Raw genomic sequence first — 57,671 nt, forward strand, 5'->3', positions numbered from 1 at the left:
ATTCTAAAAAAGTAGTCCCGGGCAGACTCGAACTGCCGACCCCTACATTATCAGTGTAGTACTCTAACCAGCTGAGCTACGAGACTCTGTTTTACTTAATTTTCATTTTTTTTTAAATTAACAGCAAGAGTAATTGAATTTAGCGATTCAGATCCTTTAAATAAACATCTTTTTTCCTTAACGTGCATTACTGCTAACATTTAAGGCTCTAGAAAGGAGGTGTTCCAGCCGCACCTTCCGGTACGGCTACCTTGTTACGACTTAGCCCTAGTTACCAGTTTTACCCTAGGCAGCTCCTTGCGGTCACCGACTTCAGGCACCCCCAGCTTCCATGGCTTGACGGGCGGTGTGTACAAGGCCCGGGAACGTATTCACCGGATCATGGCTGATATCCGATTACTAGCGATTCCAGCTTCACGGAGTCGAGTTGCAGACTCCGATCCGAACTGTGACCGGTTTTATAGATTCGCTCCTGGTCGCCCAGTGGCTGCTCTCTGTACCGGCCATTGTAGCACGTGTGTAGCCCAAGGCGTAAGGGCCGTGATGATTTGACGTCATCCCCACCTTCCTCACAGTTTGCACTGGCAGTCTTGTTAGAGTTCCCGACATGACTCGCTGGCAACTAACAACAGGGGTTGCGCTCGTTATAGGACTTAACCTGACACCTCACGGCACGAGCTGACGACAACCATGCAGCACCTTGTAAATTGTCTTGCGAAAGATCTGTTTCCAAACCGGTCAATCTACATTTAAGCCTTGGTAAGGTTCCTCGCGTATCATCGAATTAAACCACATGCTCCACCGCTTGTGCGGGCCCCCGTCAATTCCTTTGAGTTTCATTCTTGCGAACGTACTCCCCAGGTGGGATACTTATCACTTTCGCTTAGCCACTGAAATTGCTTCCAACAGCTAGTATCCATCGTTTACGGCGTGGACTACCAGGGTATCTAATCCTGTTCGCTACCCACGCTTTCGTCCATCAGCGTCAATCCATTAGTAGTAACCTGCCTTCGCAATTGGTATTCCATGTAATCTCTAAGCATTTCACCGCTACACTACATATTCTAGTTACTTCCTAATAATTCAAGTTTAGCAGTATCAATGGCCGTTCCACCGTTGAGCGATGGGCTTTCACCACTGACTTACTAAACCGCCTACGGACCCTTTAAACCCAATGATTCCGGATAACGCTTGGATCCTCCGTATTACCGCGGCTGCTGGCACGGAGTTAGCCGATCCTTATTCTTACGATACCGTCAAGCTCCGACACGTCGGAGTGTTTCTTCTCGTATAAAAGCAGTTTACAATCCATAGGACCGTCATCCTGCACGCGGCATGGCTGGATCAGGCTTGCGCCCATTGTCCAATATTCCTCACTGCTGCCTCCCGTAGGAGTCTGGTCCGTGTCTCAGTACCAGTGTGGGGGATCTCCCTCTCAGGACCCCTACCCATCGTAGCCTTGGTAAGCCGTTACCTTACCAACTAGCTAATGGGACGCATGCTCATCTTTTACCGTTGTGACTTTAATAGTGATCTCATGCGAGATTGCTATGCTATGAGGTATTAATCCAAATTTCTCTGGGCTATCCCTCTGTAAAAGGTAGATTGCATACGCGTTACGCACCCGTGCGCCGGTCTCTAGTTCCGAAGAACTATACCCCTCGACTTGCATGTGTTAAGCCTGCCGCTAGCGTTCATCCTGAGCCAGGATCAAACTCTTCATCGTATATTTTTATATTATATTGCGATGTCGTCTCTATCGGTTCTTTGCGAATCTCTCGATTCCATTACTCTTATTCTTTTGTTTTAACATCTCTGTTAAAACGGCTGTCAATTCAATATGTCTACGAACGTGTCTTCTTGTGTTTGGCTTGTATTTCAAAGCGGGTGCAAAAGTAGAAAACTTATTTCTAAATGGCAAGAGTTTTTTGAAGTTTTTTTTAGAAAATTTCTTTTCGTTTTTACTTCTTTCTCCTTCCAATCTTTCAATGAGCTTCCCGTGTTTTGCGGGGTGCAAATGTAATATCCGTTTTCCATTCTCGCAAGCTTTTTTGAATTTTTATTTGAAAATTTCTTTTCGTTTTGATTCCTTTTCTTGCCAGTATTTCGGTGAACGTCTGTCGCTGTTGCGGGTGCAAAAGTAGACACTTTATTCACTTTTACAAGCTTTTTACACAAGTATTTTTGATGTTTTTGAAAACTTTTTGTTAACACTCTGATAACACCCCTTTTAGAATTTAATCTATTTTTAGTTTTGAAAGGTTTTTCTTTAGTGAATCTCTTTCAGGATAATCCCATCTTTCCAAACGCCCCGATTTTACTGGTCTCGCAAAACAAACCCGACAGGTTTTGAAAACCTGTCGGGTTTAAAAGGACGCTGCGTTTTTGTTTTTTGGGTTGTTTTCTTTTGAAAACCTATCCCCTAGCCCCGATAGAAGTGGAAATCCTTTTGCTTTTTCCTTTAAAAAGCAAAAGATTGTAGCGGATAGCGGGAGAGGGCTTCTCATTAACTTCAAATTCCAAATACCAAAATCCAAACTTGATGGCTTCGACTTCGCTCAGCCAGACAAAGGCTGCTCTTATTATATTTTCGCTCGGTTGGACAAAAATTACTCTTATATATAGGTAGACAAAAATAAACCCGACAGGTTTTAGAAACCTGTCGGGTTGGTACTATATATAAGTAGGTATTTAATTTAAACTATCGATAACTTCTATTCAATTACACTTCTTAAAACATTAAGCGAGTCCTTTACAGGATTCGAAAAACTCGTAAGCTCTTTTCTCTACATAGGAATACATTGAATCGCGCAAAGGGAAAGCGCAGTGCCCTCCATATTTTGGAGTTTCCAGATAAACATATGCACTATCCTGAGCTATGGCCCTGGGGTAACATCTTTCGCCCAAAAATGGATCATCTAATGAATTAATGATTAAAACCGGAGTTGTAATGTTTTGAAGCGAAAATTCCGGAGAAACCCTCTGGTAGTAATCATCCCGGCTTGCAAAGCCATGTAGCGGTGCTGTAAAATACTGATCGACTTCATCAAATGACGAGATTTTATCAATCTGGTCACGGTTTATAAAATCGGGAAACTGTGCCGCTTTGTATTTTAGCTTTCTTTTAATGTCAATTGTAAAGTTCTTTAAATAGACTCTGTTAAAACCTTGCTTGAGTACAGCAGCACTAGTTGCAATATGAGTTGGCACAGAAATAGAGACCGCTGCCTTTATACGTTTATCGATTTTTGTCCATCCCAGATAATTCAATAGCTGAACTCCTCCCATTGAATATCCGATCAAATAAACATCTTCGAATTCTTTTTGAAGAACAAACTGCACTACTTCGTCAAGATCATCTACCGCACCGTGATGATAAAGTCTCGGAAGACGGTTCATCTCTCCTCCACAGGTACGGTTGTTCCATGCAAAAACAGAGAACCCCTTTTCCTGAAAATAAGCGGCACAGCTATTATTATACGTTCTGCGCGAATCACCCTCTAATCCATGGCATAAAATGACTGCTTTTTTAGAATCGTTTATAATAAAATCGATATTTATAAAGTCGCCGTCGCTTAACTCGTGTTTTTCTCTTGTATAACCCGGAACTTCATACTTTTTAAACAAAGCAGCATAAATAGTAGAAATATGTCTGTTGCGATGAATAATAGAAGGCAAATTGTATTCTGATTGTTCAATTATTGGCATGACAAAATGTTTTTTATGGTGCTATACAAATCTAAGAAATCAATCCATATCAAACGTAATGCTGCCTTCTTTATTTCATTTTACACCATCAAAATAAGTTTGTTTAATGCTTGTTTGTTTTAAAATCCATAAATATTACTTTTCTTTTCTAAAGACCAGTTTAAACTTATGTACTCTGCAGTACAATTTATTCAGTGGCCTTAAATTATGGTACAGTTCACCTCATTTACTTCAGTCCGATAAATTCACGAAATCCTTTTTGTTTTCTACTTGAAATTGGCAATGTCATATTGTTTGACATTTCACAGAAGAATCCTTCATTCTTTTTAATTCTGCAGATATGACTGACATTAACGATATAAGATTGATGAATTCTAAAAAAAATCTCGTCATTAAGATCATCTTCATATTTGCCTAAATTCTGGCACGCAACATGTTCTTTTCCATCAAGTGTAAAAATGCTTGTGTATCTGCCATCCGCCACGCAACATATAATTTGATCTACTTGAATAAAATCAACTTTATCAAAAGAAGAGATTAAAATATATTTTTTCTTTTTATTATCCATAAACTTATTTTATTAAACGGTTCACAAATTAATCTAAACTCCTATCAACTCTGTTATTTCCAGAAGGGTAATTTTTCACATCTAATAAATTTCACAGGAGAAGACTCCACAAAACATACATGCTCCCTACACTACTTTTTGATAATAGTCATTGATATTTCTTACAAAAATAAAATATATTTACAAATGAGTACTTCTAATATAATAGATGGTTTAGTTTGCGTAACACCCGGCTTAAAATAGGTCATAAATGAAACTATTACTTATAGTGGGACAGTACTATTATGCACGCCAACTATAAAAATATAAAAGAAACAGTGTAGTTAAAGTTTAATTTTTATTTATTCGCTTAGGTATAGATATCCGGTTTGTTTAGTATCTACCTGATCTTTGGTAACTGAAAGAATATAAAAATAAGTTCCGCTAGGGAGTTTTTCATTTCTTAAAAGAAGGTTTTTAACATTACAAAAACCATCAAAAACATTTTCTTTGGTGCCATATGCTGTAGTCTGAAATACTTTTACTCCCCAACGATTGTATATTTCAACTTCGTTTTCGGTTCCCTCCAGCCCGTCAATTCTCAAGTATTCATTTAATCCATCGTTATTTGGAGAAATTGAATTGTATACTACAAAAGAGTTCGTTTTTTTAAATTTTGCAATAGTAAATACTCCTTCACCTGATATACTAGCAGGAGAAGAGACTGTTTTATCCTGAAGATTAACTATTCCGCCTTGATCAACCCAAGCCTTTTTACTGTTATCCCAACGCACAATATGGATATCAGAAGGTGATTCGATAATCGTTGCAGGAGTCGTAGCTTCATCCCAACTTAAAGTAATTATAATGTCGGAAGCAGCTCCTGCTTTTTTGACTGTCCAATACTCTTTGCTGTTTATAATTAGAATATTTTTTTCTTTATTTTTAAGAGGATATAAATTATCTGCATTCTCCAAAAAGTATTTTCCACTAAAGGCATCGGAATCTATTTTAAGAGCAGAAATCCCTACAGAACGGTACTTTAATCTATCTCCAATAGGAAAGGTAAAGTCTTTATTTCCTATTTTCTTTACTTCACCATCTATAAAAGATTTATCACTTGCATTTAAACAACTTGAGCCGTTTTCAAAAATAACTATACCATCATATGCATCATCATCTATAATTCCTTCTTTAAAGTCGGCTGTACCGAAAATACTTAAATAATTAGAAACGTGAAAAGCAGCGCCCTTATCACTATTACTGTTTTTAAATTCTACATTATTCATTTCGATTGGGACAGATCCGGAAATATTCTGATATCCGGATTCTCCATACAATCGTATTATACCTGAAGAATTACCACGATTAAAACTTACCAAACCACTATTGTTCAAATGGCTGTACAAAAAAAGTTCGCCATCATTAATTACAACACCTGTAGTAGTATTATCGAAAGCACCTATAGAACTTAACTGAGTATTTGGGGCGACAAAAAGCTCTCCTTTATTGATTGTTTGGGCAGAAACAAAATAAGGAAGTAATAAAAGCAGCCCGCCTTTTAAATTTAATAATCTCATCTTAATCATTTGTTATTTTACTTTAGCTCTCTATTCCATTTACTGACTTTAATTAGTTGCGACTAATCACATACCAATTCACTCCGTCTGACTGGATTACCCAGGCTTGAAAAGCAATATCAGCAACTAAACCTGCCACTCCATCAATCGTACTATTTGCAGGACTAACGGTCACACTATTATTTGTGTTATCTATTTTTTTAATGTTGAATTTTTTACCTAACGCAGATGATGCCGATGGGATGGAAATCGTTACTGCCCCTGAACCCGCATTAACCAAGATTGTTTCATCTGAAAGTGAGGCGGTATAATTGCTTGTTTTTGTTACAATTGCGGGTAGCATTTTAGCAGCAGATACCAGTTTCAATATTCCTGTTGTAGCATCAGCAAGTATAATATTGTCACTATTTAAAGTACTGGTAGATTGTAACCCCTGTAAAGCCAAAGTCTCATTAACAGTAGTGGTAACAATAGTAGCTCCTGTTAATTTCCCTCCTAGTTTTACTTCTCCGGCATTTACCGACAATCCATTAGAAACCTTTTCTAAAACATTTGCAGTAGACTTAACATTATTTACTTCTGAAGTTAAAACTCCTCCAGTTATACTTAATGTATTTGTTGTCGCATCTTTCATACTAATACTATTACTGTCTACTCCATTTATGGTTGACTTTAATGATCCACTTGAAATTGATAGCGCATTTGTATTTACAATTGCTGCACCTGTACTAGTATTACCGTTTATCATAATTGTAGCATTGTTTGCACTCGAACTATTGCTAAAAGTAATATTAGAAGCTCCGCTATCGCCTTTATCTCCCTTCGCTCCAGCTGCTCCGGCTAAACCTTGAATACCCTGGTCACCCTTATCACCCTTTGCTCCAGTAGCTCCGGCTACACCTTGGATACCCTGATCACCCTTATCGCCCTTTGCTCCAGTAGCTCCGGCTACACCTTGAATACCCTGGTCACCCTTATCACCCTTTGCTCCAGTAGCTCCGGCTACACCTTGGATACCCTGATCTCCCTTATCTCCTTTTGCTCCAGCTGCTCCGGCTAAACCCTGATCCCCCTTATCACCTTTTGCTCCAGCTGATCCGGCTGATCCAGCTAAACCTTGGATACCCTGATCTCCTTTATCGCCTTTTGCTCCGACAGATCCTGCTAAACCCTGAATACCTTGGTCACCTTTATCTCCTTTCGCTCCAGCTGCTCCGGCTAAACCTTGAATACCCTGGTCACCCTTATCACCCTTTGCTCCAGTAGCTCCGGCTACACCTTGGATACCCTGATCACCCTTATCGCCCTTTGCTCCAGCTACACCTTGAATACCTTGATCTCCTTTATTTCCTGCATCTCCTTTATCTCCTTGGTCCCCTTGTAATCCGGCTGCTCCGGCAAAACCTTGCTCACCTTGCTCACCTTGGTCACCTTTATCTCCTTTGTCACCCTTTGCTCCAGCTGATCCGGCTACACCTTGAATACCCTGATCTCCTTTGTCGCCTTTCGCAGCAGCTGATCCCGCTAAACCTTGGATACCCTGATCTCCCTTATCTCCTTTTGCTCCAGCTGTTCCGGCTACACCTTGAATTCCCTGATCTCCCTTATCTCCTTTCACACCAGATGCTCCGGTTAAACCTTGAATACCCTGGTCACCTTTATCTCCTTTTGCTCCAGCTGCTCCGGCTAATCCTTGAATACCCTGGTCACCTTTATCACCTTTTGTTCCAGTTGCTCCGGTTAAACCTTGAATACCTTGATCTCCTTTATCACCTTTCGCACCAGATGGTCCGGTTAAACCTTGAATACCCTGGTCACCTTTATCACCTTTATCACCTTTTGCTCCAGCTGTTCCGGCTACACCTTGAATTCCCTGATCTCCCTTATCTCCTTTCGCACCAGATGCTCCGGTTAAACCTTGAATACCCTGGTCACCTTTGTCTCCTTTTGCTCCAGATGCTCCAGCTAAACCTTGAATCCCCTGGTCTCCCTTATCTCCTTTTACTCCAGCTGATCCCGCTGCTCCAGATAAACCTTGAATACCTTGGTCACCTTTGTCTCCTTTTGCTCCAGATATTCCGGTTAAACCTTGAATTCCCTGATCTCCTTTGTCTCCTTTTGCTCCAGATGTTCCGGCTACACCTTGAATTCCCTGATCTCCCTTATCACCCTTTGCTCCGGCTGATCCTTGAATACCTTGAATACCTTGCTCTCCTTTATCACCTTTCGCACCATCTGCTCCGGTTAAACCTTGAATACCCTGATCTCCTTTATCGCCTTTTGCTCCTTTAGCTCCTTTTGCTCCGGCTAATCCTTGGTCTCCTTGATCTCCTTTTGCTCCGGCTAAACCTTGAACCCCTTGGTCTCCTTTATCACCCTTAGCACCAGCCGCTCCGGTTAAACCTTGAGCGCCCTGATCTCCTTTATCTCCTTTTGCACCATCTGCTCCGGTTAAACCTTGAATACCTTGGTCTCCTTTATCTCCTTTTGTTCCAGCTGCTCCAGCTAAACCTTGGATACCTTGATCTCCTTTGTCTCCTTTTGCTCCGGTTAAACCTTGGTCTCCTTTATCTCCTTTCGCGCCAGCTGCTCCAGTTGATCCAGCCAAACCTTGGATACCTTGGTCACCTTTATCCCCCTTTGTTCCTTTATCACCCTTTACTCCTTTTGCTCCGGCTAATCCTTGAATACCTTGGTCTCCTTTATCACCCTTATCACCTTTGTCTCCTACAACTCCATTGATTTTAACCCAGTTTCGAGACTTTGAAGCCCATTCAGCATCACGGCCTGCAGCAGTGTTTTCTTTCCCAACATAGGCATAAATCGCTCCATTTGGGTCTTTTATAATCACATCCAATGTCGTAATTGATCCTGCTTTTCCTAGTTCGCCTGCAGCTTCGGTAATACCATCAGCTCCATTTAAACCGCTTTTTCCGTTTATTGGAATCCACTTATCATTATTATCAGGATCTCGTACATAAAGTATTTTTGTTTTATTATCAATGTACATCGCTATGTTATCCCCCGGATATCCAATCTCTCCTTTATTTGCCGGAACACCAAAACCATCAACTAAATTGACATTACCACTACTCTCTCCGGAAACTAAAATCCTATTCCATTTGTTATTATACCAATAGTAAAAACCAGGCGTAACATCAGAAATCGTTTGAGTATTAAAAACTAATAAACTATTCTCGTTAACATTATCAATCGTTTTTTTATCTACTGTACTTAACAAAGGAACTCTAGGGATTAAAATCCCCTTATTATTAGATACGATATCTAACATTGTAGACGCATCTGGTTTTGAAGTACCAACACCTACTTGTCCATAAGTTACAGCACCTATAAGTAGCATTAATGCGAGTAGATTCTTTCTCATTATTGTAAAGCATTTGTATTATATGCTACAAATATGTCGCTATATTTTTTCTAAATATTAGTAGAAGTAACAAGTATAGAATTCTATGATATTTTCGAAGACAAAGAGATCATAATCGCTAAAACTTATGTTGTAAAATGGTTAATTGTTAATTATTAATTGTTAATGGTTTGTGGTTTGTGGTTGCATGCTTTACTTGAAAAAATCTATACTCTGATATTAAATAAAAAACCCGTATTGTAAAAGATAAATTTGGCGAGTATGAAGAATCATAAACAAGATCTGAAGTATTGTACACAATATCTCAGTGCACAAAATTATAATGGGGTCTTTTGACCCTATTACAAAAAAAGAGAGGCTGTCAAATTTTATCTGACAGCCTCTCTTTTTTTTAAGAAACGTGCTTCTTTTTTTTCTTTTTTGCTCCTAAAAACTATACTTCTATAGAGCAATTTTTCTCTCGCAGATCAAGCAGATCAGGCAGATTTTTTATTTTTATTTTTTATTTTTTATTTTCTTAGCGCCGCTCAGGCTTCTGATAGCTAAAATAAAAATCCCCAATATTGGAAGTAAATACCAATGAGCAATAGTGAAAACAAGATGGTAGCGACAACACCTGTATTGGAAATATGCTTGATTTTAAGCAGAAAGTACAGTATGCAAATGAGCGTAAATGCTATAAAAATCCATTGCAATATGAAAAGGTAGTTAAACTGATCCGGTACTCCAAAAGCAAGGATGTAGAAGTTCAATTCGGCTGTACTGTTTACCGCCAAAACGAATCCGATAATGGTAAATATCCCTAGCAAAGAAGTTATTATGATCAGTGCCAGCAAAATTTTATCCGGTGTTTTTTCTTCTCTTTTTCTGATGAGGACGTAAGCAAATATGAAAATCGAAAGTAAAGCGATAATCAAAGCTGTGAAAAAAGGAGCAAAAAAGAGCAGATTGAATTCGTTTATACTGTTGGCAAAGTTCGATATTCCGCCACTAATTTTTATGCCTGTAACAAAATGAACCTTATTGTCTGAATCCAGTTCTTTGGTGTCGGGTCTTTGAAATGGATTTTTTATAAATCTTTCGGCTATCTGAACGCCTACTATTGAAAAACCCGGAGTGTGACCAGAAATAGGAGCGTTTACCAAAAATGCATTCTTAAATCGTTCAAAGGTAATTTTACCATTTAATGCCGGAGTGATGGGGTCAAAAGCACCAGCGAATACCAACACAGGAATAGTTAGCTTAGACAGGTTTGATAAATCATTTAGTCCTGATTGTTTGTTTGCTCCTAAATTCCATTTGTCACATACTACAAAATCTGATTTGTAAAAAGAGAGTCCTCCTTTTAATGCTTTGTAATTGCGGGCGTCTTTGTTAAATTCTGAAATCGAATTGTTCGGGACCGCTTCGTTACAGCTTACACAATAATACTGTCCGTAATCTAAGCCCAGAGCTCCTGAAAAAGCAGCTACCAGCGAACTTAAGGTGTTTTTGTTTCCTTTATTAAATTCGGATATTAATAGTGGGATTACTTCGATTAGTCTTTTTTGATATAGCGACTGCTGGATCGCAATCTTAAAATCTTCCGCATTATAAGTAAACGTGCCACTCGAAATGATTCGATTATCGACTTTAACGGTAATTGGCTTTTTTTCTAATTTTTCAATGGTTTCGTAATAAGCTTCTTCCAGATTTGGGTATTGTTTGTTGCAATTAGGGTCGTTTTCGCAGGCAGTAAAAACTTTTTTAAGACTGCCCATATAGTTTGCAGTATTGTTATTGTAATACTCGGAAATGTCTGAAATCGAAGAATCCAGCGTTAGTGATTTGATGTCCTGCGGAAAATCATTAGCATACACCTGAGCGGTATAGGTGCCATAAGAAACTCCATAAACATTCCATTTATCATAGTGCAAGGCGCTCTTTAAAGCGTTCAGATCTTTTACAATTGACTTACTGTTGTAGGCGCTTATGTCAATATTTCTGTTTAACAAATCTTGCTTGCACTCTAATGAGGCGATTGTTTTTTGCTGCTCGTCCTGAGTACTGTTTTGATTTTTTGCCAGTATCTCTAAGAATTTTTTCCCCAGATCTGGGCAAAATTTTGGCAAAGAACGGCCGGTTCCTCTTACGTCAAATAAAACAATATCGCTGTTTTTTCGCAACGGATGGTCCAGCCAGGCCCATATTCCTTCAATACCTCCCGATCCCGGTCCGCCATCTATGTATACAACTGGATTTGAGTCTTTGCTTTTAGTGCTGCTCTTTAAAACCGCCACAGCAATTTTAACGGTTTTACCTGTTGGTTTGTCCCAGTTTTCAGGGACCGTCAAGTACCCCCATTCTATGTTTTCCTGAGAGAGTTGTTTATCTTCCGGAAAAAAAGTTTTTACTTTCTCTAATTTAAAAGCTTTTGTTTGTGCGAATGCAAAAGCGGGTACGATCAATACTAAAAAAAACAGGCTTAATACTTTTTTCATTTTGGTTTAATTAATGGGTTCGGTTTAAATTATAACTCTTTTCAGGTAGATTTCGCCGGCATCTGTTTTGAGCGAAATGTGGCATTTGTACTTTTCATCTATTTTTACTTCGCTTAGATAGTATTTCTCTCCGTTGATTTCGGTGGTATTGTCTAAGACTTCAAATGATTTCAACGGTACTATTAGTCCATGTCCCTGAGCTTTTAAAACAGCTTCTTTTTGAGTCCAATACTCAAAAAAAGCTTCTTTTTTATTCTGAGACCGGGCAATTTTTGTCCATTCTATTTCTGTCATTTGCGGTTTAAAATCGGCGGTTTCAATATCGGTTATGATTTCAACATCAATACCAACTTCATGCTGATCGCTTAAGGCACAAACGACAATTTCGCCGGAATGTGAAATATTAAAAAGCACTTGATTGTCTTCAAAATAGGGTTTGTTGTAAAAGGTTTGCAACAGCTGTTTTGCCCCTGGTTGCTTCTTGTAGGTTTCTTCAATTCCTTTAAACAGCAGTATTCGCCCTAAAAGCGACAATTGTGCATCTTGCCATCTTCGGTATCGTTTAATCTTTTCCTGATAATCGAGTGGAAATTGGGGTAAATCATTCTGCAGTAAGCTTTGATGATTTTCCTCAGACAGGTAGGAGTAATAAATGTGAATCAAAAGTATTGGGGGATTTTAGTGGTTAAAACGCCTAAAAGTTAAAGTCAAAATCTGTTTCCTGGAGTTTGTTTGTACTCGCTAAAGGATATTCTATTTCTGATACTTTGAGTAAAGGGTTTTCTATTATTTGAGCTACTAAATTTTTAAAAGTAATCAGCAGAAACCGGATCGTAATTTCTTCATATTTGCTGCTGCCGTACGAAACGCTGATTTTCAGACTGTCTTCACTTTCGAAGAAATTAAAAAGCAAGGGGAATCGGCTGTAATTGGTATCGGCGGGTATGTATTTTAGTTCGGCATTGTCCATTTTTATGGTTTCCTGAAATGAAAAATCCGGATTCTGATACGTTACCAGAACATCAAACAAGGTTTCTTTTTTGAGTTGCGGCAGAAGATCCTGATGTGTATTTATCAAAAGCATGTTGTCCTGCACTTGTTTTAAAAGCGCTAAAAAGCTCATACTTTCATTTAGCTGCGTACGAAGCGGCAGTGTTTTTACAAACATCCCAATCATGGTAGCGATATCGGCGATGTTTCTTCCCGAGTTTACGGTTCCGATTGCAATATCACTGTGATCATTAATTTTATAAATAAGCACATTCAAAAGCGAAATTATAATGTTATGCGGGGTGCTTTTTTGCTGCTGTGCCAATTGTTTCAGCGCTTTTGTCTCTTCTTTGGTAAACGCATCATAAAAATGTGCTCCGTTTTGCTGTTTATCATTGTGATTCCAATCGCTGTTAATCGTTTCTTTGATCGCATAACCCGCTAAATATTGCTGCCAAAATTCTAAAGAGGCTTTATCGTCTGCAGCGGTAGATAACCAGGCGGTATAATCTTTGAACTGAATGCCTGTGTCTTTAATTATCGCATCGGGATGGTTGTACTTTTTAATAAATTCTTTGGTAAGATATTCTAATGAAACGCCATCCATAATGATATGATGGGTACAAAATACTAACGAGGATGTGGTGTCGCTGGTGCGTACCAGCATCATTTTTAAAAGTAAATCCTGTTCTAAATCAAAAGGGGTTTCTATGTATTGCTGAATAATTTCTGAAGCCTGTTCTTTTTTAGTTTCGATCTGAGTGATACTAAAGATGATATTTTCTTTTGGTTTAATTTTTTGAAAAACAGCTCCTTTGCTCTCTACAAAATTGGTGCGCAAGATCTCATTTTCAAGAATTAACTGAGATAAGGCATGGTTTATCTTATCCGGAAATACGGTTCCGTTAATTTCAAAAACCGCTACCATATTGTAAGCGATTGATTTTTGAAGATCCTGACAGGCTACCCACAATTCCTGCTGTGAAGGCGTTATTTCAAAATCGGTTTTTAGAGATGTAAAAGGAATACCCGGTTTATTATTTGGTGTTAAAGTCGCTAAATGGCTGGCCATTACTCCAATTGTAGGATAATCGAAAATCGTTTTCAGGGTCACGTCGAACAATAAATTTTTGACTATTAATCCTGCCAGTTTCACTGCGTTTAACGAATGTCCTCCCAAAGCAAAAAAGTTCTCATTTGTACTTATTTCCTTTTTGCTGTTTAAAACTTCTTTCCAGTATTCTGAAAGTTTCTTTTCTAAAGGCGTATCCGCTGCTTTAAAATCGTCTCCTGTGTCAGTATGCTCAATGGCTCTTTGTGCCAGGTCCTTTCTGTCTATTTTTTGATTGGGCGTTAGTGGAAATTCATCCAAAAGAATAATTGTGTTGGGAATCATGTAGTACGGAAGATTCATTTTTAAGGTAGTCACAATTGCTTTTGTGTCAATTGTTTCTTCTGTTTTTAGGACATACGCGACTAAAAAGGCTTCCTGCTGATTTCCTTTTTTTGCGATCACAACGGATTCTTTTATTCCTGAAATCTGATTCAAATGTGATTCTATGTCTCCCAATTCAATTCGGTACCCTCTAATCTTAACCTGATTGTCATTTCGGCCTAAAAATTCAATTTCTCCTTTATCATTCCAATGTCCGACATCGCCGGTTTCGTAGAGTAAACTGTCCGCTCGAAATGGATTTTTACTAAATTTTTCGCGAGTAAGTGCCTCATTTTTATAATAACCTTTTGCCAATCCGTCTCCGGCGATATAAATTGCTCCCGAAGTTCCTATGGGTTTAGGACTCAAAAAGGAATCCAATATATAAATTTGGGTATTGTGGATGGGTTTTCCAATGTTTGAAGCCTCTTTTGAGTGTTCGAGTTTTTTTATACTGGACCAAATGGTTGTTTCTGTCGGGCCATACATGTTCCAGACTTCAAAATTGCTGTCGATTAATTTTTCGGCCAATGCTTCACTTAATAAGTCGCCGCCACAAAGTATTTTTAATCTTTTGTCTCCCTGCCAGTCTGCGTTGAACAGCATTTGATAAAAACTTGGTGTAGCCTGAATTATAGTTGGCCGGATCTCTTCTATTTTCTTGATGATAACAGTTGGATCTGCTAAAGTTTCCTGGCTCGCAATGTACAATGCGGCTCCTGACAACAGGGGTACAAAAAATTCTAAAATTGAAATATCAAAGGAGTAAGTTGTAACCGAAAACCATACATCACCCGATCTAACTCCCGGCTCCTGCTGCATGCTGGTCAGGAAATTAAGCAAGGACTTATGCCCTATTTCAACTCCTTTTGGGTTGCCTGTTGAACCCGATGTATAAATGATATAAGCGGTGTCCTGAGGGGAAACACTTAGAGAGAGATTTTCTTCGGTTGCTGCTGTTGTTTCTAAGATGGTCTCTAAGGATATTATCTGTACCTCATCGCTGGAATTTAAACAGAAGCCATTTTCATTTATAAGTACGTTAACCTCGCTATTAGCAACAATATAGTTGAGTCTGTCTTCAGGGAATGTCGGATCCAGAGGAATGTACGATCTTCCCGCTTTCAATATGCCCAGTAAAACAATGACAATGTTTGCAGAACGTCCTAATAAAACGGCAATTGGGGATTTATCCTCCTGCCCGTAAGTGTTTATTAGATATTTGGCTACCCGATCGGATACCTCATCAAGTTCTGTATAGGTATAGCTTTTATGATCGTCTTTTAAAGCTTCTTTTGTACTGAATTTTACAACTTGTTCCCGAAATAAATCAAGTATAGTGCTGTCTTTTTGATAGTCTGCTTTTGTGGTATTGAATGTTTCGAGAACCTGACGTTTTTCATCATCTCCCAGATAATTTAGTTCTTTTACGATTTGATTAGGAGCTTCTAAAATGGCATGAATTAAATTTTCAAAATGATGGACTACCTGCGTAATCTGTGCCTCAGTGAAATAGTTTAAGTTGTAATCGAAGTCAATTTTCACCTCTTCATCTTCATCAAATTCTCTGATGTAAATGGCCAAAGCCACTCGCTCCGATTGGTGCGTTAACGGAATTACCTGTGTATGGGTATGAAGAAAATCATTTGAATAATTTTGTTTTTCATAAGAGAGGGTAATATTAAACAATCGCTCTTTCTCACTAAAAATATGAAGTCCCTGAATTAATTTCCCCAATGGAAATCTCTGATGGCGGTAATCGTGTCTTAATGTGTTTTTGATCGCTGTAATCAGATCTTCGAAAGTGGCATTAAAATCTATGGCAATTCTTAAAGGAGAAACTCCCATGAAAAGACCAACCGTTTTCTTGTAACTGAATTTACTTCTGTTTAAAACCGGCAACCCAATGGCAAAATCATTATTCTGGTGTTTTCTTCCAAAATAGGCATATAAAATGGCCAGAATCACATTAAAAGTAGAGCATTTGTAGTTTGCTGCCAGCTGGTTGAGCTGATTGTACACCTCTCTTTTTACAATTAATTCTTTACGATCGCTTTTATTGATTTGAATGTTGTCTTCTATTTTATCAAATAGATTTTGAGGCAGGGATTGAAATTTTTTAGTCCAGTATATTTTACCCTGCTCGTACGCTTCCGATTCCTGATAAGCCGCATCATCGGCTGCGAAGTCCTTGTAACTAAAGGGATAGGTGCTCTTAATTTCCCCCTGTTCCAAAATCTCATTGTAGTTGTCTACCAGTCTCTGAAACATTAAGGAGGTTCCCCAACCATCCGTTATGATGTGATGGTACACTGAAAACAGGTAATGAAAGTTCTCCTGAACTTTAACCAGCGTAAAAACATGTAAAAGATGCCCTCCAAACAAGTCGAAAGGCTTTGCAAACTCCTGCTGCATGTATAAATTGGCTGTCTCGTAAGGCTCCTTCGATTGAGAAAAATCGACAAAACCCAAGGTCGAATTGTGCTCCTCGACTATTTTTATCTCAACGTTCTCACGTTCATTGGTCAGAATGCTTCTGTAGGAGTCGTGCTGATTGATCAGGGCAAGGTATGCCTGTTGAAATGCATCCCGGTTTATTTGACCTTTAATTTTTATTTTGGCCCCAATGTTATAGATAGGCTCATTGGGATATAGTAACTGCTCGAAATAAACATCTTGTTGAGGAAGGGTAAGTTTCATTTTAAAATATTTTTTATGCAATTAGAATTAAGTGATATCATGTCTCGCCTCAGAAATGAAACGAAATGAGTTTTCCAATTTGGAACCTAAAAAGAATGATTTTGTGGGGGTGGGTTTGATAGACGAAGCGTCTAATTGTATTAGACATATTTCGCTCCTATGGATGCTACACACATGTCGCTCCTACGGAGCATAACCAAATTGGTCTTCGTGGTACAAATAAAAAAAATCCGTATCCATCCGCGTTTTCGCGTTAGCGAATCCGCATAATCCGCGTGCCTATACACATTTTGCTCCTACGGAGCTTGACCTAAATTGTTCTCGCGGTACAAATAAAAAAAAATCCGTATCCATCCGCGTTTTCGCGTTAGCGAATCCGTGTAATCCGCGTGCCATATTCATGACATTATTGTGTTGAACATGATCTAAGCCCAGAATAATTCTTTGCTGTATTCTTTTGATTTGTCGACTGTTACCTCGGCATCAATTTTACCGTAGTTGAATTTTAAAATTCGGTCTGCCAGATGAAAATAGGCGTCATCGTGTGTTACTGCGATAATTGTTTTTCCTTCTGCTTTTAATTTTGGGATGAGTTCTTCATAAAAAAACTTTCTGAAATACGGGTCCTGATCGGCAGCCCATTCGTCTAAAACCAAAATTGGCTTTTTCTCCATCAAAGCAAAGATTAATGACATTCTTTTACTTTGTCCTTTCGAAAATTTCCTTCTGGCAGAGCTTTCTTTATCGTCTAAAATAACCTGATCCAGCTTCATCATTTCCAGTAACTGTTTGTATTCGAGATTGTTTTCAACGGTGTATTCTTCATAGTTGTGAGAGAATATATGATCATCGGTAAATACAGCCGCTATTAAATTTTGATTTTCCTGACTGGATTCGATTTCTTTTCCGTTTAAAAGCATTTCTCCTTTAGAAGGTGTGTACAGTCCGGTAAATGTGTTAATGAAGGTACTTTTCCCGGAACCATTTCCACCCACAATAAAAATGGTTTCTCCTTCTTTTATGGTCAGATCTATCGGACCTAATGCAAACACACTATCGTTGGAGTCACTATTGTATGAAAAATGTATGTCTCTGAATTCAATACTTTCAAACGAAGTATGCTGTATTTCCGGTTGTGGTTTTGCATCTTCATGCACTTCAAAGTCTTTTAAGAAATCTTTGATTCTTTTGTTGGCTACAATAAAACGGGTATAAGTTTGCTGTAGATTTATGAGATTGTTTATAGGGCCTGAGATAAACAAAACAATGACCACATAGGCAATAACATCGGACTGGCTTAACAATCCCCAGCCTGGCAATACGAACAAAATAGTTGCAATAATGGCATACAAACCATACTGGCTAATCAGATTGATCGACAAAAAGATGTAACTGATTTTAAAGTCCAGTTCTCCGGCCTGATCCCGATTGGGTTTTAAAAATTTGTTCATTAAATTCTCCGTTCTGAAAAAGCTCAATTTTAGTTTTTTGAACCCTTTCATTACGTCATCCACATACATATAATAATCATCGTTGTATTCTCTGAGGCTGGTTACTTTTTTAGACATAGAGTTTATAACCACCAGATAAGAGGCTGCCACTGCAATGATTAATGCCACAACAATAAGAGCTGAACTTATAGAAATGGTAAACATGTAGATCAAACAAAGCACTAACATTAAAACAGAATTCACGGTATGCGTTACCGTATAAGGCAAAAGCCCGAATACTCTCAGGTCTTCAACGACAGTGAAAAAACGCTGTGAACCCAGATTTTCCAATTTTATAAGTGAGGTCTGAAGAATTTTTGAAAATATTATTTTTTCATTATCGTACAACATTTTAAAAGAAAACTCATTGAGTCCCTTTTGAAAAATGATGTTCAACAAGTAGGTGTAGACAACAATTGCAAAAAAAACCATTCCGGTATAATCCGTCATAAACGACTTATTACCAGACAGGGCGTTGTTTATAATGTACACTATTCCGAAACTAAGAATTGTATTTGGCAAAGCATAGGCCGCCAGAAGAATTGTATTTTTTAGTGATATTTTAAACATCTTAAAAGTTTTTTTGTTGTGGTTTATAAAGTCATAAGGAGATGATACCCTTTTTAGGTATGGATTCTGAAATTATTTTGAAAATGAAATTCTAAAGAAATAGTAGCAGGCCGTCTTGCTGCAGAGGAAATACTCTATTATTTAATTCTGTTCTTCTCGGTATCGATACTGTTATTTTCTCTTTCCTGAGTGGTGATTTTATCTCCAAAATTATACGTAAACGATACTCTCACCTGTCTCGTATTCCATAAAGTCTTATAGTCTGCCGTTGTATTAACCAGATTATTAATTATTCCTTTGTTGATATAGGTTCTAAAAATATCCATACCTATTAATTTGATTGAACTTCTGCTAGAAAGTTTTTTACTGACGGTTATATCCAGAAACCAATAAGGATCTATAGAAAACTGAGCCACATAGGCTTTGCTTACGTATCGACTGAAGAGTTCAACATTATAGTCGTTCTTTAGTTTTATTTGCAATACGGGATCGATTCTGAAATTGTAGCCATAACTGTGCAGTTTGCCTCCAAAGAAATTGCTCTTAGTATCGGTGTAGGACAGTTGAGCATTTGTAGAAAACGTTAGCCATGAGGCAAGATTAAAAGTGGAGCTCACACTAAGATTGCTTACCTGGGTATCGCCTATATTTCCGGGCATACTGTAATAGGTATTGTTTAAAATTTCTATGGTTTCCATAATCTGATCGTTAATTTTACTGTAGGCCAGCGTAACGTTCAGCAGGCTTTTATGGGCAAAAGAAGCTTCGACTGAATTGGTAATGGACGGTTTCAGATTGGGATTTCCTTTGTAAAAAGTTAGTTTATCTAACTGGATAACCACGGGATTAAGATCCTGATAATACGGTCTGTCGATTCTTTTTCCGTAATTGATTCCTACGGTATTATTCGCTAAAGAATCCAGCTTATAAGACAGATAGACGGTCGGGAAAAAATTATCATAGCTGGTTTTGGTTTTCATTCTGGGCTTTATTTCGTTTCCTAACTGATCGCCCACAATTTTCACACTTTCATATCGAAGTCCTAACTGCATCGAGAGTCTGTCAAAATTGGTGTTGGAACTCGCGTATAAAGCTGTTATCTTTTCGTCGTACAAAAATTTATTATTCTGATTTAAGTTTGGAGTCGTATTACCGTTTACGATATCAAAATATTTACTTTCATTATTGGTTCTGATGTTACTGTATTTAAATCCGGTCTGTAAATTTGTTTTCTTAGTCAGCTGATTCGAATAATCTGCCTTTCCCGCATAAATATTAACCTTAGAAGCCGCTCCTCCTACGAGCATATCGGAATAATTTTTACTTGCATCCGAAAACACGATCGAATTTTTAAATTCCTGATAGGGGAAAGAATCGTATAGTAAATAATCGAAATTGGCACTAACATCGCTCTTTTCATTCAGCTTATGTGTGACGTTAAAATTTGTGGCACTGTTTACCGATTTACTGTCGGAGTCCCCTAGTGTTTTTACAATTGAATCCATGGCCTGGGTTTTGTTGTAGAGATAATTTCGACCATCGTCGATATCATTCCCATTCCAGATCTGACTATCTGTGGAGAATCCGATAACAGTATTTTTTGAAAGATTGTAATCTGCACCAAATCTGAGGTTGGTCACTATAGCATCTCCTACATTATTGGTTTCCTGTCTGCTGTAACTGCCTGTTTCTGTAAAGTTTCTATTGATGAAGAGATTCTGAAAACGTTTTTTGTAACCAATGTTTCCACTTAAAAAAAGGTTGTACTTCTCTTTTTTCTTATTCAAATCAAAGGTGGTGTTGTACTCGGTAAATTTATGCTGTCTCAATCCCACTACTACGCTTCCGTTTTCTCCTTCTTTTTTGCTCTTTTTTAGTTTGATGTTGATCACTCCCCCATTTCCTGCCGCTTCATATTTGGCAGGCGGGTTGGTCATTATTTCAATTTTGTCGATGTTATCTGAAGCCAGTCCGCTTAAATAACTTTCAAGTTGTGCTCCCGACAGGTACGTTGGACGGTCGTCGATAAAAATCGTAGTATTTGCTTTTCCATTCAAACTTACCACTCCCTGCTCGCTTATACTGGTTCCGGGTGCTTTCTTTAACAATTCTAAAGCCGTAATTCCACTGTTTGATTCTAAAGCGTCTACATTTAAAATAGTACGGTCGATCTTAGTCTCAATGAACTTTTTCTTTTTAACGATTACAACTTCTTTTAAATTTTCCTTTTTTATGGTCTTAAGCAATTCTATAGGCAAAAGTTGTTTTTTGTTGTCTTCTTTTATTGTAATAATTTCACTTTTAAAAGTCTTGTAGTCATCATGAACAATTTTAATTCTGTATTTCCCGTTCTTCAGATTTATAAAATTAAACTCTCCTTTGTTTTCAGACAATTCACTTTTTATTAAGGTTTCCTGTTCCTCATTCAACAAAAGAATTGTTGCAAAAATGACAGGCTCTTTGTTTTCAGCATCGATAACAGTTCCTGAAATTGATGAAGTTGAAACTTGCTTGTATATCGAATTATCTGGTGTTTTTGAATTTTGTCCGTATGTTGAATTGCATAGAAAAATAAACACACACAGCAAACCGATATAATTTATATGCATATAATTGTATTTCATTCTTTTTTAAATGTATTTTTTAAGATTAACTGTGAGAATGACATCAAGTAGTCTCAAGCTCTTTTTTTGATTGATAATTTTTATGGAATAGAAAAGATCTACAGTCTTTGAACGTATTGAAGCGATAGTCCATTCTAAATTTAAGGAGTATGCTAAAACAGGAACCGCTGATAAGGCGTAAAGACTCTGCTTATTTTGCTTTGTAATTTTTGCAGATGTTCCACTTCGTGTTCTTCCCGATATATTTATTTTTATACCTCAATTGTACTGCCGACTCTTGTCTCACGCCGTTTATGATAAACTCTTTGTCGTTGAGTAAATACGATAACTTGCCAGTGCTTTTGGTTGCCAGTTTTTCTTTTACAATTTGGTTGCTGATTTCTTCAATGAGCTTTTCAACATTATTTACGTCAGCTGATTCTTTTATAGATTGTCCGGTAATGCCTGTGATCGTAAGTTGATTTTCCACCTGTTCTTTTTTCTTATTTTGTGCTATGCTGCTAGCGGAGATGAATAATATTAGGATAGCGGCAATTAGCGTTTTGGTTGTTTTCATAATTTTTAGTTTTTATACGGTTGGGATAGTTAGCGGTTCTTTGTGTGTGTGTTTCTCCCGCAGATCTTGCAGATCTTGCAGATTTTTTAATCTTTCAATCTTTTAATCTGTGGCGATTGTTAAACACATAGAAACATAGTTTTTCTGGCTGAAATTAAGGCGTTTCACTTTTAATAAAACACAAAGCTTAATGTGAGAGAAACGTAGTTTTTTTGATATACTTTTCACATCTCACAGTCTACATATCACCTTACTGATAGTTCAGACTCGCACATTCATCAAAACTGGTTTCAAAAATCTTAATCAGATTATCTCCATTATTGAGTATGAAAAAATGGTTTCCTTTGAGTACGTAGGAACTAAATCCCGAAGCAGTATGTTTTTTCCAGTTGTTGATTCGGTCTACGTATTTTTCTGAGTTCCCCATTATGGCTACTATCGGAGATTTTACGACCGTATTTTCAATAAAAAAATCTTGTTCTACTATTTTAAAATCGGCTCTAAGTATCGGTAATACAAAATCTAACAGCTCTTTGCTTTGCAGCAATTCATCAGATATCCCTCCCAATTCGGTGAGCATATTGACGAAATCATCCCGATCCAGATCAGATCGGTCGTTGTCGCTTGTGATTCCGGGTCCGGCGTTGCCGCTTACAATAAGACATTGGGGCGGAGTGTTGTTTTTCTCCAATAAATCGGTTACCCCCAAACCTAAAGAGGAACCTAAACTGTGCCCGTAAATGATAAATGGATTGCCATTAAGCTGCGCTGTTATTTGCGAAAAGATATCCTGAATGGCCTCCTTATAAGAAGTAAGTAATTTTTCTTTGATTCTTTTTCCTCTGCCTGGAAGCTCTACCGGTATCATTTCAAAATCGGTGTAAGCTGACTTCAGAAATTCAAAGGAGTATATGCTACCACCGGCAAAGTGCAGTAAGAATAGTTGCTTTTTTTTCATTTGGTTATTTGGTTTTGGTCAGAACCTTCTTTTAAAAAATCAAAAGAAGGTTTTTAGCTCCGTTAAGATGTCAGAAATTTACTTAAAATTAATTAATTACCAATTCTTTTTTTAACTCGTAATCGTATAACAATTCTTTTTCTCCAAATAAACGTTCCGCGACGATTCCTTTTTCGGCACAGTGGTTTATTAATCGGTTGGATTCAATAATGGCCAGCGATTCTTCGGTGTATTTGATACTGCTTATAAATTCCAGCCATGGCTCCATTCCCATTGCGTAGACATAAGCTTCTTTTGGATTAAAAATGTCTACCAACGATAACCCTCTATCACTATCACAGCCAGCCAAGCGTCTCGACTGATCGTCTTCTCTGTTAATCGGTTCTGTCATTAGGCAGCCGTAAAGCCAACTTAAAGGCGCGCCGGCACACTCCATTCCTAAAAACAAGACATCAACATCGCCTTTAACTCTGTGAATGTGTTCGTATAATCTCGGTTCCATTACTCTTGAATCGGCAACAAACAAAAAGCTCAGCTCGTTTATGGCCACATGGAAACATGATTTGGCTCTGATGTTAAGATCGCTATGTTCTCCTGTAAACGGAAGCCCGGTAATGGTACAATTTTCAAATTTTATCTCTTCCAGTTCGTCAATTTCGATGACGTTTTTAAATCCGATACTTTGAAACGCTAATTTGATACTAGGGTCCTGAAGTGCTCCGCTGGTGGTTACCGGTACGATCAGGTTTTTAATTTTATGTCTCAACGGCAGCAGGGTTTCCAATACGATATGATCCTGGTGATTGTGCGTAATCAATACATAATCAATTACGTCCGGAAGGTCAATATCTGAAAAATGCTCAACGGTAGATTCATATCCGTAATAACTAATCAAAGGGTCTACAAGGATACTCACATCTTTGGTTTCGATCAAAATACAGGCATGTCCCAGATAACGCATTCTGGCTTTGTCACCCGTATATTTTTGATAGGCAGGATGTTCTTTTTTAGTAAAGAAAGTTTTAAACAGCTCCATTTGCTCTTCCTTAACGCCCAGTTCTTCTGCAACGGCTTCTATAGATCCCGGATTTCTTTTCATTCTGCTTAACGTATCAATTCCTTTATGGTCAAACGGAATATCCAACTGTAATACATTTGGCTCTTCCAACTGCGGTGTGCTCAAACAAAAAGGGCGTTCGTCGTTTAGTGTTTCCCATAAGGAAATAGATTGCGACTGTTTGGAATAAAAAGGACTGTTGTATAATAAGGATTCGAAAAAACGATACGAAGGATGATTGTTTAAATCGTAAACCAATTCTACATATCCTTTTAATATTTCCGGAACTTCTTTGTACAAAGGCTCCAATGAAGCTCCTTTTGCTTTTGCTTTAAGAAGTTGGTCCAATTCTTTTATCGCGTCTGATAATTGTATGGCGTTGGCCTGTTTATTAAGAATTTCAGCTTTTAGTTCCTTTACTTCCTCTACTCTTCTGGTTTCATAATCCATAAAAGGGCCTCCCAGCATTTTCGGATTTTTTACGGCAGCCTCATGAATCGCAGGGGCCTGAATATAAGAATTCATAATTTTTAAATGTCTTTCAACAATATTCATTGCAGCTGTTGCAGGCGATATTAAGTGTGTCCATGCGTACCATTTATCTACCAGTGGTCCAATAATTACATTTGGTTTAAAGTAATATTTTTCAGTGTTTTCCATTATAAAAGTTAATTAGTTTTACGATTTTTAGTTGGTTTCTATGCTTGTTTTCTGAATGCTATTTTTGAAGATTTCAACATACTTGTCAAAATTTTTCTCGCTAAAGGCTTCCCAGTGTGTACCCGACAGGTAATGATGCGTTAATTCGCCAGTTGTATACTCTTTCCAATTGTGCATGTTACTTCTCAATTCGTTTTCACCCGATTCAAGGACATGTATCGCACTCGAAATTTTCCCCTGAAGGCTGTATTGGTTGTCAAGGAGCAAATTGTTTTTCAGAAAAGATAAAACACTCGCTTTCTGGTCTGTGCTCAAGCCTGTAATCTTCTGATATTCCTTAAGCAGCCAATCGGCCTGTGCATCAATATCTTCCTCGTTGTCCTGGAGTCCGATGATCGAAATCGGTCTGTCTACCAAAACTAATTCGATGGCATCGTACTGTTTTTCGAGTTCTTTGACTACTTCAAAGGCAATTGCGGCACCCATTGAATACCCCAGAATCACAAACGGCTGATTGCTCTGACGTTTTTTAATTTCTTCGCTGAAATAGCCGGCCATTTCTTCAATAGACTGGCAAAATTTTTCCTGAGGTTCCAATCCTTTGTATTGCAGTCCTATTGAGTTAAAATGGCTGCTTAGTGCTTTTGCCAAAGGATGATACAAAATCGAATTACCCAGAATTGGTGGTATAAAATAAATGGTGTTTGGATGATTGCCCACGTGTAAATCGATCAATGCAGACGCTGCTGTTTTTTTACCCTGAGCCAGTTCTCTGATGGTTGGCGCATTGTAAAGGTCTTTGATCGAAATTTCCAACCCTAGTTTTCTTCTTAACATAGACTGTAGCTTAATCGCTTTAAGGCTGTATCCGCCAATTTCAAAAAAGTTGTCCAGCACACTGATTTCCTTTTTTTCTAAAATGTCCTGCCAGATCTGAAGGATTGTGTTTTCGGTTTCGTTTTCCGGAGCAACAAGCGATCTGATAACATCCGTTTTGTGTATTTCTATGGCTAACAATTTGTTTCGGTCTACTTTTCTGCTTTTTGTGAGCGGAATTTCTTCTACAGGAATAAAATACGACGGGATCATGAAGTAAGGCAAAACACTTTTTAGTTTGGTTCTGATGTTTCTTACGTCAAAATGTTCGTCCGGAACCAGATACGCCACGACTTCTTTTTCTCCTAATTTGTTTGTCTTAGCCAGTACCGCAACCGAAGTTGTTATTTTTTGCTGAAGAAATGCATTTTCAATTTCGCCCAATTCAATTCGGTAACCTCTAATTTTTACCTGATCGTCGGCTCTGCCAAAAAACTGAATGTTACCATCCGGCAGCCAGCAGCATAAATCACCTGTCTTGTATAAAGTCTCCCCTTTTGCAAAAGGATTAGGAACAAAACGTTCTTTGGTGAGTGTTTCCTGATTGATGTATCCTCTCGAAACGCCTATTCCTCCGATAAACATTTCACCAACAACTCCTGTTTTTACTAATTGCGAAGCGCTGTCTAAAATGTAAATGGCTGTGTTCTCAATCGGACTTCCGATTGGCAGACGGTTCAGCTCTTTATCGTTCTCTTTGTCGTAGGCATAAATAGTCGAAGACACGGTGGTTTCGGTAGGCCCATAAGAGTTGTAGAAGTCAGTGTGAGCGGCCCATTTTCTGGCTAGGTTTATGGAACATTCTTCACCTCCAACCACAACTCTGTTTAAATGGTACTTATTAGGGATTACATTTTCCAGATACGTTGGTGTTACATCGATATGTGTAATTTCTTTTTGCATCAAAAGCTCTGCAAATTTTTCATTGTCCAACAGGTCTTCTTTATCACATAACACCAAAGTGGCTCCGCTTGCCAATGCCACAAAAATTTGTTCTACCGAAGCATCAAAGACATAATTGGAAAAAGCTAAAATCTTCTCTTCTTTCTGTATGTTATATCTTTTGATTAATGATTTTGCAAGATTGACCACTCCTTTATGTTCGATAAAAACTCCTTTTGGATTTCCAGTTGTTCCGGAGGTGTAAATACTGTATATTAAAGAGTTTGGCGTAAGATTGGCGTCGGTTTTCGCTGTACTTTCTTCGGCAATGCTGTCCCATTCTTTATCCATTACAATAGTTCTTGGAAAAGATTCCTGAGAAAAGTTTTCTAAAACAGCCTGTTTGGAAAGCAGGGCTTTGGCTGCTGTATCTTTTAAGATAAAATCAATTCTTTGCTGTGGATACCCCTCGTCTAAAGGAACGTAGGCTGCTCCGGCTTTTATGATCCCAAAAATTGAAATGAGCATTTCGACAGAACGATCAATTAATATCGCTACAAAATCTTCATTACCTATTCCTTGTTTTCTTAGATAATGTCCTAGCTGATTTGACTTTTGATCGAGTTCTGCATAACTAATGTTTAGACCATTATGGTACAATGCCGGATAATGAGGATTTAGCGCTACCTGCTCCGCAAACAATTCTAATACGGTTTGCTTGTTGTTTTCGGCTATTGATTTACCCTCGTTTTGAGTTAAATAGCTTTCTTTTTCCGAATTGGATAAGTGATCCAGTTCTTTTAAAGAGACTTCCGGATGCTCCACAAGGTGTTTGAAAACTTTTTTGTAAACCGACTCGATTTCAGACAGTTCAATTTTATTGATCAGTTCTCTGGTTTGGGCAAAATCAAATAAGGCTGCATTATTGGTATTGTTAACGGTAAAATCAAGATAGGTATTGGTCGCTCCTTTTCCGTTTAATACCAATTCCTGATTGCCTAAATTCGATGCTTTTTGCTCCTTCAGCTGTTCTTCTAAAGCATCATAAGAGTAAAAGTCGACATAATTGAAGATGATATCAAAGAATGGGTTGTTCGTACCTTTAATTTCATTGTTCACCGCAGCGATATTGGCCAAACTCATATCGGAAAAATTACTTACTTCAACAAGTTTTTGCTTTACTAACAACAGTAAATTTTCGCCGCTTATGGTTCTGTCCACTTCCAGTCTGAAAGGGATCGTATTTAGAAAACAGCCTAACATTTCATCGGAATCCGGCAGAGCGGGTCTGGTGTTTACGACTAAACCAATTGTGATATCATTGCCATAGGTGTATAGTTTTATGGTGTAAATTAAAGCGCTCAAAGCCAGCTCTTTTAATCGGATGCCATAGGCTGTTTTTAAAGCATCGATCTTTGATAACGTTTCTTTCTCAAAACCAAACAGTTTAAAATCTTCTACTTCTTTTTCGGTAAATAAGTTCACCCTGTTATAGTCGTTTAATTCATTCGACCAAAATGTGGTAATCTCTTCTTTTCGTTTGTCTTCGAGCTGATAAAGAATATAATCTTTGTGGCTCGATCTTAATTTAGCCGGTTTAAACGAAGGGGTATCGATTAGTTTAAGGTACACATTATTAATCTCGGTCAATAATAACGAATCGCTCCAGCCGTCTATAATCGCATGATGACATTGAGAAACAAAAACAATGGTGTCGTTGCCTATATTAAAAGCAGCCATTCTAAACAATGGTGCCTGGCTTACATCAAATGGGTTCAGCAGTTCTGACTGAAGGAAGTCTGCAATGACTTTTTCCTGTTCTTTTAAAGATCCCAAATGCGACAAATGCTGATAAAAAACAGGCAGTTCAACCTGTTTGTATACGATTTGAACTTCCTGATCGTAATCGTGTAAATTAAATGCCGTTCTAAGAATTTCATGCTTTTCGGTCATCAATTGCATCGCCTGTCTGAAAACCGTAATGTCAAAATCCTGAAATTGTCTGGAGTTAATCATTTGATCGTGATACACGCTTGCTCCTTCGTATTTCAACGACTCGTAGATCATTCCTTTCTGAATATCACTCATTGGGTAAACGTCTTCTACTCTATCAGCCTCACTTTCGTTTAAAGATTCTAAAACGCTGTTTCTGATCCAATCCATCGATTGTCTGGCCTGATCTTTTACTCCTGCAACTGCTGCTTTTTTTACGGCAATTGATGTTCTGTTATTTGTTATAAAATCCGATAACTGAGCAATGCAATCGTTAGTATAAACGTCGGAAATGGTAATTTCTAATTGCATTTCGTTGTAAATGCCATTGACAATCTTTAGTACTTTGATCGAGTCGCCTCCTAAATCAAAAAAGCGATCTTTTACGCCTATTTTCTTTTTGTCCAGAACGGTTTCCCAGATCTTTACTAAGGTTATCTCCTGTTCGGTTTGCGGCGCTACATATTCTTCTCCGATTCTGCTTTCGGCATCTCCAATTTCGAGTAAAGCCTTAGTATCTATTTTTCCATTTGGTGTTTGTGGAAATGCAGCAACTGTAACAAAATGAGCCGGTACAGCATAAGCCGGTACTATATTTTTTAAATAGTTTTTGAGATCTGAAAGGTTTAAGGTTTCATCGGCTAACAAATAAGCGTACAGTTCGTTATCACCTGCTTTATTTTCTTTTGTTAAAATAACTGCAGCTTCTACAAACTGGTACTGTTCAACAGCATATTGTATTTCGCCCAATTCGATACGATATCCTCTTACTTTTACCTGATTGTCTTTTCGACCTAAAAATTCGATCTCTCCGGCTGAATTCCATCTGCCCAAATCGCCTGTTTTATACATCAAACCAGCTGGGTTAAATGGGTCTTTTACAAATTTTTGCTGAGTCAGTTCAGGATTGTTTAAATATCCTTTGGTAACTCCATTCCCTCCAATGTGTAATTCGCCAATAACACCAAGCGGTACCAGTTCTTCTTTTTCATTTAAAATATAAATATGGGTGTTGGCAATTGGTTTTCCGATCGTCGCTGTTACCGGTTTTCCTTCTTCATATTTGTGAACGCTACTCCAAACCGAGCATTCCGTTGGACCGTACTCGTTAAACAAATCGCAACCCGATTTTCCTATAGGGCTGTTAAAATGCTCTTCGATCAAACTTATCGGGCAGGTTTCACCGGCTACGGTAACTTGCTCTAAAGAAGCTTCTTTGTCTGACAAGGCTTTCAATAACAATTTATAGTAAGAAGGAACCGTCAATAAATGGCTTACTTTTTCGGTTGCGATAAGGTCGGCGATGAAATTTACATTGGCAATGTCCGAAGTACTCGTGATACACAATGTACCTCCGGTGGTCAATGTGCTGAAGATTCCCGCTACTGAACTGTCAAACGCGACAGAGGACAGTAATAAGAAGCTTTTTATTGGCGAATAGGTGTTGCTTCTTGGGGCCAACGAATGCTGCAAGTTACCGTGTGTTACCATAACTCCTTTTGGATTTCCTGTAGAACCCGAAGTGTAAATGATGTAAGCCAAATGCTCCGGTAAAACAGTTGTTTCAGGAGTCGTTACCGGATTGGTCAAGCTGTCCAGCTGTACATCCATTGCAAATATTCCCCCCTCATAATAGGACAGGTCAAATAAATAATCGGATTGGGTGAGCAATACTTTTACATTGGTGTCTTTGAGGATGTACTCTTTTCGGGAAACCGGGTAATCAGGATCTATAGGCACGTAAGCGGCTCCTGCTTTTAATATTGCTAAAATTCCAATAAATACAGATTCGGAACGATCGAGCATAATTCCAACAAAATCATTTGACTTCAGTTGATATTCTTCCAGTAAAAAATGGGCCAGCTGATTGGAACGCTCATTCAGTTCAAGGTAACTTAATTGTTTTCCTTCAAAAGATATTGCTGTGGCTTCCGGATTTTTTTCTGTCTGCTCTTTTATCATTTCTACAACGGTCTTCGATTGGTCATAGCTAAAAGTTTCTGCATTAAATTGAAGCAAATGCTGTTGTTCTTCTTTTAATAACCATTTTAATTCCAGTATCGGCTGGTTAGTATTTTCTAATACTGCTGTTAATAACTGTTCCAGATGATTTCCGAATTGTTCTATTCTTTGGGAATCAAATACATCGCTGTTGTAAATAATGCTGGTGGCTAAGCCCTGAGGTGCTTCTGTAAAGTTAAAAACCAAATCGAATACACTCGAATCCGGTAATTTTCCCTGATATTCGTTTACCGATAAATTCTCCATCCCTTTGGAACCAGATCCTTGTTGGTTTTGAACAATAACCTGCACATCAAACAACGGATTACGGCTCATATCCCTCGGAATATTTAAAGACGAAACGAGGTCATCAAAAGGATACAACTGGTGTTCGTGTGCTCCGAGAACCACTTTTTTTACATTGGATACGATGTCATTAAAACTGTCTTCTTTCGAAAAATTCGTTCTTAGGGCTAAAGTGTTCACGTAAAAACCAATTTGATTTTCTAAATCGGCGTGGTCTCTGCCCGCAATAGGACTTCCAATTACAATATCTTCCTGATGGGTGTAGTGGTAAAATAAAACATTAACGGCACTTAACAATCCCATAAATAAGGTGGCTTCCTGTGTTTTCAGAAGTTCCTTAAATTTGTTTGTCAGCGTTTCAGAAATTAAGGTATGGTGTACTCCCCCATTGTATGTTTTTATAAACGGACGCTGTTTTCCTCCTGATAAATCTAAAGTAGGTAAATCGCCTTTAAACTGTTCGAGCCAATAGGCTTTATGCAGTTCCAATCTGAAACCACTAAGCTCTGTAAGCTGCCAGGACGAATAGTCTTTGTATTGAATCGGCAACTCACTTAATTCTGACGGAACCCCGGTTACAAGGCTGTTGTAGAGCTGTAACAACTCCTTTACAATTATTTCGATCGACCAGGCATCGCTAATGATGTGGTGGATTACAGTGCTAAATACCCAACGCTTTTCGGATTGTTTGTAGATACTGGCTTTTAACAATGTCCCTGCAGACAAATCAAAAGGAGCCGACAAGTCTTCGAACAGATGCTTTTCGAGTACCGATTCGTCTGTGTTGCTCAGGTCTATATTTTTAATCGTAAAAAAGGTGTCTTCGGGTGCGATGACATACTGCAGTACTTCTTTTTGATCGTTTTCTTTAAAACTGGTACGTAAAATTTCATGACGTTCGATTAACTGCAAAAACGCAGTTTCTAAAGCATTTATATCGAGTTCTCCTTCAAAAACATAAGCTCCCGACATGTTGTAAGCAATATTGGCCTCCTGCTGCTGACTCAAGATCCACAAACGACGCTGCATCACCGAAAGCGGGTACCCATTTTGTTTCTCCAATACCGGAATTTCTTTATAATCCACCTGTTGTTCTTTGGCGATCAGCTCGTATTGCCCCGCTAAACTGGTGTGGATAAACAGGTCTTTTAGCTGAAGTTTTACACGGAATTCTTTATGGATTTTACTAATGAGTTTGGAAGCTTTTAAACTGTGTCCACCCAAATCGAAGAAATTGTCTTCCATGCTGATGTGTGAGATTCCTAAAACCTCTTCCCACAATCCGGCTAATGCTTTTTCAAGCGGAGTTGAAGGATAGGTGTAGGTGATCTCCTCATCTGAAATCGTTACCTCAGAGGATTGTATTTGAGAAGGTGCTGCTTTTCTGCTCACTTTCAATGGAAGAAAACCAATTTCTTCAGCAGGATTCTGAACCACTGCCGCCAAAGTGTTTTCTAAATCTTTTAGAAAATCCAAAGCTGTTGCTCCGGTAAAAATATCGGTGTTGTATTCTAATTCAACCGTTAATGCTCCTGCTTTTTCTATAAAGGTGAAGGTTAAATCGTATTTACTCACTCCTCCGTTCAGCAAATCATTATACGACAACGCTGCATTCTCCTCTTCGTTCTGATATTCATTCTGAATGTCAATCATCACATCAAATAACGCACTACGACTAAGGTCTCTCTTCAGGTTCAGATGATTCACTAATTCATCAAAAGGATAATTCTGATTTTCAATTGCGTTTAATGTTATGCTTTTATTTTTCTGAAAAATCTCTTCAAAAGAATTCGCTGGTCCAAACTGTGTTCTAAGTGCCAGCGTGTTGACATAAAACCCAATCTGGTCGGCCATATCTTTGTGTGTTCTGCCCGATACCGGACTTCCTACGATAAAATCCTCCTGTGCGGTATATTTATGCAATAGTACATTTATCAAACTGAGACAACCTGTAAACAAAGTTCCCTCTCCTTCTTTACAAAAGGATTTTAATTTTTGGTATAAAGCAGCCGGTATATCCTGTTGGATGACATTTCCGTTATAACTCATAATCGCTGGACGCGGGTGGTCTCCAAAATGAGAAAGAACAGGCAGCTCGCCTTCAAGATTTGTCAGCCAGTAATTTTTTTCTTTATTAAAAACCTCAGCTGCTAATTGTTTTTGCTGCCATACAGCATAGTCTTTGTACTGAATTTGTAAAGGGGTGCTCAAAGCTGTTTCGCCCTTTCTTCTGGCGTCATAGTTTTTAAGCAGTTCCTTAATCATGATCCCAATAGACCAGCCATCGCTGATAATATGGTGCATGTTGTAGGCAAACACAAATTTGGTGTCGGTAATTTTTATAAGAACTCCTTTGAATAACGGCCCTTTTTCAAGATCAAAAATGGTGTTGTTTACCCCAATCAGTATTTCATTTAGTTTATCCTCATCACTATCGACGTCGATTTGCTGAAAAGGGAATTCAAAATCTTCGGGAGCGATTACAAACTGTCGGACTTCTTCCTCTTCTACTGCCTTGAAAACGGTTCTTAAAACCTCGTGACGATGAATCAAATCACGAATAGCCAACATAAAAGCAACAGCATCCAATGCTTCATCAATAACCTGAATCCCGGGAATATTATAAGAGAAATTTGCTTTATCAATCTGGCTTAGTACCCACAGCCTGAGCTGAGAAGAAGATAACGGGTAATGTTCACTTTTGGGCGCAGCGGGAATAGAATTGTTTTCATGATCCTGATCTTTCGCATATTTATTAACCAGCTCAATTAATTCTTCCTTTTTTGATTTAATTTCATTTAGTAGTGCTTCATTTAAAACGCCTTTTGGAGCTTTAACATCAAGATTATTGTTGATTACTTTTACGGTAACTTTAAGTTTTTTCAGCTTTGTAAATAATTCGTAGCCCATAATTATGTTTTTTGGTTTAAACTAATTTGTATTGCGTATGATTGATATTTGGTTAGGTGTGGATTGAATTTTATTAATCTGTATTGGGGTGTGTTTTTCTCTCGCAGATTGTGCAGATCTGGCAGATTTTTCTTTTTGTGACGATTGTTAAACACATAGAAACATAGTTTTTCTGTATTGAGCTAATGCGTTTCACATTTCACATTTTCACATTTCCTCATTATCTCATTATCTCATTATCTCATTATCTCATTATCTCATTCCCAGCGACTTAATTGATTATACTATTTTTATCAAATAATGCCTTGATATCCTTCATGATATTGATATGGTGGTGCGACATGGCTTCTTCTAAATAGGGAAGGTTAATTTTTCCTATGCCGTGCTCTCCTGATATTGTGCCTCCCAGTTCCAGCGCTTTTAAGAAAATGGCTTTCACCCAAATCGCCAGCTGATCTTCCCACTCTTTTTTACTGGTTTGTTTGTCTTGAAAAATATTTACATGAAAATTTCCATTGCCTACATGTCCAAAAACGGTGTATTCGAAATCATACTTTTTTGCAATCCCGGCAATTGAGCGGTACATTTCATCAATTTTAGAACGGGGTACCACAATGTCTATGTCTCTAAAAAACACGTGATGTATGACGGCTTCTCCCACTTTAGAGCGCATTTCCCATAACGCTTTCACGCCATTTTGGGTATCTGCCATACTGATTTCTTCCTGGGTATAGTCCGCGATAAATTCGCTAATCTGAATGGCTTGTTCCATTAGTTTATCGGAAGCGGTTCCTTCCAGTTCGATCCATAAAAGACCTTTAGTAGTCTCGTGATTCCATTGTTTTTTATCGAGAAATTCCGAAGCCAGCTTTACTCCGGTCTGGTCAATAAATTCGATACTTGAAGCCTCATATCCTTTTGCAAAAAATTGCTGCACGCATTCAAACAGCTTTTCTATTTTAGAAAAAGGAATCATCAAAAGCAGTTCTTTTGCAGGAGGGACTAATTTTAAGACTACTTTGGTAATGATACCCAGCGTTCCTTCGCTTCCGGTAAACAGTTGGGTCAGGTTATAACCGGTTGCGTTTTTAGTTACATTTTTTCCTGTCCAAATAATGGTTCCGTCGGGCAAAACAATTTCAAGATTGATTACGTAATCTTTAGTCGTGCCGTATTTCAATGATTTTGGGCTGCCACTAGATACGGCTATATTACCGCCAATAAAACAGGCATTGGCACTGCTGATGTTTTGCGGAAAATTCAAACCTTCGTTTAATACCGCAGTACGTAAATCCTGAGTGATGACTCCTGACTCTGCTGTAACAGTCCTGTCTATTTTATTGATTTCGATAATTTTATTTAAACGTTCCAGCGAAAGTATCAGACCATTCGTTTCAGACAATGCACCTCTGCTGACTCCTGTACCACCGCCTCTCACGGTGATACTGGTCTTTGTTTCATTACAGATTTTAAGGATTTTTGAAATCTCTTTTTCGTCTTTCGGAAGGATTACTGCCGAAGGTATTTTCTCTTCATCAGAAGTACAGTCTCTGGAATAATTGTATAATCGTTCAGCATTGGTGAGTACATACTCACGTCCCACTATCTGAATTATAGCATTTATAATATCTGTCTGGCAACCTGTCATCGGGATTATATTTTATTTGAAAGCGTTAATTCTTCTTCCATTGCTTCAAACAGCGCATAGATGTTGTCTAAGCCAAATCCCTGATAATCATTAACTCTTTGTACAATTTCATAAAAAAATGTAGCTCTGTCGCCTATCGGAGTGGTGAAGATCTGGAAGAGTAAGGCTCCTTCCAAAACATCACATAAGATTCCGTGCTTTTTTAATGGTTCTACATCCAATTCAGGATATTTTGCTGCTAGTTTTTCGTAGTAAGAATCCGGGTATCTGGTAAATTTCACACCAGACTCTCTCAGTGCTTTCACCGATTTAATGATGTTGTTGGATTCAAAAGCGATATGCTGTATCCCTGTTCCGTAGTTTTGATCGATAAACAATTGTACCTGGTTTTTTACCCCATGTTCCGGTTCAACCAAAACGTTATTGATGCTTTTGTTACCCGATTGTAGCACTTTCAATAACATCCCGATTTTCTTTTCGCCTTTCACTTTTCTTTCGTCAAATTCGACTACCGTTTTCGAAAGGAAGATGTTGTTAAAATACTTTTCCCAAAGATTGATTTCATTAAGTCTTAAAGCACAGGCCACATGGTCAATTTTTTGCAAGCCGGTATCTTCTCCTTCAAAATTCCATTCGCTCTGTACGTTTTTATATCCCGGAAGAAAATCTCCGTTGTAATTGTCATAGTTGACCAATACGATTTCGTTGTCATCAAACATTTTTAAAGACGCCTGTTCTACAAAACCATTTTCATCCGATGTTAAATGCGGATGCTCTACCGGTATCGCTCCGTTTTTCATAGCTCTTGCAAAAAAGTCCTTCACATTATCAACGTTTATGGCCATTCGCTTGATACCGTTTCCATGAAGGTCAACAAACGAAACTATTTTGTAAGAGCTGGGCTGTGATGCAGAAGTGATCACCAGTTTGATATCATTTTTAACGATATAGTACGAACATCTGTCTAAAACACCCGTTTCCGGCCCCGCATAAGCGATAACTTCAAAACCTAATGCTTTCACGTGCCAGAATACGACCATCTTGGCCATACCTACGTAATACTCGACAAAATCATACTCCATATTAAAAAAATCAGATACGATAATTTCATTGTTGTTTTCCATTTTTATAGTTTTTTATTGGTTAGTTACTTTTGATTTGATGAACTCAGACAATCTTTCAATTCCGTTTTTTATCTCTTCCCGGGTGACATTACTAAAAGCCAGTCGCAATTCGTTTTCGCCTCCCTGGTTCATGTAGAAAAAAGACATGGGGGTAAAAATGACTTTATTCGTTTCTGCACAGGCAATAACGTCTTGTTTTGTTACTCTGAAAGGCACTTTAAGGATCAGGAAGAAACCTCCGGCTGGCAGATTCCAACTGATATTTTCGGCCCAAAAATGGGTTTCCTTATTGAAAAAATGACTCAGACTTTCTAAAAGCTGGTTCCTTTTTTCTTTCATCCCGGCCCTCTTTTCTGTATTTAAAGTTTCAAGCGAAAATGCATTTTTCAATAACAAACCGCCAAACATGGCCTGCATGATCGATGGGGTGTTTACGGTGACATATCCTTTTGTTTTGGCCATTAAATCGCTTAGGGCTATACTTTTTTCGTTTACTTTCACTTTTTGTGTGACCACCATTAAACACAGGCGTAAGGAAGGATATATGGTTTTGGAAAGCGATCGCAAATAGATCACACTGTTGTTTTGATCCAATGATTTTAAGGTGGGCATTTTAGCATTTTCATAATAAAAATCGCCATAGGCATTGTCTTCGAAAAGCACAAAATCATACACACGGGCCAACTCTAAAAGACGATGTCTGTTGGTTAAAGACATGCTGTTTCCTGTAGGGTTCTGAAAATCGGGGATGACATAGACAATTTTTACTTTTTTGCCTTTTTCCTGATAGTCCAGTATTTTTTCTTCGATTGCCTGTATGGAGGATTCATCGGATATAACAGGAATGGTATCAATCGCATAATCATTGATTTTAGCAAAATGTGTTACCCCGATATAAGCCGGATCTTCGACCAAAATCACATCATTTTCGCGGTTGCATAAAGTCGTGATTCCAATGGCGATTGCTTCTTGTGCGCCTACCGTTATGAGGATATCTTCTGGGTTTGCTTTTATGGCTTCATCAACTGATAAATATTTTGCTACTTCTTCATTGATGATGCCTTTAGTTCGGTTGTACTGCCCCAAATTTTCTAACACTATATTTTCGGAAAGACCTTTTTCCCGGCATTGTTTTTTACAAAATGATCCAGGCATTCAGAGAATTGATCGATCTTGAAATAGTTAGCGTCTGGCCTTCCCGAAGCAAACGAAATGGCGTCAGGGTATTGCAGCTGAACTTCGTTCAGAAATCCCATCACATCTTCGCCCATAGCAAACAACAATGGATTTACCACATCAAACGACGGTTGTGAAATCATTTTTTCAATCATCTCTGAATTTTTTAAAAGGTTATTGGTTTTTATTTTTAGAAAAAAAGGGCTGTATTAAATGTTGAATTTTTCGTACTCCACTTCGTCAAGCTCCTCCGTTTGTGTTATTATTTTTTCGATCTCAACCGCAAAAGAGGTTATGGTAAGATTGTGCAATAAGGTCAAAGCTGTAGGCGTTACCCCAAACTGTTTGTAAATCTCGTTTTTCATTTTTGCCAGCTTTAAACTGCTTCCTCCCAGAAAAAAGAAATTATCGTTGACGCTTATTTCTTCAAGTTTTAACAGCGCTTTCCAGATCTCGGTAAGCTTGCTTTCTGTTTCATTTCTGGCAGCTACAAAAGTTCTTTGCACAGTTGTTTTATCATTTTTAAGCAGACGTAATTTTTTGGTATCTGCTTTACCGTTTACCGTTACCGGAATTTCCTTTATGCGAATAAAGTTTTCAGGAATCATGTAGTCGGGTAAATCGTTTTTCAGGAATTCTCTTAAGGCTGTAAAGTCTATTTCTTCATCACTTTTAAGGTATCCGGTAAGTTCTTTCTCTCCGTTTTCAGCTGCGTTCAATAACACTATTGCTTCTTTTACTGCCGGATGCTGCTCTATTGTATTTTCGATTTCTTTCAAATCAATACGATAGCCTCTTATTTTGATCTGACTGCTTTTTCGGCCTAGGTATTTCAAGGTTCCGTCTGGCAGCCATTTTACTAAATCGCCTGTTTTGTAGAGTAAAGCCCCCATTTCAGGATCGATAGTATTCGGAACAAACGCTGCTTCTGAAAGCAATTTATCTTTAAAATACCCCGATGCAAGTCCGCTTCCTGCGATGTAAAGCTCTCCAACAGCACCTTCGGGCATTAGCCTTTTTTCTTCCGACAAAACATACAATGCCGTTTTGTCTATAGGTCTTCCAATGTTTACAAGATCGTCCTGTTGCAGAAATTGTACACTTGAAATGATTGCGGTTTCTGTTGGCCCATAAAGATTCCAGATTCCTGTACCGCTTAGCTGTACCAGTTTGTTTTTCAGCTGTTGCTCCAAATCTTCTCCTGCGGCCAGCACAACAAGCTTTTCTGTGTTTTTCCAGCCTGTATCCAAAAGCATTTTCCATCTTGTAGGTGTGGTAAGCATATGACTTACTGTATTTTTTTTCAGAAAATCATTCAGCTGGTAAATGTCATTTGACTCCTGTTCGTTGGTCAGTACAACCTGTCCTCCAACGGTTAACGGCAGAAAAATTTCCAATAGTGAAATGTCAAAGATCAAAGGAGTTACCGCCACAAACTTTGTTGTAGCCTCTAAGGCCAGCTTTTGAACTAATGAAACCATTACATTACTAAATGAGCCGTGATGGATCATTACGCCTTTTGGCTCTCCTGTTGATCCGGAAGTAAAAATGACATAAGCCAGATCATTCGGATTTAGGGTTACAGTTTCGAAACTATTCTCTGAGGTATCAGGAATTTTATTAATATCGATTTTCTCTATTTCCGCAGAAAAAAGATGCAGGTTCTCTTTTTGAGCCACCACCAATTCAGGGTTTACTTTGGCTATAATTCGGGTAATTCTTTGTTTTGGATAAGTGGAATCAATGGGTAAAAAAGCTGCTCCGGCCATCATAATCCCCAAAATACCTACTAACTGATCGGCAGAACGGTTGATGCACAATGGAATGATCGTGCCTTTGCCCGCTCCTTTTGATTGTAAATGTCGGGCCAGATTTTCTGCTTTTTGATACAACGCTTCATAAGATAGTGAAGTCGTGCTATCGGAAACGGCAGTCTTAGTAGGATGCAAAAGATATTGTTCTTTAAAAAGCGCTGCTACCGACTGCTCTGTATTTTTATTTTGCCCCTCGTTTTGGGCTTCATTCCCCTCTTTTTTTAGCGCATTAAAAGAATCTTTTAATTTCGTAATTCGCGGCAATCCCTCAAGCGCACTGGTTTTATCAATACCAAAATCGATCAAACATGCGATCTCATCAACTCCTGCTTGTACCGCTTTATGGAGTATTGGAAAACTGCTTTCTACAGTCCCGATAAGGCTGCTTTCTTTAAAATATTTGGTAACCGAAAAATCTAACAATTCTTCAACGGATTGATCCGTTATGCTTTTAAGTACAGGATCATTTCCGCTTTCTAAAACATCTTTGCCACTCATTTCAAGAGACTTTAGCAAATATTTTTTCATAGAAGGTCTTGCTTTTTCCTGTGCTTCTTCTACCGTTTCATCCAGGTAAGTGTGTAACATGAGTACCACTCTGTCGCCACCTTTTTTATGATTGTGCTGTTGGTAGGCCTTTCGGTATACCGCAATTTTTTCTTCTAAATCTGCAAATCCGCTATTCAACAATCCGGTTAAAATTCCGGCTCCTATTTCACCTGCTTTTTGATAGGTTTCTACATTTGCTGTACAGGCAATCCAAACAGGAAGATCTTTACGCACGGGCTTTGGCAATATTTTAAAAGATTTTTCGATAGCGTCAATTCCTTTAAAATTTACCGAATTCCCTTTCCAAAGCGAACGAACATCTTCTATGGTTTGGATTAAAACCTTTTTTCGGTCTTTAAAATTTTCAGGATAAAAAACAAAGTCATTCGCGTTCCATCCCGAGGCAAAACAAATACCTGCTCTTCCTCCCGAAATATTATCAACTACCGACCATTCTTCCGCTATTCGGATAGGATGGTGAAGTCCTGCCACTACGCTTCCTGACCGGATACCTACATTTTTAGTTCTTGCTGCTAATGCCGCCCCTAAAACACTCGGATTCGGAAAAGGTCCGCCAAAATCATTAAAATGACGTTCGGGTGTCCAAATCGCGCTATAACCATTCAGATCTGCGTAAGCCGCTCCTACCATTAGTATTTCGTACTGGTTTTCTTCGGTTCCGGTATTTCCAAAATAATAAAGTCCGAAATCTAACGTTCCGTGACTATCATCAGCTGATTCCTCTGCCAAAACAGTACCTGATTCATTTCTGCTCCATGCGGTAATTTTTTTATGTTCAACAGGATCGATACTTTCCAGAACGCTTATCGCAACACTATCGTCGGTGATGGTTTTCGTCATTAAATACTCCAAATGATCGGCCAGACGTTTGATGGTTTCTTCGCGATAGATTCGGGAGTTGTATTCGATTTCATAAAAAAGGTTTCCTTCTTTTGATTCCGCAAAATTAAAAGTAAGATCATAGGCGGAGTAGCCTTCCTTAAGCTCAGCAAATTCAGCCACTTTTAATCCCCCCGGAAGAAAATCATGTTCTAAAGAATGGGAGTCAAAGTTTTGCAGGACCACAAATACATCAAATATGGTGTTTCTGCCCGGATCTCTTTCTACCTGAAGCTGATTTACGATTTCTTCAAAAGGATATTCTCTGTTTTCGTAGGCGTTGAAGGCATTGGTATTCACAATATTGAACAGTTCCTTAAACGTATGGTGGCCCTCAAAACGGGTTCGCAACGCTATTGTATCGGCATAAAAACCGATCTGTTCCTCTAGTTCAGAAAAATCTCTGCCGTAAACCGGAAATCCAAGAATAATGTCTTTCTGTTCGCTAAACTTGTAAAACAACAAATTAAACAAAGTCATCAATCCGGTAAACAAGGTTCCGCCTTCGTTTCGGCAATAGGCCTTAAACGGTTTTACCGATTCGACATTGATTAAACGTCTTAGCATCCCCACTTCTGAGTTTCTGACTGCGGGTCTCGCATAGTCTTCCGGCAACTGAAGTAAAGGCAATTCACCGCCCAGCTGGTTGATCCAATAGGCTTTTTCTTTGCTTAAATCGATCGTCTCAAAACGCTTGCTTTTCCATACCGCCACATCTTTATATTGAATTCTGAGCGCCGGTAAGAAATCCTCGGTCTGCAATACTTCGGCTTTATAAAAAAAGAATAAATCCCGCATCAGTATGTTAAACGACCTGCTATCGCAAATAATATGGTGGATGATGATGTAAAACAACCATTTATCGTTCTCTAAACGAATTAAGTAAAACTTGAATAAAGGGCCGATTTGTAACTCAAAAGGGATTCCCCTTTCCTCTTTCATGAACTTGACTAATCTTTCTTCGGAGGTGTCCTGACCTCTGAAATCAATGTGACTGATTTTAAAATTTAGTTCTTCGGTGCTTTTAATCCATTGGCATATTTCACCACTTTCATTTTCGGCAAAAACAGTTCTAAGACTTTCGTGTCTGGAAATCAATTTCTGGCTGGCTTTCTCAAGTGCCGCTCTGTCCAATTCTCCTTCAAACTGAAAACTTTTAGACATGTTGTAGGCATAGTTGTCGCCCCAGTTGTGACTTACAATCCATGATCTTGTCTGCGAAGGCGTCAGTGGATAATACTTAAGATCCGCTGGTGCCAAAGGTATGCTTGCTTCCGTTTTGTTTTCCTGCTGCTGTTGTTGTTTTAAATAGTCAACAATTTCAGCTTTACGCACTTTTATTTGCTGTAAAACGGCCTCTGAAATTTCTTCAGCTGTATACGAAATGGCCAGATTATCATCAGCTAATTGAACGCTAATATTTTCTTCTGCTAGATAATTCAGGAACTGTAGTGTATTCATAATCAATTCGATTTAAATAAATAGAGTAAGGTGTCCTAAGATTTTTTTTTGACTCAGAACGACGGGGCTAAAGGGTTAAAAAGGTACTTTTATGCGATGTTTGGCTAAATGGTAATCGTTTTTACTTCCTGATATTGTTTGCTGGCAATAGCTTCGATGGTTTCGGTTAGTTCTCTTACGGAGCTGTGTTCCATAAAATCCATCAGCGATAATTCGACCTGCAGTTCGTTTTTAATTTTGTTCAGGATTAACATTCCTTTGAGGGAATCGCAACCAATTTCGAAAAGGTCTTTGTCCGGATCTACTTTATCTTCTCCCAGAAATTCAACAAATACAGAATGCACAATTTCTGAGGTGGTTTCCTTTTTCTTCTGTGGGACATTCACTTTCAGAGCAACTTCGATTTTTTCCTCTTTCTGATTAAAAAAAGTAAAATTTTCGGATGTTAAGTTTACCACGTGCGGATAGTCGTTTTTCTCAAATTCATAAACCGGCAGGGATGTTTTTGCGGGATGATTGTCATGATAGGTTTTTTCCCAATCGATATTTTCTCCCGACAGCCATAGGTTTTTTAATGTATTTTTTAAGATGTCATCAGCAGTAACGGTTTGATCCGTTGGTGCTAAAGAAATCGAGATACGGCTTTTTTCTTCAAAATTTTCAGTTGGAAGGGTCTCTAAAAACTGCGCCAGCTTTGTACTGGCACTCATTTCCAAAACAACGGATGAGTTGTACTGCAGAATATCCGTAAAAGATAACGGTGCGTTAATTTCTATGTTTCTGTCCTTTACCCAATATTTTACAGGAGTCAAAGTTCCTTCTTTTATAACGATGTCTTTGGCTGCCTGTACAAAAGCAATCTGAGCGGGCTGTTGGCTTAATTCGTTTTCATCGTACAACATCATCTCGATTACTTCTTTGAGTTGCAATATTCCGGAAACACAGGCGGCAGTATATTCGCCTGTTCCAACACCTGCGGTATACTGAATGCGTATCCCGTATTCTTTCCATAGGTTGGCTAAAGTATAACCGGACAACAATACAAATACTTTGGCAAGGGTTTTATCTGTTGATTTGCCCGTAGCCGCTGTTTCCTTCATCCACTTTTTAAGATCATACGCACCCAATTCCAGTGGTGCTATATTTTGGTCCATTTTACTTCTAAAGCCGCTATTTTCCTGATATAGATCACTATAAAACCGAATATCACTGTCGTTGATATGAGGAAAGAATACCACTATCGTTTTCTTCTTTTCGTCGGTTTTGTTTGTCTTTTCTTCATTGACTAAAAGAGCAACCTGTCTTGCTAATTCCTCTTTATTTTTGGCGCTTATTGCCGCTCTGTAAGCGAATTGTTTTTTTCCTGTCTGCAGTGTATAAGCTACTTCCTCCAGCGCAATATCTTTTTCATTTTTTAGAAATTGCTTAAATTTCAAAAGGTAGTTTTGAAGTGAATTCTTTGATTTGGCCGAAAAAAGGAAGAGCTGGGAGGTTTCTTCTACAGTACTTTTATTTTTATGCGGAGCTTCTTCCAAAACCAGATGGACGTTTGTTCCTCCTATTCCAAAGGAACTTACTCCTGCGCGAAGAGGCGCATTATTTACCGACTCCCATTTGTGAAGCTCTTTTTTGACATAAAAAGGACCTTCGTTAAAATTGATTTTCGGATTTGGATCGTTGTAATTTATGGTTCCCGGTATCTGGCGGTATTTTAAGCTAAGGGCTGTTTTTATCAAACCTACCACTCCTGCTGCTGTATCGGTATGTCCAATATTGTTTTTTACCGAACCCAGCAAACAGTTCTGTTCTGTATTGTTTTCAAAAGCCATATTAAGTGCTTCCACTTCAATCGGGTCGCCTAAGGTGGTACCTGTTCCGTGTGCTTCTACATAACTCACGCTATCAGGAGATATTCCGGCCATTTTATGCGCCAGTCTGATACATTCCATTTCTCCCTCCACACTTGGCGCTGTATAGCCTACTTTTCGGTTTCCGTCGTTATTGGCCGCGCTTCCTTTGATTACAGCATAAATATGGTCCTTATCTTCTATGGCCTTTTCCAGCTGTTTCAGCACGACAATCCCAACGCCTTCGCTGCCTATGGTTCCGCTGGCCTCTTTATCAAATGCTCTGCAATGTCCGTCTTTTGAATAAATAAATCCTTCTTTGTATTCGTAACCTGAGCGGGGTTCCAGCATTAAAGAAACTCCTCCGGCCAACGCTATTTTCGCTTCTCCGAACAGCAGTCCGCGGCAAGCCAAATGAACGGCAGAAAGTGAAGTCGAACAAGCCGTATTAATAGAAAATGAAGGGCCTTGTAAATTTAACTTGTGAGAGGTTAAAGTGGGTAAATGGTCTTTGTTTGTAATAAAATCAAGTGTCAGATTATCTAATTTACTGCTATCGCTATTCAGAGCAACATGTGCTTTCCACGGAGTGTCATCACCACCGCCCACATAAATACTTATAGCCGATTCAGACAAACATCCCGCATCTTCGAGAGCTTCCCAAGCCGATTGCAAAAACAAACGGTGTACCGGACTCATTAATGCTGCCTCATAAGGTGTAAATCCGAAAAAGGCGGCATCAAAACTTCCTTTGTTCGCTATTTCTGCCAGAACCGGAATGTGTAAATTCGTGTCGGTTTCCTTTTTAATATAGCCTCTCTCGAGAAGTTCTTCTTCTGATAAGGTGTAAACAGACTCTTGTCCTTTCGAAATATTGTTCCAAAACGTTCTCCAGTCATTTGCTCCAGGCACGTGACATGACATTCCTATTATTGCAATTTCTAAACCTGTATTATCGTTTGCTGCCATTTGAATTTACTTTATTGAGATACTCCCTTAATTTATTTGCTGTTTCTTTTTTAAAATTGACATCGTCTGCTGTACGATGTCAACAGATTTCAAATTTTTCTCGTCTGCTTCTTCAAGAACCGGTTCTATATCCTGTGTGATATGATTGACAAGTGCTTCGATAGTACTAAACTTAAAGGCATTGAGTACTTTTAAGTTGATATCCAGTTCTTTGTTAACCATTCGTACCATTTTCATGAGAGAAATCGAATTGCCTCCTACTTCAAAAAAAGGATCTTGTATGCCGATATTTTCATTACAGAGGATGGTTTTCCAGACGTTCAGTATTTTTGCTTCCAACTCGGTTTTAGGCAAAGTATATTGTTCGCTTTTAGCCGTTTGCCTGCCTAAAGTCAATAAAGCTTTGGTATTTGTTTTTCCGTTGATCAGAGTTGGAAATTCTTCCACCCACACTATTTTTGAAGGAATCATGTATGCAGGCAGTTTTTGCTGCAGCTGATTTCTCAATTCTCTTTGGTCCAGTTTTTCAGGCCCCGTGTAAAAAGCGACTATTCTTTTTTGATCTTCTCTTTGGTTATCCGCTAAAACGATCGCCTTTTTAATTTTTTGCTGTTCCTGAAATACGGCTTCGATTTCACCAAGTTCTATGCGGTATCCGTTCAATTTAATCTGACTGTCTTTTCGGCCTATAAATTCCAGAACTCCATTAAAATGCCAGCGGGCTAAATCGCCTGTTTTATACAATTTTTTTCTTGAGAAAAAATCTATCCTGAAAACTTCTCTTCCGCCACCTTCATGGTTTAAATATCCCTCTGCTACCTGTTCGCCGGCAATACAAATTTCTCCGGGAACTCCTATGGGCACCAGATTATTTGCCGAATCCAGCAGGTATATTTTAGAACCTTTGTTAGGGGTTCCTATCAGCTGTGGATTGTAACGTTTTTGTTGATGCAAATAAGTTTGTCCCGTTACAAAAATGGTTCCCTCAGTAGGGCCGTACAACACATGAATAGAAGCATTACGAAATACCTTTGACAAATCTTCCAGCGTTTGGTTGGAAGAAGCTTCTCCTCCCATAAATACCTTTGTGATATGTGAAAAGCGATCTGCAATGTCGAAATCAATAATATAATCGAGCAGCTGTCTCATTAAAACCGGTACCGCATGAAATGCATTGATCTTTTCGATTTCCTGGTTCAAAAACGCAAGATCCTGTATGGTCTCTGTACTTAATACTGTGATGGTACCGCCTATTGTTAAAGGATAAAAAACTTCAAAGAAAAAAATATCAAAGGAGTTTGAGGCTAAAACAGGAAAATGTGCTGTGGCAGCTGTTCCAAATTTTTTTCGGCAATTGGCCAAAAGCACACTGAAATTCTGATGTGTCACCATAACCCCTTTTGGCTTTCCGGTTGACCCTGAGGTATAGATGGTGTAAGCAATTTGGGAAGGCTTAATTTCTCTGTTTAGGGCAGCGTCATTCTGAGTAGAGTTTTCAAATTCTTTGATGTTATTTTCATTCACTACCAGTACACACTGACTGCTTTCGGTTATGATTTTTTTTCTTTCTTCTGGAAAATGAGTATCAATCGGAACATAAACAGCGCCTAGTTTAAAAATGGCTAAAATGGTTACGATTAGCATTTCTGACCGCTCTAACTCAACCGCAACAAAATCATGCTCTTTAATTCCATAACTATCAATAAGATAATGTCCAAGTTTGTTGCTTTTTTCGTCTAATTCCTGATAACTAAGGGATTCTGTGTTGTACTTTACCGCCGTTTTATTTGGATTTTTTAAGACCTGCTTAGAGAAATAACTGATGATAGTATGGCTCGCCGAAATATCAAAAGTCTCTCTGTTGAAATCAAAAAATAAGCGGTTTCTTTCTTCTCCTGCTACCAAATCAATTTCAGAAAATAAACTATCCGGATTTTCGAGAACCTGAGTATAGAGGTGCTCAAAACATTTTTTTAAGTTTTCTATAAATTCAGGACTGTATTTTTGTGCATTGTACGTAAACCTCAGCAAAGTATCAATACCCGGAACTATAGCCAGTGAAAAATTATAATTGGTCTTTTCAAATGCTTCTACGGCTACTACTTTTAAGGCATCCTGAGCCGAATTAATTAACTCTTCCTCTAAATATTCCTGTGCCGGATAATTTTCGTAAACCACCAAAGTATCAAATAACTGCTGTCCCAAATTACTCTTTGACTGTATCTCTGCCAGTTGAATATAATGATTTGGAATACTCTCTATGGCTTCTTTTTGAGTAGCGATCAGGATATTTCTTAGGGTTGCCGCCGCATCAAATTTTATCCGTACCGGAATTGTATTGATAAAAAGCCCCAGCATTTCCTCTATTCGGTCTACTTCTGAAGGTCGACCTGAAACGACACTCCCAAAAACAACATCCTCGGTATCATTGTATTTTGCCAGCAGCATTCCCCAAATGGTCTGAAAAAAAATATTTTCGGTAATCCCTAATTTTTGGCAGAGTGCTGTAACCGCCTCTTTATTTTTTCGGGACAGGGTATGAATTGTTTTAACTTCTGTTTCCTCCTCCTTTTGATTTTCGGGGTTAAAAAACGGTATTCCGGTGTTGGTTTCAAATCCCGAAAGATAGTCCTCCCAATAGGCTGCTATGCTTTTTTTATCGAGCTGCATCAGCCACTTGCTGTAGGCCGAATTGCTTGGCGCTGGCGATAATTGAACGGCATGACCAGCCAATAAACATTTGTAAACGTAAAAAAAATCTTTTATCAATATCCCGGCACTCCAGCCGTCTAAAATAATGTGATGGTAACTCCAGATAAACTCAAAAACATCCTCCTGCAGTTTAATAACGGTAAGCCTTATTTGTGAGCCTTTGTTTAGGTTAAATCCTTTTTCGCGATCTGATTTTTTGAAATTTTCAAGCGAAAAATTTTTATTGGCACTCTCATCCTGGTAATTAAAGCCAGAAGGAACACTTTCAAGTACTACTTGTAAAATATCATTTACTGTTGTATTGTTAAAACAAGTTCTTAGTGCATCATGTCTCGACACCAAAAAATCAAATGTTTGATGTAATAACTCAACCTCAACTTTCCCGTAGATGTGGTAGCAGGACTGTTCAAAATACTCCTTGTCTGAGATTTGCCAGCGAAAAAAAATTCCCTCCTGTAAAGGGTTTAGTGCATATATTTCTTTTATTTTCATAGATTAATTACGGTTCGATTTTAAGGGGCTTTCGATTTAAGGGTTAGGTTTTTCTATTGCATCATATGGTGATATTCTCGCTTTCAACATCTTCCAGTTCTTCGTTATTGACCCAAACCATATTATCAATTTCGTTGGATAAACTGGCTACGGTTGGATGGTTAAACAGTTCGGACAGGCTAAGTTTGATTTCAAATTCGTTGTGGATCAGGTTGAACATTTTGACGGCTTTTAGGCTGTGTCCGCCGAGGTCAAAAAAGTTATCCGACAAGCCTATTTTTTCGATTTCTAAAACGTCTTCCCATATTTTAGCCAGTGCTTTTTCAGTGGCTGTGGCGGGTTCGATATAGGCGGCACGCTCGGTTTCTAAAAGGGTAACTTCCGGAAGTCTGGCTCTGTCTACTTTTCCATTGATGTTTAACGGAAATTCGTCTAAAAAGGCAAAATGACTTGGAATCATGTATTTCGGCAACTGGGCTCTCAGCCAGTTTTTCAGGGAGCTGCTTTCGATTTCTCTATCGGCCACCAGATAGGCTACTAAATTTTTCTCTCCAGACGCACTGTCGCTTATGACAACCAAAGCGGAATCTATGGCCTCATGCGAGCATAAGATGTTTTCGATTTCTCCGAGTTCTATTCGATAACCGCGCAATTTTACCTGATTGTCTTTTCGTCCGATAAATTCGATCGTATTGTTGGCCGTCCATCTTCCTAAATCACCGGTTTTATAAAGTCTTTCCTGTGTATTATAAGGGTTTGTTATGAATTTGGAATGGGTTAGTTCGGCATTGTTCAAATACCCTCTGGCAAGACCATCACCTCCTACACATATTTCACCAATCGCTCCTTTCGGCACTAACTGATGATTTTTATCCATCAGATAAACGGTACTGTTGCTTATTGGGACACCTATCGGAACAGTAGTTTTTATTGGCAAGTCAATGGTATGGGTTAGTGAAAATGTTGTGTTTTCAGTTGGCCCATATCCATTGACAACTACTAATTCAGGGTAAGTGGTTTTCAGTTTCGTGATATGATGGGGAGATAAAACATCACCTCCGCATACTATAGTTTTCAGATTTTTAAATAAGATGAGGTTTTCGTCTACCAGCTGATGCAGCCAGCCTGCGGTGAGCCACATGATGGTTACGTTTTGGTTTGCCACAACTTCGTTCATCCCTCTTACCGACAGCAGGGTATTTTCGTCGCAAATGACCAGGGTTCCCCCGTTTAAAAGCATTCCCCAATACTCAAAAGTAGTGGCGTCGAAGGAAAATGCACCGGTAGCCAATAGTACTTCTGCTCCCGTAAGGTTTATAAAATTGGTATTTTTGACCAATCGTACAACGCTTTGCTGTTCGATTAAAACGCCTTTGGGTTCGCCGGTAGAACCTGAGGTATACATGACATAAGCCAAATCATTTGCTTTCGCATACTTGCTTTCAAACTGAGCCGAATACTCGTGCTGCGTTTTTACAAATTCTTCGATCAAATCAACCCGAATCAAACATTCGGCATTGGCATCTTTAATGATGTAACTGATTCGTTCCTGAGGATAATCGGCCGCGATTGGGACGTAAGCACAACCCGATTTCAGAAGGGCTAAAATGCTTATGATCTGCCATTCGCTTTTTGGCAAATAAACTGCTGCCAAATCGCCCGTCAGGTTGCAATTTTCTTCTAAATAATTGGCAAGTTGATTGGCAATAGTATTGAGTTCCTGATAACTGTACTTTTTCTCTTTATAGACCAAAGCTGTTTTTTCAGGGGTCAATTTGACTTGTTTTTCAAACAGTTCTATAATAGACGACTCTTTTGGGTAATGGGTTTGATGACCGCTCAATTCTTTTAGCAAATGCTCTTTTTCAGCAGCTGTCAAACAATCAATCGCGCTTATTTTCTGGTCGGCCTGAGTGCTGATCTGCAATAGGATCTGCTCTAAATGATGCAATAATGAGGTGATTTTTTGAGCAGAAAACACATCGCTATTGTACTGTAAGGATACGGTAAGTGTGTTGGCTGTTATTAAAAAATCAAAGGTCAGATCAAACTTGGCATTGATACCGTTTCCTATTGCATCAATAATGGTATCAATACGCGCTGCATCTTCTTTTGGGTTGTTTTCTTCTCTGGCGGTAACGACAATGTCAAACAGCGGGTTTCTGCTGGCATCGTATTTAATGTTTAAAAGACTGATTAACTCATCAAGCGGAAATTTTTGATGTTCTTTGGCCTGAATGACATTCTCTTTTACTTGTTTTAAAATATCTAAGAAGGAGGCATTATCCTCTAAATGTGTACGTAACGGAATTGTGTTGGCGTAAAAACCTATTTGATCAAACAATTCAGGATAATCACGGTTTACGATCGGGCTTCCAGTAATGATGTCCTGATCGCCGGTATTTTTATAGATTAAAACATTGGCTGCTGCCAAAAAGACCATGAAGAGCGAAACTTCCTGACGGTCGCACAAGCTGTTTAGTTCTTTTAGGACACTGCCTTCCAAAACTTTAGAAATTACCCCTCCGTTATGTGTTTTAATATTAGGCCTTTTTTGGTCTCCCAATTCACTCAAAATCGGTAAATTGCCTTCAAATTGTTTGAGCCAGTATTCTTTATCTGCTGCAATGGCATCGCTTTTAATGGTGCTCTGCTCCCAGGTTGCATAGTCTTTAAATTGTACAGCCAAAGGCGGTAAAACAACTTCTTTTCCTTCATTGTACTTTTCATACAAAGCATACAACTCTTTTACAAAAACATCTGTAGACCAGCCATCAAAAATGATGTGGTGGAAAAGAATGCTCACGATCCATTGGTCGTCTTTGGCACTTATCAATCCAACCTTCATCAATGGAGGTGTTTCTAAGTCAAAAGAGACATCGCCAGTTGCTGCAAGTGCCTGTTGTAAATTTTTTTCTAAGGTTCCGCTGTTGCGCAAATCCAGATACTCAATTTCTAACGGATCTAGTTTTTCTACCGGAACGATTATTTGTCTCGGTTCTCCGTTTTCATTGGTAACAAAAGCGGTTCTTAATATTTCATGTCGCTCTATTAAATGCTGCAATGCCTTAGTAAAAGGCGCAATGTTTACCGCCGCATTTTTAACATCTATGATTCTAATATTGTATGCTTTATTGGCCTGTGTATCTATCGAACAGATATTCCACATTCTGTATTGAGAAGAAGACAAAGGATAACTCGCTGCTATTGCTGCGGGAGGAATCGATACCGTATAACCATTCAAAGAGCTGTCAATAAAGAGCGCCTGTTCTTTTATGGTCGGATGGGTATAAATTTCCTTGATGTTGAGGTGGATTCCAAAATTCACAAAAATTTGATTGGACAGTTTAATCATTTTTAAACTGTGTCCGCCCAGATGGAAAAAGTTATCCTCAATTCCAATCGTTTTTCGATCGAGAATGCGCTGCCATATTTCGGTCAGTTTTATTTCGGTTTCGGTTACTGCCCCAATGTATTCGGTTTCTTTTACCGTGTTGATCTGCAACGGATGCGGCAGTTTTTTGGCATCTATTTTTCCGTTTACGGTTAGCGGAATTTCTTCCAGTTGTATGTAATAATCCGGGATCATAAAAGAAGGCAGTATTCCTTTCAGAAAAAGAGCCAGCTCCTGTGGTGCCAGTTGTTTTTTGGCTTTTAAATAGGCTACAATTTCTTTTTCTTCTCCTGATACTGTGATTGTTTTGGCAATAGCAAAATCGACATGCTCATTTGATAAGAGTGCATTTTCTATTTCTTCTAACTCTATTCGATATCCTCTTACTTTAACCTGATTGTCTTTTCGGCCTACAAATTCTATTTTACCATTTGGAAGTCTTTTCACCATATCTCCCGTTCTGTACAGCTTTTCATCTGTCTTGAAAGGATTTACGATAAATTTTTCGGCGGTTATTTCGACTTTATTCAAATAACCTCTTGTGACCTGATTTCCTGAAATACACAATTCACCAATGCTAAAATAAGGGCATAATTTTAAATGATCATCTAATACATAGGTTGCATTATGAGCATTGCTTTTTCCGATTACTGCATTTGGAAATTGTTTTACACCTGGCAGATAACTTTCAGATGTGATAAAAATAGATCCTTCGGTTGGTCCGTAAAGTACATTGATGACAGCATTTGTAAATACTTCTCTAATTTCTTCGAGTATCCCCACCGGTATTTTATCCCCTCCAATAAATATAGACTCTATATGCTGGTATAGTTGTTCGCTTTTATTGGTTTTAATGTGATCGATAACGGCTCTCATCAGGGTTGGCACGGCATGAAAACTATTGGTGTGGCTAAGAATTTTCGTGAGCTCACCCATGTCTTTTATTTCCTCATTGGGTACCATAACCACTTTTCCTCCTGCCAATAAAGGGTGGAATAATTCGAAAAGAAAAATATCAAACGAATTGGAAGCCAGTAAAGGCATTGAAGGCTTTTGAGAAATGACAAAATTGTCTTTAGTGTTGACCAATAAAGCGCAAATGTTGCTGTGTTCCACCAATACTCCTTTTGGTTTTCCTGTTGATCCCGAAGTATAAATAAGATAAGCCAGATCTGAAGGTGCAATTGTTACCGCTGATGCCGCTGCCGCTGTTTTTGGAGTTGCTTTGAAACGGTTGATAAAATCGTCGTCGATAATAATCCCGCAATTGGTGTCTTCCAGTATATAATCTACCCGGTCCTGTGGCAAATTGATGTGCAGGGGAACATATACAGCACCGGCTTTTAAAATTCCCAACAAGGCCACCACAAGCCAGTCGCTTCGGTCCAGCTGCAATGCTATAAAATCTCCTAAACCAACGTTATGTTCCACTTTAAGGAAGGCTGCAAACTGATCTGCAATTGCATTTAATGCTGCAAAGCTGTACTGCTCTTCACCATAAACCAGAGCAATATTATTCTGATTTTCGGCTACCGCATTTTCAAACAACTCCACCAAAGTATATTCGGGAGAAGTTTCATTCAGTCCATCATGTCCGGATAACGACAATACGGCTTCTTTTTCGGATTCTTTTAAAAGTTCTATTTCTGAAACCGGAAGGTCAAAATTGGCCACTACCGAGTTTAAAACCTGCTCAAAATGATCCTTAAGATAGGTTATGCTGCTATTTTCATATTTTTCAGCATTAAAAGTAAAACGGATGCTGATGTCTTTTCCCGGAATAATAGCGAGTGAAAAGTCATAGTTTTCACCTTCATAAAATTCGGTTTCTAAAAGCGTAATGTTTGTTTTTTCGTTTTCGGCCAATTCACTGGTTATGGCTTCGGCAGCAGCATAGTTTTCAAAAACGATGATATGATCAAATAACGGCTGATTGCCATTAACACCAAGCTGTATTTCGCTAATCGAATTGTAATGGTACGGCAGACTTTTGATCGCCTGCTCCTGTGTTTGCAACAGGATTTGTTTTACTGTAGTCTGATGGTCGAATGAAATTCGCACCGGAATTGTATTGATAAAAAGTCCGATAATATTGGCCACATCATAAATTTCTGCGGGCCTACCCGATACCACTCCACCAAAAACTACGTCGTTTGTATTGTTGTATTTGGCTAATAAAATTCCCCAGACGGTCTGAAAAAAGACATTCTCGGTAATACCGTTTTGCTGGCAAAAAGTACCAAGCTGCTCTCTTAAGTCTCCGCTAACGGTATAAAAAACTTCTCCCGGGCTATAGGCATCCGTGTTCTTTTTTGGAAATGGCAAAGTGTTTATGCCCTGAAAGTCCTCTAAATACTGGTTCCAATATTGTAATGATTTTGCTTTGTCGTTTTTCATTAACCATTTCACATAATCTGAATAGGAAGTGACTTTAGGCAAAATGTTTGTTTTCCCCTGAACCAATCCTTCGTATAAAGCAAAAAACTCACCAATCAAAATGCCAATGCACCAGCCATCCATAATAATGTGGTGGTGGCTCCATATCAATTCATACTGATTCTCATTTGTTTTTACTACCGTAAGACGCATTTGTGAACCTGTACTAAGGTCAAAACTCTTTGCAATATCCTGCTCTTTTACGGATGCTACAGTCTCGTTCGAATTTTGAGTAATGTCCAGATAGGTAAAATTGGACGGAACCTCATTTTGAACAATTTGTAAAAGATCTTCCCCTACATTATCGCGGAAACAAGTTCTCAGCACATCGTGTCTTGCAATCAGCTGATCGTAACTTTCTTTGAGATAATGAAGGTCAAGTTCGGCCTGTATTTTATAAGACGATTGTTCGAAATACATGGATTTAGAAAGTTTCCAATGGAAATAAATTCCTTCCTGCAATGGTGTTAACGGGTATATATCTTTAATTTTCATGGTTTTTTGACTAGTACGGTTATAGCATTTTGTTCAATTCCTCCAGACTGCTTAAATCCAGCCCTTTGTAGGTAAAATCAACAGGGGTTAAATGAGTTTCTTTTTCTTCGGAAAGACCCGAAATCAAATGTTCCAGTTCTGTTTTATACGCTTCTTTTAAGTTTTCTATGGTTTCGTTTTTGAAGTAATGGGGATTAAATGAAAGCATGAGCTGAAGCTGACCGTTGATTAAGATTCCTGATATATCGAGTGTTCCGGTTCTTTCGGTATCCGCCGCGATTTCCTTTCCTTTGGCGATATCGGTAAATTGAAATAACTGGTCTTTTTTCTCCGATTTCCCTAAATCAAAATCGCCCAGGTAGTTGAAAGAAACATCGGCTTTTATGTTTAAATCACAGCCTTTTAGGTATTTTAAGATCCCGAATCCAATGCCTTTATTCGGAATTCGATGCAGCGTTTCTTTTACTTCTATGAGCTGATGAATGTTATCGTGTTTCTTTTTAAGCGCAATCAATACCGGATAGATTGTCGTAAACCAACCCACGGTTCGGGTTACATCTGTGTCTGAGCTGATGTCTTCTCTTCCGTGGCCTTCCAGTTGAATGGCTACATTTTCTATATTGAAATTTTTACCTATTGCCAGCGATAAGGCTGTAATCAAAACATCGTTTATGGTGGTTTTATACGCTTTGTGTGATTCTGTCAGCAATTTTTCAGTAGTGTTTTGATCCAACTGAAATACTTTTGTTTCAAAATCTTTATACAAATTGACACCCTGATACTCAAAATCTTTAGGAAGTTCTGAGGTATTAAATTGTGCTGTTTCGTTTATCGATGACCAGTACACTTCCTCTTCCATCATCGTCATTGAATTGGCATATTCCAATTGTTTTTCCTGCCAGTATTTTAAAGAGTGTGTTTTTAAAGGCAATTCTAATGCTGTTCCGGCTTCGTATTGTGCGTACAATTCCATTAAATCTTCCAGAATAATTCTCCAGGAAACCCCGTCAACCACTAAGTGATGCGAAAGCAACAGCAAATAATCGGCATCCTCTTTTTTTAAGAGAACTGCTTTAAACAAAGGGCCTTTTTCTAAATTGAAAGAAGATTGATGCTGCTCGCAAATTGCATTGAATTCAGCATCGGCAACATTGGAATGCACATTCAGACTAAATTCAAAACCTTCATTTTTAACTTCCTGAATCCAGTGACCATTTTCCTCTTTGAATACTGTTCTTAAGGCATCATGATGCGCAGTTAGTTTTTGAAAAATTTGTGTCAGTCCTTCTTCAGACAATCGCTTTACTGATTTTAATACAATCGACTGATTAAAATGATTTTTATTTCCGGAGGTCTCTTCAAAGAAATATTTCTGAATGGGTGTAAGCGGAATGGTTCCTTCTACCGCAGTCTGGTCTATTTCTTCCTTGACCAATTTTACGTGCAGCGCCAGTTCCTGTATAACGGTATACTGCATAATATCCTGTACCGTCAGTACAAAACCAATTTGTTTTAGTTTAGAAATAATTTGAATGGCTTTGATAGAATCGCCTCCCAAGGCAAAAAAATCGGCTGTAACACTTACATTTTCTTTTTGCAATATTTGCTGAAATACATGTACCAGAGCAGCTTCAATTTCGTTTCCGGCTGGTATATAAGCGTCTTTGTGTAGGGACTCTTTGTTGGCCAAAAGCAACAGGGCCTTTTTATCTACTTTACCGTTTGGCAATAACGGAAATTCACCCGATTGTGTGTAAGTCCCTGGGATTGCGTATACCGGTAATTGTTCTTTCAGATGTTTTTTCAGATCGTCGATATTGAGTGTGGTACGGGTTAAAATATGTCCTACCAAAGCCTCTTCGCTATAGGTTACCACTGCTCCGTCGATGTCTTTGAAATTTAACAGGGCATTTTCAATTTCTCCCAGTTCCAGACGATTTCCTCTGATTTTGATTTGATTGTCTTTTCGGCCTAAAAACTCAATATTGCCATCTGAAAATCTTTTCCCTAAATCCCCCGTTTTGTACATTTTAGTTCCGGGTTCAAACGGATTGTTTATAAATTTTTCTTTGGTAAGTTCGGGGTTGTTTAAATACCCGCTCGATAATCCTTTACCGGCAATATGAAGTTCGCCGATAAGCCCGTCAACTGCCAATTCATTGTTCTCGTTTAAAATATAAACCGAACTGTTTGCAATGGGTTTTCCGATTGAAGGAATAAACTCCTGCCCTTGCTCATATACATAATAACTGGCCCAAACCGTACATTCGGTAGGTCCGTATTCATTAAAAAGTTTACAGTTTTTTAGGGTTGCAACACTCTGATGTAAATCAACCAGTCCTTTTGTGCATTCTTCTCCCGCTACAATAACCGTTTTTAATGTATGGGTACGCTCTTCCAATTCGCTAAGCAACAATTGATAGTAGGAAGGAACGGTAAGCAAATGAGAAACCTCTTCGTCCACAATAAGATCGACTATGGTATGGATGTCCGAAACTCTGATTTTCGGTGCAAAAACCAATTTTGCTCCGCCTGCAATGGTGCCGAAAATTCCGGCGATCGAACTGTCAAATGAGATGGAAGACAGTAATAAAAATGCTGTTGCATCCGGATACGTATCAAGTCTGGCAATGGTCGAAAACATTAAATTTCCATGATCTATCACCACTCCTTTTGCATTACCTGTAGATCCTGAAGTATAAATTACATAAGCGGCATCAGCAGGATTTACCTGCACTTCCAGAGTGGCATTTTCTGTTCCAAGAGCATCCATCTGAATGTCTGTGGCAAAAAATTCACCCGTATAAAAGTCGAGATCAAAAAGATACTCCGATTGTGTGAGCAGGACGTTTAACTTACTGTCCTGAATAATATGCTGAATTCTTTGTTTTGGATATTCCGGATCTATTGGCACATAGGCACTTCCCGTTTTTAAAATTCCTAAAAT

22 protein-coding genes, 1 tRNA gene and 1 rRNA gene (1 of these 24 cut by a window edge) are annotated in these 57,671 nt (G+C 38.5%); all 24 read right to left on the bottom strand.

Going from position 1 to position 57,671, the window contains the following annotated elements:
- Positions 1-12: 12 nt before the first annotated feature.
- Positions 13-86, bottom strand: a tRNA-Ile gene (locus OLM61_RS20700).
- 126 nt (positions 87-212) lie between these two features.
- Positions 213-1,726, bottom strand: a 16S ribosomal RNA gene (locus OLM61_RS20705).
- A gap of 1,013 nt (positions 1,727-2,739) precedes the next feature.
- Positions 2,740-3,708, bottom strand: a complete 969-nt coding sequence (locus tag OLM61_RS20710; protein WP_264524480.1) for a YheT family hydrolase — start codon at positions 3,706-3,708, stop codon at positions 2,740-2,742.
- 226 nt (positions 3,709-3,934) lie between these two features.
- Positions 3,935-4,276, bottom strand: coding sequence for a LytR/AlgR family response regulator transcription factor (locus OLM61_RS20715; protein WP_264524481.1), 342 nt, complete (start codon positions 4,274-4,276; stop codon positions 3,935-3,937).
- A gap of 341 nt (positions 4,277-4,617) precedes the next feature.
- Positions 4,618-5,835, bottom strand: coding sequence for a gliding motility-associated C-terminal domain-containing protein (locus OLM61_RS20720; RefSeq protein ID WP_264524482.1), 1,218 nt, complete (start codon positions 5,833-5,835; stop codon positions 4,618-4,620).
- Positions 5,836-5,887: 52 nt separating this feature from the next.
- Positions 5,888-9,220 carry a beta strand repeat-containing protein gene (locus tag OLM61_RS20725; RefSeq protein WP_264524483.1) on the bottom strand — a complete coding sequence of 1,111 codons (3,333 nt, stop codon included), beginning with the start codon at positions 9,218-9,220 and terminating at the stop codon, positions 5,888-5,890.
- Between the two features lie 542 nt (positions 9,221-9,762).
- The gene (locus OLM61_RS20730) at positions 9,763-11,700 is read right to left on the bottom strand and encodes an alpha/beta fold hydrolase (protein ID WP_264524484.1); all 1,938 of its coding nucleotides are present in this window, start codon (positions 11,698-11,700) and stop codon (positions 9,763-9,765) included.
- A 24-nt stretch (positions 11,701-11,724) separates the two neighbouring features.
- Positions 11,725-12,363: a 4'-phosphopantetheinyl transferase family protein gene (locus OLM61_RS20735; RefSeq protein ID WP_264524485.1), complete on the bottom strand. Its 639-nt coding sequence runs from the start codon at positions 12,361-12,363 to the stop codon at positions 11,725-11,727.
- A 31-nt stretch (positions 12,364-12,394) separates the two neighbouring features.
- Positions 12,395-16,825, bottom strand: a complete 4,431-nt coding sequence (locus OLM61_RS20740) for an amino acid adenylation domain-containing protein (protein ID WP_264524486.1) — start codon at positions 16,823-16,825, stop codon at positions 12,395-12,397.
- A gap of 425 nt (positions 16,826-17,250) precedes the next feature.
- A complete protein-coding gene (locus tag OLM61_RS20745; protein ID WP_264524487.1) occupies positions 17,251-18,885 on the bottom strand; it encodes a cyclic peptide export ABC transporter in 1,635 nt (544 codons plus the stop codon).
- Between the two features lie 137 nt (positions 18,886-19,022).
- Positions 19,023-21,509 carry a TonB-dependent receptor gene (locus OLM61_RS20750; RefSeq protein WP_264524488.1) on the bottom strand — a complete coding sequence of 829 codons (2,487 nt, stop codon included), beginning with the start codon at positions 21,507-21,509 and terminating at the stop codon, positions 19,023-19,025.
- 190 nt (positions 21,510-21,699) lie between these two features.
- Positions 21,700-22,065, bottom strand: a complete 366-nt coding sequence (locus OLM61_RS20755; protein WP_264524489.1) for a hypothetical protein — start codon at positions 22,063-22,065, stop codon at positions 21,700-21,702.
- 250 nt (positions 22,066-22,315) lie between these two features.
- Entirely contained in the window at positions 22,316-23,023 is a 708-nt protein-coding gene (locus tag OLM61_RS20760) for a thioesterase II family protein (RefSeq protein ID WP_264524490.1), read from the bottom strand.
- An 88-nt stretch (positions 23,024-23,111) separates the two neighbouring features.
- On the bottom strand, positions 23,112-24,740 hold the full coding sequence (locus OLM61_RS20765) for an MBL fold metallo-hydrolase (RefSeq protein ID WP_264524491.1): 1,629 nt from the start codon (positions 24,738-24,740) through the stop codon (positions 23,112-23,114).
- A gap of 27 nt (positions 24,741-24,767) precedes the next feature.
- Positions 24,768-33,707, bottom strand: a complete 8,940-nt coding sequence (locus tag OLM61_RS20770; protein WP_264524492.1) for a non-ribosomal peptide synthetase — start codon at positions 33,705-33,707, stop codon at positions 24,768-24,770.
- Between the two features lie 271 nt (positions 33,708-33,978).
- Positions 33,979-35,355, bottom strand: coding sequence for an FAD-binding oxidoreductase (locus OLM61_RS20775; protein ID WP_264524493.1), 1,377 nt, complete (start codon positions 35,353-35,355; stop codon positions 33,979-33,981).
- 5 nt (positions 35,356-35,360) lie between these two features.
- Positions 35,361-36,479 carry a VOC family protein gene (locus OLM61_RS20780; RefSeq protein ID WP_264524494.1) on the bottom strand — a complete coding sequence of 373 codons (1,119 nt, stop codon included), beginning with the start codon at positions 36,477-36,479 and terminating at the stop codon, positions 35,361-35,363.
- Positions 36,480-36,491: 12 nt separating this feature from the next.
- Positions 36,492-37,577, bottom strand: a complete 1,086-nt coding sequence (locus OLM61_RS20785) for a PLP-dependent aminotransferase family protein (protein WP_264524495.1) — start codon at positions 37,575-37,577, stop codon at positions 36,492-36,494.
- Positions 37,577-37,810 (bottom strand): hypothetical protein, encoded by a 234-nt coding sequence (locus tag OLM61_RS20790; protein ID WP_264524496.1) that lies wholly within the window; start codon positions 37,808-37,810, stop codon positions 37,577-37,579. Before OLM61_RS20790 ends, OLM61_RS20785 begins: the two co-directional genes overlap by 1 nt.
- Positions 37,811-37,864: 54 nt before the next feature.
- Entirely contained in the window at positions 37,865-42,379 is a 4,515-nt protein-coding gene (locus OLM61_RS20795; protein WP_264524497.1) for a MupA/Atu3671 family FMN-dependent luciferase-like monooxygenase, read from the bottom strand.
- 104 nt (positions 42,380-42,483) lie between these two features.
- On the bottom strand, positions 42,484-45,195 hold the full coding sequence (locus OLM61_RS20800) for a beta-ketoacyl synthase N-terminal-like domain-containing protein (protein WP_264524498.1): 2,712 nt from the start codon (positions 45,193-45,195) through the stop codon (positions 42,484-42,486).
- Positions 45,196-45,222: 27 nt separating this feature from the next.
- Positions 45,223-48,399, bottom strand: coding sequence for a non-ribosomal peptide synthetase (locus tag OLM61_RS20805; protein WP_264524499.1), 3,177 nt, complete (start codon positions 48,397-48,399; stop codon positions 45,223-45,225).
- Between the two features lie 61 nt (positions 48,400-48,460).
- Entirely contained in the window at positions 48,461-54,724 is a 6,264-nt protein-coding gene (locus OLM61_RS20810; protein ID WP_264524500.1) for a non-ribosomal peptide synthetase, read from the bottom strand.
- 19 nt (positions 54,725-54,743) lie between these two features.
- Positions 54,744-57,671, bottom strand: the 3' portion of a protein-coding gene (locus OLM61_RS20815; RefSeq protein WP_264524501.1) for a non-ribosomal peptide synthetase. It continues 1,809 nt past the right edge of the window; 2,928 of the gene's 4,737 nt are visible here — the last part of the coding sequence; its start codon lies off the right edge, out of view — the gene reads right to left on this strand; the stop codon is at positions 54,744-54,746.

The organism is Flavobacterium sp. N502536 (assembly GCF_025947345.1).
GTDB lineage: Bacteria > Bacteroidota > Bacteroidia > Flavobacteriales > Flavobacteriaceae > Flavobacterium.

Coding starts and splice junctions, on each gene's coding strand:
- OLM61_RS20715 (WP_264524481.1), bottom strand. CDS start 4,276: ATGGATAATAAAAAGAAAAAATATATTTTAATCTCTTCTTTTGATAAA.
- OLM61_RS20780 (WP_264524494.1), bottom strand. CDS start 36,479: ATGGAAAACAACAATGAAATTATCGTATCTGATTTTTTTAATATGGAG.
- OLM61_RS20710 (WP_264524480.1), bottom strand. CDS start 3,708: ATGCCAATAATTGAACAATCAGAATACAATTTGCCTTCTATTATTCAT.
- OLM61_RS20790 (WP_264524496.1), bottom strand. CDS start 37,810: ATGATTGAAAAAATGATTTCACAACCGTCGTTTGATGTGGTAAATCCA.
- OLM61_RS20775 (WP_264524493.1), bottom strand. CDS start 35,355: ATGACAGGTTGCCAGACAGATATTATAAATGCTATAATTCAGATAGTG.
- OLM61_RS20760 (WP_264524490.1), bottom strand. CDS start 23,023: ATGAAAAAAAAGCAACTATTCTTACTGCACTTTGCCGGTGGTAGCATA.
- OLM61_RS20720 (WP_264524482.1), bottom strand. CDS start 5,835: ATGAGATTATTAAATTTAAAAGGCGGGCTGCTTTTATTACTTCCTTAT.
- OLM61_RS20765 (WP_264524491.1), bottom strand. CDS start 24,740: ATGGAAAACACTGAAAAATATTACTTTAAACCAAATGTAATTATTGGA.
- OLM61_RS20725 (WP_264524483.1), bottom strand. CDS start 9,220: ATGAGAAAGAATCTACTCGCATTAATGCTACTTATAGGTGCTGTAACT.
- OLM61_RS20740 (WP_264524486.1), bottom strand. CDS start 16,825: ATGAAACTTACCCTTCCTCAACAAGATGTTTATTTCGAGCAGTTACTA.
- OLM61_RS20750 (WP_264524488.1), bottom strand. CDS start 21,509: ATGAAATACAATTATATGCATATAAATTATATCGGTTTGCTGTGTGTG.
- OLM61_RS20800 (WP_264524498.1), bottom strand. CDS start 45,195: ATGGCAGCAAACGATAATACAGGTTTAGAAATTGCAATAATAGGAATG.
- OLM61_RS20795 (WP_264524497.1), bottom strand. CDS start 42,379: ATGAATACACTACAGTTCCTGAATTATCTAGCAGAAGAAAATATTAGC.
- OLM61_RS20770 (WP_264524492.1), bottom strand. CDS start 33,707: ATGGGCTACGAATTATTTACAAAGCTGAAAAAACTTAAAGTTACCGTA.
- OLM61_RS20755 (WP_264524489.1), bottom strand. CDS start 22,065: ATGAAAACAACCAAAACGCTAATTGCCGCTATCCTAATATTATTCATC.
- OLM61_RS20745 (WP_264524487.1), bottom strand. CDS start 18,885: ATGTTTAAAATATCACTAAAAAATACAATTCTTCTGGCGGCCTATGCT.
- OLM61_RS20810 (WP_264524500.1), bottom strand. CDS start 54,724: ATGAAAATTAAAGATATATACCCGTTAACACCATTGCAGGAAGGAATT.
- OLM61_RS20730 (WP_264524484.1), bottom strand. CDS start 11,700: ATGAAAAAAGTATTAAGCCTGTTTTTTTTAGTATTGATCGTACCCGCT.
- OLM61_RS20805 (WP_264524499.1), bottom strand. CDS start 48,399: ATGAAAATAAAAGAAATATATGCACTAAACCCTTTACAGGAGGGAATT.